Below are 43867 nucleotides of genomic sequence, written 5' to 3'. Positions count from 1 at the left end.
GATTTACATTTAAACACTTTTTCGGGTTCGTTATCGGTTCAAAAACTGAATGATTCTATTATTTCTAAAAATCAATCTTCATTAACTTCCTTACTCAATTATAATTCGGTAGTTTATTTCAAAGAAAACGGATTAGGAATGGTTTCGTCTCCATCTTTTAGAGGTACAACAGCGCAACAAACAGCCGTTATTTGGAACGGAATAAATATAAATTCACAATTTAACGGGCAAACTGATTTTAATACCATAACCACTCGAAACTATAATTCGGTTACTGTTAGAGCTGGTGGCGGAAGTGCTATTTACGGCAGTAGTGCCATTGGTGGAAGTATTCATTTGAATAACGAAATGGTTTTTAAAAACAAATTTGAAAACGATTTGTTTCTTAGTTATGGAAGTTTCAATACTTTTGATTCGAGTTTTAGAACTACATTTTCTACCAATAAAGTTAGTGTCAATTTCAATTTTTCACGTAATAGTTCTGATAATGATTATCCGTTTTTAAATTCTAATTTTAAAAATACCAATGGACAATTTTACAATAATAGCTATAATTTGAGCTTTGGTTACAAATTGAATAAATCAAATGTTTTCAGGATTTACAGTCAATTTTATGATAGTGAAAGACATTTTTCTGCCGCTATTGAGTCAAAATCTGAAAGTAAATACCATGATGTAAATAGCAGAAATTTAGCTGAATGGTTGTACTCGACTTCCAAAATAGCTTCAAGTTTCAAGTTGGCTTTTTTAACTGAAAAGTATCGATATTTCAACAATTATAATTTTGAAAATTTTGAAACATCAAGAGCAGAAACATTTATTGCCAAATATGGTTTAGAATATAAATTTTCTCCCAAAATTAAATTGAATGGAATTGTTGACTATTCAGGCACAAAAGGAATTGGTAAAAATATTGGCGAAAATAAACGAGATATTGTCGCTTTTTCATTATTGCTAAATCATAAAATTTCTAATTATTTTCAATATGATTTGAGTATCAGAAAAGAAGTTACAGATGCTTATGAAAGTCCAATTTTGATGGCATTTGGATCTAATTTTAATGTGAATTCTAATTATAAAATTAAATTAAACATTTCCAAAAATTTCCGAATTCCAACTTTTAATGATTTGTTTTGGGTTGGAGCAGGAAATCCTAATTTGAAACCGGAAAGTGCTATTCAGAGTGAAATAGGGCATGAGCTTATTTTTAAAAACATTGATATTAAAATTACATCTTACTATAATTCAATTTCAAATTTAATAAGATGGATTCCTCAAAATTCTGTTTGGAAACCTGAAAATATTGACAATGTAACGAGTTATGGAAATGAAATTTTGCTAAACTATAAAAAACAAATTGCAAAACATTTTTTTCAAGTAAATTCGAGTTATGCTTACACCATTTCTGAAAATGAAAAGACTAGCAAACAATTAACCTACGTGCCGTTTCATAAATTTACAGCTGGTTTTGCCTATAATTTTAAGAAACTAAACTTCAATTATCAATATCTTTTCAACGGATTTGTTTATACACAAAGCGACCACGAAGCTTTTATAAAATCATATAATGTTTCAAATCTTGCATTAGCATATGATTTTGGAAAAGAAAATAAATACAAACTAGGTTTTCAAACTCAAAACCTGTTCAACGAAAACTATCAGAGCGTAGCTTACAGACCATTGCCTGGTAGAAATTATTTAGTAAATTTAACCCTAAAATTATAAAAAATGAAATGTAATAAACTGTTTTTATTAGTATTATTTAGCTCGCTATTCTTTGTTTCTTGTGTTAAAGAAGATACTCCACCATTTTATACATCAAAAGGCACATACGACAGTGGGGTTCTGGTTTTGAATGAAGGGAATTTTCAAACTCCAACAGCATCTATTTCATATATATCATTTGACTTGAATAAATACACAAATAATATTTATGGTTTAGCAAATGGTAGTTCATTGGGAGATTCAGCACAAAGCATAGGTTTTTATAATGATTTAGCTTATATTGTTGTAAGTAATTCTGATAAAATTGAAGTTGTTAATAGATATACAATGGTAAAACTTGCAACAATTTCGTCTGATTTAAACAATCCAAGATACATCACTTTTGCAAATGGCAAGGCTTATGTAACTAATCAAGCAAATTTTGAATCTTTTGATGATGATTATATTTCGGTAATTAATTTGGCAACAAATTCTCAAATAAAAACCATCTCTGTGCCAGGTGGAAGTGCAGAAAAGATTATTGCCGATGGTAATAAATTATATTTGGCACAAGGAGGATTATATACTTCTGGGAATAAAATTGTTGTTCTTGATGCCAATACAGATACTATATTAAATTCAATAACAGTAGGTGACTCACCAAACTCAATGGAAATTGAAAATGGAAGTTTATGGGTTTTATGTGGAGGAAATTCAAGATATTTTCCAACAGCACCTTCTCAAACTTCAGGTAAATTGATAAAAATTAATTTATCAAATAATTCAGTTCAAGCATTGATTAGTTTTCCTTATGATACTGGTGGTGATAATCCATTAGTAGTATATCCCTCTAATTTAGTGTTATATGGTGCAAATAAATATTTTACAATTGGCAGTAAAATTTATAAGCTAAAAACGATTGTAAGTGAGAACGGTTCAATATCGTATTCTTATCCTTTGGTTATGACAACTTCTGCTGATGAATTACTTGGATTTGCAATTAAAACAAATAAAATTTATGTTTCGGATGTAAAGGACTATACACAAAATGGTAAAGTATTGGTGTATTCTTTAGGAGAAACACAAGATAGTCCTTCTTTAGGAAGTTTATTAAAGACTATTGACATTGGAGGAATTGCCCCAAACGGATTCTACTTCAACCAATAATATTATAATTACAATTTAAATAAATGGCTGCCAATTAAAGCAGCCATTTTTTTTAGTTTATAAAAGGAACTTTCTCTAGATACATGTCTGTTCCAATTTCATTCAGTGATTTAGAATCTTTGAAATTTTTAAACTCTTTCTGTTGCGGTTGGTTACTTCTTCCGCCAGTTGTGATTTTGGTTATAGCTGCATTTAACAATGGTTCGGTTGTTTCTCCTAAAATGCCTAAATTCCCATAATTTTCTTTGATTAATTCATCTGGTTGTAAACCGTTTATATAATCGCCAAAGTTGTTTTTATTGGTAATTTTTAGCACCAAAGGTTGCATTGCATATTTATGTTTGGTATTGATGTCGCTTTTGGTAAATGTTGGCGAATCGTATAAGGTTATTGAACCAACATTTTTTCCAACTGTAACATCACCAATTTGAATAACACTTATATATGGTTCCAATCCGTTAATGACTAATTCACTTGCAGAAGCTGTACTTTTGGAAGTTAAAACATATACTTTATTCAAATTCAAACTGTTTATAGCTTGACCGTTTCCTATTGTGCTAGGAAATAAATCTATCAATTCTGATGGATTATTTTGGTTAAAATAAGCTTGTGCTTTTGCATTCCATTGTTGTTTGCCGAAAATTTGTCCATTTAACTGCCCTGTAATCATACTTGCCAATCGTCCTGCTGTTGCAATTGATCCATCAGAATTATAGCGTAAATCTAAAACTAAATCGGTTACGCCTTGCGATTTTAATTGACCAAAAGCTTGATTCAACTGTGATTCGTATTGAGAATAAAACCCGTTATACATCAAATAACCAATTTTTTTATTTCCCGAATCAATAACTTTGGTTAAATAAACTGGATTTTCAGAAAGAACCGATTTTGTCAAGATTATTGATTGACCATTTGGCGTAATATTTCCATTGTCATAGTCTGCTAAATTAATGGTATAGTTAGTTGAATTTAATAAACTTCTATAATTAGCATCAGTTAATGTAGTTCCATTTATCCCGTAAAAAATCATTCCTCGTAGAACATTTTTATTGGCGGCATCCGAATTGGGTAAGACATATCTAACCCAACCAAAAATTTCGTTTGAACTACTGCTTTTATATTTTAGTCCAAAATCCATTCCGTCGTTTAAAGTGGTTCCTGATAGAATTCCTTCTAATTGCGAATAATCTGAAAATAGCACACTAAATCTATCAATGGCTTCTCCTTCTGGAAATTGGCTGGCGGGTTTGTTCAATAAATGTTGAAATAAATCATTGGGATTTGAATAGCCAGTTAGAAAATTATTCAATTCGGTTTGATTTCCAAAACGGCTATCAGCCAAGTCTGGTTCGTCAGCTTGCCATAAATAGTACAAATTCAATCCTTTCCATATGAAATTGTTAACCTGTAAGTTTTCAGGAACATAATTATCTTCTTGTTTTTCACAGCTATTGAATACTAAGAAGAGTAATAGAATAATTTTGAATTTGTTTGTCATAATAATTATAATTTTATCAAAAGTATGAAAAAAATAATTTTATTTGTAACAAAATAAATCCTCATTCGTCTTGACTACATAAGCGCAACCAAACCAACTATAATGCACCAAAAAGAGTTTATACAATTAGTTACACCTTTCAAAGATAAAGTCTTTCGATTGGCTAAGCGATTGCTTATAAGCACTGAAGAAGCCGAAGATGCCACGCAGGAAATATTGGTAAAATTATGGAACAAAAATGATAAGTTGGACGTTTATACAAGTTTGGAGGCTTTTGCCATGACAACGACTAAAAATTATTGTTTGGATCAATTAAAGTCGAAAAGAGCGAGCAATTTGCAGTTAATTCATTCTAATTATGAAGACAAACAAGTTGGGTTGTTGCAAAAAATAGAAGATACAGACAGTTTGAATTGGGTAGAAAAAATAATAAACGAATTACCCGAACAACAAAAACTAATTGTTCAAATGCGTGATGTTGAGCAATATGAATTTGAAGAAATTGCCAAAATGTTAAACATGAATGAAACGGCTATTCGAGTAGCGCTTTCGAGAGCAAGAAAAATGATACGCGAAACCATGCAAAAAACACATAGTTATGGAATTGAATAGAATAGAAAAATTACTAGAAAACTACTTTCAAGGAGAAACCAATCTTGCCGAAGAACAAGAATTGAAAAACTACTTTGCTAGCGGAAATGTTGCTCCCAATTTGAAGCAATACCAATCAATGTTTGGTTATTTTTCTGAAGCTAAAAATGAAAAATTTACTAAAGAAATTGTGATTCATAACAAAAAGAAAAACACTCTTTGGTTGTCAATTGCGGCCTCTTTTACAATCTTGTTAGGTGTTGGAGTTTTTAGCTACTTGAACATGGAAACAAAAAACAAAACAACTGGCGAACTTGGAACCTATGATGATCCAGAAGTTGCTTTTAGAGAAACCCAAAAAGCTTTAAACTTGGTTTCTGAAAATGTAAATGTTGGCATAAAAAGTGTAGAGTATGTTAATGAATATCAAGAATCAAAAAATTTAATATTTAAATAGAATCAATGTCAATATCAATGGCAATTTCAATGTCAAAAATCAATTTCAATTAAGAAGGAGATTTTATTAATTTTTCAAATTTCTTAAACCTCCCTGTCGGCAGACAGGTCTATGTTCATAAAAACAAATCAAATTTAATTATCAATTAATAAAGTAAAAATCAATTTTAAAAATCAAGAATTATGAAATCAACGATTCACGAATTCCAAAAATCAAAATTTAAAATCATGAGTAAAAAAGTAATTTTAATTATCGCATTTGTATTTGTTTCAAATACCTTTTTTGGTCAAGCAGCCTTTGATAAATTTGATGGGCAAGCCGATGTAACTTCTATTGTTGTCAACAAAAAAATGTTTGAGTTGATGAGTAAAGTCAAAATGGAGGCTTCAGATAAGCAGGCACAGCAATATTTAAGTTTAATAAAAAAATTAGACAATCTTAAAGTTTTCACCACTTCAAGCACAAAAGCCACTGCCGAAATGAAAGCTGCTGCCGAAAAATATACCAAAACCGGTGGTTTAGAAGAGTTAATGCGTGTTAATGACAGTGGAAAAAACATTAAAATAATGGTGAAATCTGGAACTATTGATGGTCAAATTAAAGAATTAGTAATGTTTATTGATGGTTCAAAAGCAAACGAAACCGTTTTGATGTCATTAACAGGAAACTTCTATTTGGATGAATTATCAGTTCTAACAGATAAAATGAAAATTCCTGGTGGCGAAGATTTGAAAAAAGCTACTAAAAATAAAAAGTAATCATAATAAATCGCTAATAATAACATGTTTTCAGTAGCAAACACCTATAAATAAAAAGACAAAGGTTTTGTAGTTGTGAGAGTTTTGAGAAACAAAATGATTCCAATTTTGATATTGAACAGCCCAAACCATTACCACAATTTTGGACAAAAGATACCATTAAATAAAAAGTTGAGGTTAGTTAAGCAAAAAAAGCGTCAAGAAAGAAATTTCAAGACGCTTTTTTTAAAATTTTTGTCGAAATGACAACAAGACTTAAATCTCTAAATTTAACTATTTTTTATTCAGTGCAGCACTCATTTCCATAGAAATTGCTGAACGCTCCATTTTTAATTTTCCCGACATTGTTTCGAGAACAATAGTTGTATCGCCCAATTCAGCGATTTTTCCGTGCAAACCGCTTTTGGTTACAATTTTCTCGCCAACTTTTAGCGAGCTTTCAAATTCTTTTTCTTTTTTGGCTCTTTTTTGTTGTGGTAGTATCATAAAAAAGTAGATAACCACGAACATTAAGATAAAAGGTAAAAACGTTTGTATTTGTTCCATAAAAATTTTATTTAGTTTATTTAATTTGAGCTTTTATTGTTAATAATTCTTTTTCAACTTCAGTATTTGCGGTAATTGTAATAGATTTTTGCTGATTCCCCGATTTTCCAGCCGAGTTAAACGAAACTTTAATTTTTCCACTTTCACCAGGTTTGATAGCTTCTTTTGGATATTCTGGAATGGTACAACCACAAGAACCTTGAGCGTTTGAAATTACCAAGTCTTCTTTTCCAGTATTCTTAAATTTAAAAGTATAATCAACTTTTGAATCAGCTTTGATTATACCAAAATCATGTTCTTTTTTTTCAAAAGTCATTTCGGTAGTTCCTGTTGCTGGAGTATTTTTTTTTAATTCAGTTGCAGGATTCGTTGGAATTGTTTGTTGTTGTTCGGTAACTTTATTTTCTGGATTCATTGAGGCAATTCCAGTGCTTGGATCAGTTGTAACTTCTTTTTTGCAAGATGAAAAAAGCAATCCAAGTGTTACTGTAGCAATAAAAATTGTTTTCTTATTCATAATTGATTTTTAATTACATTAAACCTCTACCCGTTTTTAATAATCGTTTGTTTTGTTCTAATTCTTTTACCAAATTATCCAAAATTCCATTAATGAAAATACTACTTTTTGGAGTTGAATATTCTTTTGCAATTTCAAGATATTCATTAATAGTAACTTTGGTTGGAATGGAAGGGAATTTTAAAAATTCACAAATTGCCATTTTTAGCAAAATAGTATCTATTTCTGCAATTCGTTCCATATCCCAATTTGGAGTTTTATCTTCAAATTCTTTGGCTAATTCTTTTTCGTTTAAAATTGTTTTTCTAAAAAGATTGCTAACATATTCTTTGTCTTCGGTATCTTTATACAATCTAGAAACTCTAAACGAATCTTCTTTTCCATTTTTGATGGCTTTTAATTGCTTGATAATTTCAGTATTAACCAACGGAATATCGTCAATCCAAGTTAATTTGTTATCTTCAAGATATTCATATAACTTTTCATTTGGAGCAATAACTTCCATGTAAATGGATGCTATAAATTCTTTATCCTCTTCAAAAGTATTTGTGTTATTTCGCATATAATTTGCGTATAAATCACTCCCTTTTATGGCATTCAAAAGAATTGTAATATAATCGTCGTTAAGATTCCAAGTGTTGATTTTTCTATCTTGAAGTGCAATACTTAGCGAATTATTTTCTTCTAATAATTCTAAAATGGCATTATTGACAAACTTTTTATTTGGATTTTTTTCTTCTTTAGTAGCAAGATGTTTATCTGCCGATTTTTGAAGAAAAACAACTTCTTTTTTTCTTATTTCTACAAGTGCAGCAAGTAGTGTTAAGTACAAATCTTGAATATTTTCAATACTGTAAAGCAAAAATTTCTCATCTTTTTCTATTGAATCAGAACCATTTTGATGCATAGCATAAATGGATTGCATTACTTTTACGCGGATATGTCTTCTGTTTAACACTTGGTAAGAACTTTTATTGGTTTTAAAAATAACGGAGCAAAAGAAATTCTTTCGCTCCGCAAAAATAGTAATAATATTGTAACGCTAAATTATTTTGCGTTTTCTTTTTTTCTTTGTTCAATTCTTTCTTCTGCCATGGCAAAAGCGGCTTGATGCGTTGTCAATCCTTTTGAATTGGCAAGTTCAAAAATAGCTAACGTTGTATTGTAGATGTTTTCAGTTCTACGCATGGCTTCTGCTTTGTCATATTTAGCAATTTCACCATAAACATTGATAATTCCACCAGCATTAATTAAGAAATCTGGAGCATAAAGAATGCCTTTTTCTTTCAAAATTTGACCGTGAATAACTTCATTTGCCAACTGATTATTTGCAGCACCAGCAATAACTTTAGCTTTAATCCTGTTGATTGTATCATCATTTACAGTTGCTCCAAGTGCGCAAGGAGCATAAATGTCAACATCTGCAGCATATAAATCATCGCCTCTAAAAATTGTAGCACCATATTTTTTGCTAACTTCTTCCAAACGACTTTCGTTAATGTCAGTGATTTGTACTAAAGCACCTTCTTTTGAAAGAAAATCAACCAATGTTTCACCAACATGACCAATTCCTTGTACCAACACTTTTTTTCCTTCTAATTTTTCAGAACCAAATTGGTATTTAACGGCTGCTTTCATTCCCATATAAACACCGTAAGCAGTTACTGGTGAAGGATTTCCAGAACCACCAATAGCTTCAGAAATTCCAGTTACATAAGGAGTTGATTGGCGAATTAAGTCCATATCAGGAGTTGTTGTACCAACATCTTCAGCAGTGATATATTTTCCGCTTAGAGAGTTAACATATTCGCCAAATTTGGTAATCAATTCGGGTGTTTTATCTAATTTAGAATCGCCAATAATAACGGCTTTTCCACCACCAAGGTTCAATCCAGAAATAGCTGATTTATAAGTCATTCCTCTTGATAAACGCAAAACATCATTTAATGCTTCCCATTCGTTGGCGTATTTCCACATTCTGGTTCCACCAAGTGCTGGTCCTAAAACTGTGTTGTGAATTCCGATTATTGCTTTTAAACCAGTATCTTTGTCGTTGCAAAAAACAATTTGCTCATGATTATCAAAGGATATTTGACCAAAAACAGGATCAACTTTGTGAAGTTCTTTAACATTAATTACTTCTGTAGTCATAAATTTTAATTTTTAGATATTGCGGTTTTATCAAAACGACCTTGCAAAATTAAGATTAAAATCAAAATATCGCACTAATTTTTGAAATAATTAGTAATTTGTTAATAGAAATGGCTATTTTCGTAATTTCTTAAAATTGTTTATTAATCAATTTTTTAACAAAAAAGTATAAAAAAACTTGTATTTTATTTTAAAATAATGAAAGAATTACACTATTTAAATAAATATTTCATCAAATATAAATACCATTTTTTGTTTGGTATTCTTACAACTATTGTGTCGCAAATATTTTCGCTTTTTACACCTAAATTAATTAGCAAATCATTTAAAGCAATTGAGGAACATTCACTGCATTTGGCAAGTAATGTTGTGCAAAAAGAGCTTTTTCATAATCTTTTATTGATCGTTATAACAGCATTAGCCGCTGGATTATTGTCTTTTATGATGCGTCAAACCTTAATTGTTATGTCTAGACACATCGAGTTTGATTTGAAAAACGAGGTATTTCGACAATATGAAAATTTATCGCAAAATTTCTACAAGCAAAACCGAACAGGCGACTTGATGAATCGTATAAGCGAAGATGTTTCCAAAGTTAGAATGTACGTTGGACCAGCGGTTATGTATTCAATCAATACGTTTATTCGTTTTGCAATTGTGATTGCCTATATGTACGATGTGTCTCCGCGATTGACGCTTTATACACTTTTACCATTACCAATTTTATCTTATGCTATTTTCAAGTTGAGCACCCAGATTAATAAGCGAAGCACTATTTTTCAACAATATTTATCCAAAATTTCGAGTTTTACACAAGAAGTTTTCTCAGGTGTTCGAGTTATAAAAGCTTACTCACTTGAAGCTCAATACCAAAAAAACCTTGACGATTTATCCGAAGAAAGTAAGATTAAAAGTATGAGTTTGGCTCGGGTTCAATCTTTATTTGGGCCTTTGATGTTGGCACTAATTGGAGTCAGTAACTTGGTTGTAATCTATTTTGGTGGAATGATGTACATTGAAGGTAAAATAGACAATATCGGAATCATTGCCGAGTTTATTTTGTATGTCAATATGTTGACTTGGCCAGTAGCTTCATTGGGTTGGGTTTCGTCAATGGTTCAAGAAGCCGAAGCTTCGCAAAAACGTATTAACGAGTTCCTCAAAATCCAACCAGATATTGTAAATACTATAAAAGAGCATTCAGTTATAAAAGGTGAAATTGTCTTTGATAAAGTTACATTTACCTATGATGATACTAATATAACTGCATTGCAAGAAGTTAGTTTTACTGTGAAAAAAGGAGAAACTTTAGCCATTTTGGGTAAAACGGGTTCAGGAAAATCAACAATACTTTCATTGATTAGCCGATTATACGATATTGATAACGGAAGTATTTTGGTGGATGAAATATCAATTAAAAATATTAATTTATATGATTTGAGAAATAGCATCGGAATTGTACCGCAAGATGCCTTTTTGTTTTCTGATTCAATTAAAAATAATATAAAATTTGGTAAAGAAAATGCCACTGATGAAGAAGTTATTGAAGCTTCTAAAAAAGCAATTGTGCATAATAATATAATGGGTTTTACCAATCAATACGAAACTATTTTGGGCGAAAGAGGTATCACACTTTCTGGCGGTCAAAAACAGCGTGTTTCTATTGCAAGAGCGATTATTAAAAATCCTGAAATTTTACTTTTGGATGATTGCTTATCGGCTGTTGACACCGAAACAGAAGAAGCTATTTTGAATAATTTACTGCAATTTTGCAAAGACAAAACCACCATAATTGTTAGTCACAGGGTTTCATCTGCAAAAAATGCAGACAAAATTATTATTCTTGAAGATGGAAAAGTCTTACAGCAAGGTTCTCATAATCAATTAGTAAATCAAGAAGGTTATTACAAAGAATTATATTTGAAACAACTTTCTGAAAAAGATTTTGTTGAATAGTTGTTTTTTACTTCTTTTTTTATCATTTTTGGATTGAAAAAATAAACTAGAAAAACAGATAGAACGAATATGAGAGAAAATGATATGTTAGAAAAAGAGGAAATCTTTTCTAAAGTTTTAAGAGCAGGAAGAAGAACGTATTTCTTCGATGTGAGAGCTACCAAAGCTGATGATTATTATGTAACCATTACCGAAAGTAAAAAGTTTACAGAAGAAGACGGATCGTTTCATTTTAAAAAACACAAAATTTATTTATATAAAGAAGATTTTGCTGCTTTCACTGAAATTTTGGGTGAAATGACCGATTATGTATTGAATAGCAAAGGCGAAGAAGTAATTTCGGAACGTCATCAAAAAGATTTCAAAAAAGAATATTCTTATGAGAAATCTGAGTCAAAAACCTATGCCGATGAAGAACCAAAAACATCAAGTTTTACCGATATTGATTTTGATGATATATAATCAAAAGCAAAACTAAATAGAAAAGTCCGAAATTTGTTTTCGGACTTTTTTTATGTATTTTAATATTTTATACTAAATTTATTCTAGTTGGATTTTGTCTTGTATCAAAAACATGTGAAACCAAAACCATTTTATTTACATCATCAATCCAATAAATAATCTTATAGTTTTTATAAACTAAATAGCGATATTCTTGAATTCTATCACTTAAGGCATCATCTTTTTGACCAATAAAAGGATTTTTATCTAGTTTAAGTGATTCATCAACTATTCCGTTGATTAAATTTTGTGCAATAACAACTCCTGCATTGATCTTATAATATTCAAAAATGTCAATTAGTTTGTCTTCCGCAAATTGAGTCCAATAAACTTCTAACTCCATTTTCGGATTTTAGTTTTTAGACTACTTGCAGAAATTATTCGACCATTTTTAGAATCTTCGAGAGATTGATCAATATCAGAATTGAGTTTTTCTTGACTCATAGGCTTCATTTCTTTTTCAAGTAATTCAGCCTTGCCTTTATGAAGTAGTTTTTCTAAGTCAATGACAATTTCCTCATTTTGAAGTCTAAGAAATTCTTGAATGAAAGTTAATTTACGAGTTTCAATGTTCATATTTTAAATTTTAAACAAATATAATAATTTTTATAATACATATAATTTCATCTATCAAATTGAAAACTCACATCGGACCTTTCGGAATTTCTTTAGTTTTTAACGATGCCATTTTTCCTTCCGAATTGATGGATATGAAAAGTTCCCATTTAAAACATTTCTTTTCAAACTCAATATTGTATCTAAAAAGATAAGAATTATTTTCGACATCATACTATTGTATCAACTAATGATAAAACAAAAACGGAAAATCTTGAGAAAAAAGATTCTATTTCAAAAGTTGATAATTCAAGATTTGTAAAAGTTGAGAAAAAAGAAGTTAGCCTTGCCAAAGTAAATTTATCTTATAATCTTGGTAAGCGTTTGCTCGAAAGTTGTTCGACTTCCAAATTTAAAGTTTTTAACTCGTCAGAAGCAACTCAAAGTGTGATTTAAAGTACAACGGTTGAAAAAGTATCAACAGTTTGTGCCAAAATCAATTCACGTAACGGAAAATTTAAAGAATTGACCTTGCTAGATAAATAGTCTTAGGTGCTTTACTTTTACAAGAAAACAAGGTGATAAGTGCTATTACAAAAACTAGTTTTTTCATTTGTATTTATTTTTTTGCCACTGATTCACAGATTTAAATAAAATATTCAACACGTAACAAATAATCTGTGAATCAGTGGCAAATTTAAAATCTATTTTTCTTTCAAAACCATATCAATACACATTACGGCAGCCAAAATAAGTGGTCTAATTGGTGCATCTTGCGTCACAACTTCATTGATTTGCAACACGTAATTATCAGCCGATGTGAAGAACTCTTTTCCGATACCAGCCCATTTTTTGCTTACATGCGCCAATTCTTTACCATCTTTATTGAATTTAAAATCCCAACCTGTCCATTTTCCTTCTAATGTGCATAGATGTTTGTCGTGTGTGTCAAAAACTTCAAATTTTCCACCAAATGACCAGAATTTTTGCTTGAAAAACCCAATAGTTCGGTTGTTTTCGTCAAAAACTTCAACATTTGAACGAAAAATCGCAATACCTCGTTTGATTGAAACAATTGGTTTTCCTTCTGGAGTTGTAACTACAACATTGAAGGGTGTGTTGCTTTTATAATCGGTAAAACGGAACATTTTTGTAAAAAAACCTAATCCAACTTCTTTAGTTGTCATGATTTGATGATTGTTTTCTGGATCGAAAATGTCATAGCTATTTGAGGCTTTGAACATTCCGATTTTTTCTTTTACAAGAAATAAGTTTTTGTTTAAAATTGGATTCATTTTTTTAAAGTTATTTTATAAATATTTGATTCAAGCACTTCTGTATCATTGTCTTCACATAGTAGGAAGCTGATGGTTTCTGGCGTTTCTTCTACTAACGTAATTCCTTCTAGTTTATTGGTTTTTGAGATTATTTTATGTGATTTTAACTTCATTTTAGCAACATCAATCTGACCAATAATACTTCCTAAAACTTCGCCATCATGATAAGTTGATTCGGTTGCTTCGGCAGTTGCTAGAAAATAAATTTGGTCGTCAACCAAAATTGCATCGGTAAAACTGGTTTCGACGCCTTTTATTTTGGGTAATTTGAATTTGTTATGCAAAATCGAAAACTCATCGGTTAGATTTTTTCCAGAAATTGTAAAGATGGCATTTTTTGATTTTTTTCCGTTGCTTCGGTTGAACAAAAACCAATTTTCTCCATTATATATAGCACCTTCTAGATTGAAATCTTCTGGATTTATTTCGCCAAAACTTTGCATTGAAGCATAAAGCATGCTCAAATCTTGCGTTGCAATTACTTTTTTGTTTTAGCATCGACTTGAACCATCGTATTTCTATTTTCGGTAGAACCTGAACCAAATACGTAAATAGTATCTTCAAATTGTGTGATGGCTTCAAAGTCTTTTTTGATTTTTTTAAGCGTGTTTTCTTGAGCGTTTTCTTGTAGCGGATAACGTTCTAGTTTTTCGTTTGAAATAGTGTATTCGTATAAATACGAACTATTGTCACCAACTGCTACTATAGTATTGTTGTGATAAACTAATCCTGATGCAGACCCAAGTCCGATGATTTTGAATAGAAATTGTAATTGCTCCATATTTTGCAGATAAGCCTAGCCCAGATAGAAGCGGCATCCTTTTTCTTTTTTCTTTAAAAAGGAAAAGATAGAGCGAATAGCTGGAAATAGCTTCTAATTATTATTTTTACAAATATAAATGATTTACGATGAACTCAATTAATCCAGAAGATTTTAAAGTTGTAGTCAAAGTAGCATTGTTTAAAATTCCAACAAAATTGTCTATTAACACCAACAAAGACCAATAATAATAGGCTTTGAACAAAGTTCTTACGAATTTCACCAATTTACACAAATTTAAATACCTTTCATTTCACGAAACTGCCAAAGGCTAGAAAAATATGTAAAATCATTTTTTTTGTAAATATTAGAATCAGAGTTAATATGTGAAATTTGTGATAAAATAACTACTCTATTAATCTTTTAATTTTGTTGTGTGTTTGTGGTTAAAATTTCTTATATTTGAATATAGAGAAATGATAAAATGATTAATAAAATAGAAATAGAAAAACCAACATTACATCCAAGAAACCCCCATAGATTTAGATACGATTTTAAAAAATTAAGTACAGTTTATCCTGATTTAAAACCGTTTTTTTTTATAAATGAACATGATTCAGAGACTATTGATTTTGCTAATCCAAATGCTGTAAAAGCGCTTAATAAAGCAATTTTGATTTCGGATTATGACATACAGAATTGGGATATTCCGCAGAATTATCTTTGTCCGCCAATTCCAGGAAGAGCTGATTATATTCATTATATAGCAGATTTACTAGCCGAGTCTAATGATGGAATAATTCCAGAAGGTGAGGAAACAGTTGGTTTAGACATTGGTATTGGAGCCAATTGTATTTATCCAATTATAGGAAATGAAACTTATCAATGGAGTTTTGTTGGAACCGATATTGATGAAAATGCTATTCAAAATTGCAAAAAAATAATCACCGAAAATTCAAAATTGATTGACGCAATAAGTTTGCAATTACAAGTCGAACCAAGATTTATATTTAAAGATATTATTTTGCCCGAAGACAAGTTTGCATTTACGATTTGTAATCCGCCGTTTCATTCATCACAAGAAGAAGCAACCAAAGCTTCTTTAAGAAAAGTCAATAATTTAGAAGATAAAAAATCTTCTAAACCTATTCTAAATTTTGGTGGTCAAAACGCTGAACTTTGGTGTACTGGTGGCGAAATTGGGTTTATTACTCAAATGATTTATGAAAGTGTAAAATATCCCTTGCAAGTTTTTTGGTTTACGACATTAGTTTCCAAAAAAGATAATTTGCGAAGTATTTATAAAACACTAAATAAAGTTGGCGCTGTAGAAATCAAAACCATAGAAATGGAACAAGGGCAAAAAATAAGTCGTTTTGTAGCTTGGACATTTTTAAGCGAAAAACAACAGAAAGAGTGGAAGTTTACGGTTTGATAAAAACTTTTGTTTAAATTTGTATAAAACTTTTAGCTATGAGTACAATTGAATTGAAAAACTTAGTAATTTCTAAAATATCTGAAGTTAACGATGAAGCTTTTTTATTGGCAATAAATACAATTTTAGACAGTAAATCTGAAAGTATTTTAATTCTTTCTGATGACCAAAAAAGTTCCATAAAAAAATCTCAAAAAGAATATTTAGAGGGTAATTATTTTTCAAATGATTCTGTTAATGAAGAAATGGAAAAATGGCTAAAACAGTAATTGTATGGACATCAAATGCTAAACTTGAATTAAAGCATATTCTTGAATTTTATAATTTTAGAAATAAGACCAAAACATATTCTCTAAATCTTTATAGAAAAATACAATCTGAAATAGATCATCTAATTTTTCAACCAACAATTGGTAAGAAGACAGATATAATTAATGTTAGAGGTTTAATCATTGAAAATCATATTGTCTATTATGAGTTAAATGAAAATCAAATCATTATATTATCAGTTTGGGATTCAAGACAAAATCCAGATAGATTGAAATTATAATCAAATGAAATTCCAAGTCGTATCCGATTATAAGCCTACAGGCGATCAGCCACAAGCTATTGAAAAACTTTCAAACGGCATTCTCAATGGCGATAAATACCAAACTTTATTGGGAGTTACTGGTTCTGGAAAGACATTTACCGTTGCCAATGTAATTCAAAATGTTGAAAAACCTACTTTGGTTTTAGCACACAACAAAACCTTAGCGGCACAATTGTATTCAGAGTTTAAGCAATTTTTCCCAAATAATTCGGTGCAATATTTCGTTTCTTACTACGATTATTACCAACCAGAAGCTTTTATTCCTGTAACAGGAACTTACATAGAAAAAGATTTATCTATCAACGAAGAATTAGAAAAACTTCGATTAAGTACAACGTCAGCCTTACTTTCTGGTCGTCGTGATATTGTTGTAATTTCTTCTGTTTCTTGTTTGTATGGAATTGGAAACCCAGTTGAATTTCAAAAAAATGTGGTTTCGATTGAAAAAAATCAAATAATTTCTCGTACCAAATTATTGCACAAATTAGTTCAAAGTTTATATTCTAGAACCGAAGCCGAATTTACACCTGGAACTTTCAGGATCAAAGGTGATATTGTTGAAATTTTTCCAAGTTATGCTGATGAACCGTTTCGAGTACATTTTTTTGGTGATGAAATTGAAGAAATTGAAGCTTTTGACGCCAAGAATTCTCAGGTTTTAGAAAAATACGAAAAACTGAATATTTATCCTGCCAATATGTTTGTGACTTCGCCTGATGTTCTGCAAGCAGCCATTTGGGATATTCAACAAGATTTGGTCAAACAAGTCGATTATTTTAAAGAAATCGGAAAACATTTAGAAGCAAAACGATTGGAAGAACGTACCAATTTCGATTTAGAAATGATTCGCGAACTAGGTTATTGCTCTGGAATAGAGAATTATTCTCGCTATTTAGATAGGCGTTTACCAGGAACTCGACCTTTCTGTTTGTTAGATTATTTTCCAGATGATTTTTTGATGGTTGTAGATGAAAGTCACGTAACCATTTCGCAAGTTCATGCTATGTACGGTGGTGATAGAAGCAGAAAAGAAAATTTGGTAGAATATGGTTTCAGATTACCAGCAGCAATGGATAATCGTCCGCTGAAGTTTGAGGAATTTGAAAGCATGCAAAATCAAGTAATTTACGTTTCGGCAACACCAGCTGATTACGAATTACAAAAATCGGAAGGAATTTATGTAGAACAAGTCATTCGTCCAACCGGTTTGCTTGACCCGATTATAGAAGTTCGTCCGAGTTTGAATCAAATTGACGATTTAATTGAAGAAATTCAGGTTCGTTGTGAATTGGACGAACGAGTTTTGGTAACGACATTGACAAAAAGAATGGCGGAAGAATTGACCAAATATTTAACCAAAGTTTCCATTCGTTGTCGTTATATCCATTCAGATGTTGACACTTTGGAACGTGTCGAAATCATGCAGGATTTGCGTAAAGGTTTGTTCGATGTTTTGATTGGAGTTAACTTATTACGTGAAGGCTTGGATTTACCCGAAGTTTCGCTTGTTGCCATTTTAGATGCTGATAAAGAAGGGTTTTTAAGAAGTCATCGCTCGCTTACACAAACGGTAGGTCGCGCGGCTAGAAATGTCAATGGAAAAGCGATTATGTATGGCGATAAAATAACGGCTTCGATGCAAAAGACCATTGATGAAACCAATTACCGTCGTGAAAAACAGATTTATTACAATACAGAACACGGATTAGCTCCAAAAGCATTAAACAAAAGTCTAGGAAGTGCTTTAGGAAGCAACTCGGTTTCTACACAATACTACGAAAACCAAGTATTAAAAGCAGCCGAACCCGAAAGTTTGTATTTATCCAAACCAGAAATCGAACAAAAAATCAGAAACGCTAGGAAAGCCATGGAAACAGCTGCCAAAGAATTAGACTTTATGCAAGCAGCCAAATTTCGTGATGAGATTAAGGCTTTACAAGAGAAAATTTAAAAACCAACTTTATTTTTAGAGTTAAATCTAAAATAGGATAGTAATTTTAATTTGATTATGGAAAAATGGAGTTTTATAAGCAGAATTCAAAGTTAACTAAGTAACTGTTTATAAAATAGATAGTTTTTCGTAGCTTAATTCAATTGTTCTTGAAAAACTTCTAATAGAAAGTCGGGATTAATCATCTTTGTGGGAGATTTTTCCATTGCTTTTAAAACACGTTTTATAGCATATGGATTTAATCCCATATTAATTCCAATTTCGTTAATCTTGATTTCTTCACGTTCGTGTAAAATACCATCACAATGCATCAATAATGCCAATCGATAGAATTGCTGAATACGTTCGAACTCACTTTTTATAATTTCACTTCGATGTTCTTCATGAAAAAGTTGATTTAGTTCATCATTGCTAATGCCCAATTCTACAGCAACTATTGATAAAAACATATATTCTCTTTCGTGCAATTCACCATCTACAATTGCAAATGCAATCATATCCGATACTAAACTTATTTTTTCTTCTTTTGTATGCATTAAAATGATTATTTTTAGCTAATATATGATTTTTTGTTAATTTTTAAAATTTATCCGCTTGAAATTTATTTTATCACTTTTTGTAATTGCTTTTATAGAAACATCATATGCCCAGCAAAACACTGTTAGCAAGCAAGTTTCATCTTTTACGATAGAAGCACCGCAACTAAAAACTTCTAAGAAAATTTGGCTGTATTTGCCTAAAAATTATGCCACTTCTAAGAAAAAATATCCTGTAATTTACCTGCACGATGGACAAAATTTGTTTGACTCCAAAACTTCCTATGTCGGCGAATGGAACGTTGATGAAACACTAGACAGTCTAAATGCTCAAGTTATTGTAGTCGGAATTGAGCATGGTGGCGAAAAAAGAATGGAAGAATTAGCAGCTTATAAAAATGAAAAATACGGTGGCGGTAATGCCGATAACTACCTTGGTTTTATTGTAAATACTTTGAAGCCAAATATCGATAAAAACTACAGAACCAAAACAAATCCCAATAATACCTGTCTTTTTGGAAGTTCACTTGGTGGATCGGTTTCGTTTTATGGGGCTCTAAAATATCCTGAAGTTTTTGGAAAAATTGGATGCTTTTCACCTGCTTTTTGGCTCAATAGAAACGAAATGTTTGCTTTGATGGAAAACACAAAAGAGTTCAAAACCAAAGTCTATTTTTTATGTGGCGACAACGAAGGCGATGATGATATTGTAAAAGACATGAATAAGGTAGAAAGTTGGGTAAATTCCAAACGATGCGAATGCAAGAAGTTGAACAAGAAAGTAATTGTAAAAAACGGACAACACAACGAAAAATTATGGCGTGAAGGTTTCAAAAAAGCGTACCTTTGGCTTTTCTAAGGTTTAATCGTTTAAAAGTTTAAGTGTTTAATTAAACAACTTTAAACTAAATCAAACTATTTTTAAACAACTGTAAACAAATTAAACAATGAACAATAACGATATTTTCAAAAAACTACGTGTAGCTTTGATGCTTCGCGATGACCAAATAGTAGATATTTTACAATTAGTCGATTTCAGAATTACAAAATCAGAACTAGGTGCTTTTTTTCGTGATGAAAAACATGAGAATTTTATGGAATGTGGCGATCAGGTTTTGCGTAATTTCTTGAACGGATTAATTATTCACTTACGCGGAACAAAGGAAAATCCTAAAAATCCAAATGATGTTTTAGCCAAACACAAAGCGGAAATTCCTAAGAAAGAAACCACTAAACCTCGACCAGAATTTAAAGCTACTCCCAAAGTTGATTTTAAGAAAAAACCAGCTTCCAAAGCAAAATCATTTGACAAAAAAGCAACACCAAAAGTGCAAGTGATAGAGAAAGTACAATTCAAAAACGGAAAAAATAAGAAAGCATAATTTTTAATTTCTTTGCGAACTTTGCAAAAATCTTTAAGCTAATTGCGGTTAAGAACATTATTTATTCCAAATTTCCCAAGCTTTTTCTGCCTGAAAAACTAGCATTTCGTAACCATTTTTTATGGTTGTACCTTTCTTTTTAGCTTTTTTAAGAAATTGCGTCTCTTCTGGATTGTAAATCAAGTCAAAAGCAATGTGTTTTTCGGTAAAAAACTCATACGGAATAGGAGGAAAGTCTTTGGTATTAGGATGCGTTCCAAGCGGCGTGCAGTTGATTATAATTTGGTAATTATCAAAAGTAGTCGCATTAACATGATTATAATCAATAGTTTTTTCTGAAGCTTCTCTCGAAACAAAAGCAAAATTGATATCCAAATCTTCTAATGCAAATGCAATCGCTTTGGCAGCACCACCAGTTCCGAGAATTAATGCTTTTTTGTGATGCGGTTGCAAAAGTGGTTCAAGTGATTTTTTAAAACCGTACCAATCAGAATTGTATCCTTTTAGATTGCCTTTTTTGGTAAATCGAATAACATTTACAGCTCCAATTTTAAAGGCTTTATCCGAAAGCAAATCTAAAAAAGGAATTACTGCTTCTTTGTAGGGAATGGTAACGTTCAACCCTTTCAGAGTTGGGTTGTTCTTCAAAACTGTTGGAAATTCATCAATTGACGGAATATCAAAATTTTCATATTCGCAATCTTCAAATAATGGATCAGAAAATTTTTCAGTAAAATAATTTTTAGAAAAAGAATACGAAATGTCTTTTCCTAATAACCCGAATTTTTTATTATTGGTTTCCAATTGTGTTATTTATTTTAAAAACCATTAAGGTATTAAGATACATTAAGACATTCCTTAATTAACTTAATACCTTAATGGTTTAAATTTTTAGTAGTTACTTTTTGTGTTTCTTTATAAAACTCTGAACATTCTTTCTAGCCCAAACAACTGGAAATAATTCCTCCAAAACCGTTATGTTAGTAAAGTTCAAACGCAATCCGTTGCTTAAATGGAAAGTTGCTTTTTCTTCTTCATTTAGTATAAAATAAATACCAGCTAAACGGTATTCAATTTCGTATTGTTCAGGGAAATATTCACACGCTTGTAATAAAGTGAAAGCTGCCGTTTCAAATTCACCTAAATATTGTAAAATATCAACCCAAAACAACCATGTGTCTAATTGATAATCACCATTCTCAACAGCCTTTCTGTATCCAAATTCAGCTTCTTCAAACTGATTCAATGATTTATTGATAGTAGCAAAACGTTTCCAATACAATCTATTTTCGTTATCAATTGCCAATGCTTTGTTTACATAATAAAGTGCTTTGTCAAAGTTTTTTTGTCGAACATAAAAATCAGTAATAGCAATCCAACCCTTGTCTAACAAAGGATCTTCGTGAACAGTTTGATTAAAATATTTTAAAGCTTCTACTTTATTTCCTAATTTTTCAAAACATTTTCCAATGCGTAAAAGTGCATAAGAAGTGGCGTCTTCCAATTCGATTGTGCGTTGATAGCTTTCGATAGCATCTTCGTAGCGTTTTAATCTTTCATACGCTTTAGCTTTCTCCATAAATGCACCCATAAAATCCTCATCTATAAGGGTTGCATAGTCAAAAGCACGAATGGCTTCTTCGTATTTTTTTAATCCATAACTCAAGCGCCCAATTTGATGCCAGGCAATTTCACTATATGGATTTTTATCAATGTATTTTTCTAAAAAAGCGATTGCTTCTTCATTTTGATCTAAAAATTCATAACAATAAACCACGTTATACAACGCTGATTGATCGTCAAAATCTTCTTCCAAGCATTTAGCAAAGTTTTCTTTTGCCAATTCTAAACTATCCATAAAAAGATATTCCATCCCAATTAAGTTATAGACATCGGCAAAATCATCGGTATATTTTAACGCTTCTTGGAGCAACTCTACCGCTTTTTCGTGATTATCACGTTTAGAATAGATGTTGGCTTTTTGAATGTAAATTTCTTCGTTAGTTGGCTCGATTGCGTATAATTCGTTTAGTAATTTTTCGGCAATATCGAGTTTGTCTTCGTACACAAGCATTTCTACCTGAACCAGCTTTAATCCAGTAGATTTTGGATGCTGTTCAAGTGCTAACTTTAGCGCTTTTTTTGCCAAATTGGCTTTACCCATATCAAGATAATGAAGAATAATTTCTTCAAATTCTTCCGAATCAAAGAAGAGCACCTTATTGGTTTTCAACATCGATTCGAACTTTGATAATGACAAATTATAGTCTTCTTCTTCTTCGCTTAATTGCATACTTTTTGTAGTTAGATTAGCTTAAATAAAAGTAAGCAAAATCTTTGTGATAGGGAAAAATTGGTTTTTTGTTTTGAACAATTTAATTAACATTTAAGTTGATGATTTATTGTTAGTAGTTTATAGTTATAATTCACTAATCACTAATCACTATTCACTAATCACTAAAATCTCATCCATCACTTTTAAAATAATCGCGCAACCTTCATGAATTTCTTCTTCTGAAATTGTTAGCGGCGGTGTTATTCTGATAGCACAACCTTCAAATAGCAACCAAAATAAAATCAAACCTTTATCTTGACAACGTAAAATAACTTGATTTGTTATTTCCGGATCGTTTGTCATGGCGGCAAGCATTAAACCTTTTCCTCTAACTTCTTGTATCAAAGGATGTACCAAAAGTGTTCTAAAAAGTTTTTCTTTTTCTAAAGCGGCCTTCATAAGGTTGGTTTCAATCACTTCTTGTAGTGTAGCCAAGCATGCAGCAGCTATGACAGGATGTCCGCCAAAAGTAGTAATATGTCCAAGTTTTGGATCGTGACTCAGTAAATCCATGTAGTTGGAGTTGGCAACAAATGCGCCAACAGGCATTCCGCCACCCATTCCTTTTCCAATAATAATTACATCGGGAATGACATTGTAATTTTCAAAACCAAATAGTTTTCCTGTTCTGCCAAAACCAGGTTGGATTTCGTCAATAATTAGTAAAGCACCTACTTCGTCACAACGCTTTTTTACTTTTGTTAAAAAACCATTTTTAGGCTCAATAAAACCTGCGCCACCTTGAATACTTTCCAAAATTATTCCTGCAGTTTTGGTGGTTATTTTTTCTAAATCGCTTTCGTTATTAAAAGTTATAAAATCAACATCGGGAATCAACGGTCGAAATACTTGTTTGCGCTCTTCAAAACCCATAACACTCATCGAACCCATTGTATTTCCATGATAGGCATTGTGACACGAAATTAATTGACTTCTCCCAGTTACTCTACGAACCAACTTCAATGCACCTTCTGTGGCTTCGGTTCCAGAATTTACCAAATAAACTTTATTCAAACTTTCAGGTAAATTTTCAACCAATAATTTGCAATACTGAACCGCTGGACTTTGAGAATATTCGCCATAAACCATTACGTGCGAATATTTATCCAACTGATCTTTTATAGCTTGATTAACACGCGGATGCTGATGACCAAGTGAGCAAGCAGAAACACCCGATATAAAATCTAAATATTTTTTGTTATTTGTATCGTAAATATAAGAACCAATAGCATGTGAAACTTCCATTCCGAGTGGGTAAGGCGATGTTTGTGCTTGGTATTTTAGAAAGTCGCTGTTCATTATAAAATGAGTCTTTTTTTTGATGGTACAAAATTAGGAAAAACGACTCAACTATTTCTATTTTAAAAGAAAACTATTGAGAGCTTTTCAACACAAATTATAAGAAATCAATCCGAAAGTTTGCTATTCAATATTTCACTAATTTTTGAGTAGTCGGTTTAATTTGTGAAATCTGACTTTAAATTGAATTAATCTGTGTTAATTCGTGTAATTTGTGTTTGTTTTCTCAATTTAAGAATAATTTATAAGTTGACTGAAAAGTCGATTTCAATTTTTATATTTGTCAAATGATGCTTTTTAAAATAAAGATACAATGAAAAAAATAATACTTCTGGCTTTGATAAGTTTAACTTTCTCAGTCAATGCACAATACAAAAAAAATAAGTCTAACGCCAAAAAACATAAAAAAGTTGCCGTTGTGGAAACGAAGAAAGTGGTTTACCAGGTTTTTACAAGATTGTTCGGAAATCAAAACACCACCAACAAAAAATGGGGAACTTTAGAAGAAAATGGAGTTGGTAAATTCAATGATTTTACTGATAAAGCATTGCAAGAAATTAAAAATTTAGGTGTAACGCACATTTGGTACACAGGAGTTCCACATCATGCTTTGGTTAGAGATTACATCAATATTGGTATTTCAAATGATGATCCAGAAGTAGTAAAAGGTCGTGCAGGTTCGCCTTATGCTGTGAAAGATTATTACAATGTCAATCCTGATTTGGCTGTAAATCCAGCAAAAAGATTAGAAGAATTTGAAGCTTTGATTGCTCGAACGCACAAAAATGGTTTGCGATTGCTAATAGACATTGTTCCCAATCATATTGCACGAAAATATGAAGGAAAAAATAATCCAAAAGGCATTCGAGATTTTGGTGCAGATGATAATAAGAATGTTGAATATGACAGAAATAATAACTTCTACTATATTCCCGGACAAGCATTTCAGGTTCCAACGTCTGATAATTACCAGCCTTTGAACGGAGAAAAGAATCCGCTTATTGATGGAAAATTTGATGAAAATCCAGCAAAATGGACTGGAAATGGTTCTCGTTTGGCAAAACCAGATATTAATGATTGGTATGAAACTGTAAAAGTAAATTATGGCATAAAACCTGATGGTTCAAAAGATTTCCCTGAATTGACAGCCGATTATGCTAAAAAATCATACAAAGAGCATTTTGATTTTTGGAAAGATAAAGACGTTCCTAATTCTTGGATGAAATTCAGAGATATAGCATTGTATTGGACAGCAAAAGGTGTTGATGGTTTTAGATATGATATGGCAGAAATGGTGCCTTACGAATTTTGGAGTTATATGAATTCGGCCATCAAAATGAAAAACCCTAATGCTTTTTTGTTAGCAGAAGTTTACAATCCTAATGAATATAGAAATTATATCCACTTCGGTAAAATGGATTATTTGTATGACAAAGTAGAAACCTATGACCATTTAAAAGCTGTAATTCAAGGAAAAACTTCACCAGATGGATTGACAGCTATTCAAAATCATTTGAGTGATATTGAACATAATATGTTACATTTTTTAGATAATCACGATGAACAACGATTAGCAAGTCCTGAATTTGCAGGAAGTGGCGAGCGTGGAAAACCTTTGATGGTCATTTCAACTACTTTGAGTTCGGCACCAACTATGGTCTATTTTGGACAAGAAGTTGGCGAAGCAGGAAACGAAGATGCTGGTTTTGGCAAGCGCTCACGAACATCAATTTTTGATTATATCGGAGTTCCAAATCATCAAAAATGGATGAATGACGGAAAGTTTGATGGTGGACAATTGTCACAATCTGAGAAAAAGTTGAGAGATTTTTACAAAAGACTTTTAAATTTTTCTATAAAAAGTGATGCTTTGATGGGTAAATTCCAAGAAATTCAAACTATAAATAGAAATGAAACCCCAAACTACGGACCTAATGTGTATTCATTTGTACGATGGTCAGCAGGTGAAAAATTGATTATTGTATCCAATTTGTCTCCAGATTATGCCGAAAATTTTGATTTGAAAATTTCATCTGACATTATTTCAAGCTGGAAACTAAAAAACGGAAGTTATACTGTAAAAGACCAATTATATGGAAGCTCCACTATTTTGAAAGTTGAAAATGGGGTAGGAGTTGTGAAAGTAACTTTGAGACCATGCGAAAGTTTTATATACAAATTCTAAATTGTTTAAGCAAAAAGCTCAAATAGCTATAATTTTTATAAATGACTTAAACAGTTGTTATTAAATTAGTTGTAAATGTTAAAATTTACTTAAAATAAGTTGCTTTGCTTTAATTTAGTACCTTATAAGTATGCTAAGTTGTTGTTTGACAAATTTGTATACCTAAAACATAAAGCAAATCGACTATGAAAAAAACATTACTTTTATTCAGTTTATTATTAATTCAATATACTGTTGCACAGAACATATTATTTTTGGATATTAATTTTAAGAATGTATTACTAGCTTCTAAAATTGATTTTAACGATGCTAATTTCACTGGTGAATTTATCAATTATCCGAGCATTGATAGCAACAACGATGGTGAAATTTCACAAGCAGAGGCCATACTTGTTATTAGGTTAGATATGGGTTATGCAGAAATAAATAACTTGTCAGGACTTGAGTTTTTTGTAAATCTTAAGAGTTTTAATTCGCTCTTTTTTAATCCTTCAAGTTTCAATTTTCCAGCATTGATTAATTTGGAAAATCTTACTTTGTCTAACGTTGTAAGTGGGCAAAGTATTTTGACTAGTTTAGATTTATCAAGTAATATAAATTTAAAAAAAGTTAGTTGTTCAGTTAATGGTAATGTGAATCTAAACAACTTGACTAATTTGAAAAGCTTATCGATTTTTGGAACCTTTACTGAGATTGATTTATCGGATTCGCCCAATCTTTTAGACTTATCAATATTTTCACCACTAGCATCGTTAGATTTAAATAATAATACAAAATTGATATTTTTAAATATAGGCAATTTTAATTTTACGTCTTTAAATTTGAGCCAATGTTCAAGTTTAGAAGTAATAAACATAACTAATTCTGAACTTGAAATATTAACTTTAGGAGGCATTAAACATGTAAAATATTTAAATGTGCCTAATAACAAGTTAACTTCCTTAGACACGAGTTTTTTGTTTAATTTACAACAATTATATTGTAATAATAATGACTTAGAATTTATATCGATTAAAAATAATGGTTTAATTTTTGGTGATAATTCAGGCATTTCATTTGAAGGAAATCCCAATTTGGAAACTATTTGTTGCGATCAGAATGAAATTGTATATATTCAAAATCTATGTAATTTGTTAGACTATTCTACTAATGTAAGTGAATGTATAGCTCCACCTATTATCCCTAGACCGTTGAGTATGTATCCAAATCCCGTAAGTGATATGTTACATTTGGATTCTACTGAAAAAATAAATAAAGTTGAGGTATTCAGTAGTAGTGGTTTATTGATTATGACTTCTGAAAATGTAAGTGATGTTATCGATATGCAAGCCTTGCAATCTGGAATATACTTTTTGAAAATTTATAGAGATAGGGATGTTTCACAAATGAAATTTATGAAAGGTTAGATTTTGCTAAAATAAAAAAATCCCAAATTTCAATTTTACTTTATTGGAATTTGGGATTTTTACTTTATTGGAAATTCTATTTGAGAATAGTCTGCTTTCTATCTGGTCCAACCGAAACTATTTTTATTGGAACTTCGACTTCTTTTTCTATAAATTCGATGTAGTCTTTTAGTTCTTTTGGTAAACTTTCGAATGTTGTTAAACCTGTTAAATCGGCTTGCCAACCTTTGAATTCGGTGTAAATTGGTGTTACGTTTTCTTCTTCGATGTTGTATGGTAAATGTTGAATAATTTGTCCTTTATAGTTGTAAGAAGTACACACTTTCAAGGTTTCAAATCCTGATAAAACATCACCTTTCATCATCATTAACTGTGTTACACCGTTCACTTGGATAGCATATTTTAAGGCAACCAAATCCAACCAACCGCAACGTCTTTTTCTTCCTGTTACCGAGCCAAATTCGTTTCCTACTTTTGCCATAACATCGCCAGCATCGCCAAAATCTTCTGTTGGAAATGGACCAGAACCCACACGAGTTGTATAGGCTTTGAAAATCCCGAAAACTTCTTTGATTTTGTTTGGAGCAATTCCCAATCCTGTGCAAGCGCCAGCTGCTGTTGTGTTTGAAGATGTTACAAAAGGATACGTTCCAAAATCGACATCTAATAATGAACCCTGTGCGCCTTCGCATAGAATTGATTTTCCTGCTTTTTGTGCTTGTGCCAAATATTCTTCGCTGTCTATAAAATCTAATTTTTTTAAATCTTCGATAGCTTCAAAAAACTCTTTTTCAAGTTCAGGTAAATTGTATTGAATGGAAACATCATAAAACTTAATCATGGCTTCATGTTTGTCTGCCAAAGCTCTATATCGTTCTTTGAAATCAGCTAATTCAATATCGCCAACACGAATTCCATTTCGACCGGTTTTGTCCATGTAAGTTGGACCAATTCCTTTGAGTGTAGAACCAATTTTGGCTTTTCCTTTAGAGGCTTCAGAGGCGGCATCAAGCAATCGGTGTGTTGGAAGAATTAAATGCGCTTTTCTTGATATTATCAGTTTTGATTTGATGTCCAAATTGAATTTGGCTAAACCATCAATTTCGCTTTTGAAAACAACTGGGTCGATTACAACACCATTTCCAATAATATTTATATTGTTTTTATGAAAAATTCCAGACGGAATAGTTCTTAAAACATGTTTTATCCCATCAAATTCTAATGTATGTCCAGCATTTGGTCCGCCTTGAAAACGAGCAATTATATCATATTTGGAAGTTAGTACGTCAACGATTTTTCCTTTTCCTTCGTCGCCCCATTGTAATCCTAGTAGTAAATCTACGGTCATTGTGTTGTTGTTTGTAGTTGTTTTTTTATTCTAAATTTTATTCAAATGCTTTATCTATAGCCCCGATTGTAGTGGAAAGCTCCCGATTTATCGGGACTTGCAACGAAAAGCGGGAAAATGGTTGGCTGAAAATGCGCAAGCCATTCGCTCCTAATCTTTCTTCTTATTGGCATAAAAATACAGTGAATGATTGTGTATTTCTATTCCAAAAATATCTTCGATTGTTTGTTTGATTGTTTGTATTCTTGGGTCACAAAACTCGATTACTTCGCCTGTATCGGTCATGATGATATGATCGTGTTGTTTGTCGAAATACGATTTTTCGTAATGAGCCTGATTTTGACCAAATTGATGCTTGCGAACCAATCCGCAGTCAAGTAGCAATTCGATAGTATTATACAAAGTTGCCCGAGAAACGCGGTAGTTCTTATTTTTCATTTTGATATACAAATTTTCGATGTCAAAATGTTCTTCACTATTGTAAATTTCTTGAAGAATAGCGTAACGTTCAGGTGTTTTTCGGTGACCATTATTTTCAAGATAAGCCGTAAAAACATTTTTTACAGTTTCTTGATTTTTAGTATTATCAGTTGCAATTTGTGTCATATTTGGCAAAGATAAATTTAAGTTTAGAAGTTTAAAAGTTTAGAAGTTTAAAGTTATAAACTAATTGTTAATAAAGCTAGTTTTTATTTACTCGTGTAACTTTTTCAATTCCGTCTATTTTTCTAATATTTTCAATTAATTTTTTCAAAATGGTGTTATTTTGAACGATTACGGTAACTTGACCATTAAAAATTCCTGCTTGTCCACTCAACGAAATACTTTGAATATTTACATGCATATTGTTAGAAATCACTTTTGTAAGATTATTAGTTAATCCTAATGAGTCCATTCCAGTGATGTCAATAACAGCTCTAAATTCTTGTTGGGATGAGTCAATCCATTTTGTTTGCAAAATTCTGTAAGCATAATTTGATTGCAAACTAATAGCATTTGGACAATCTTTTTTGTGCACTTTAATTCCTTCGTTTATGGTAACAAAACCAAATACATTATCACCAGGAATTGGATTACAACAAGTAGAAAGTTTATAATCTAATTTATCTTGTTCTGGCCCAAAAACCAACATATCATAATTGTTGTTGATTACAGGTTTATGAATGTCCCTGTCTGCAGTGTTTGGAGAACGCTTAATTTTGTTTTTGAAAAAATTCATCAACATATTGCTTTTCTGCGCTGCGAAATCTTTTAGTTGTTGGTTTTCTATACTACCAATTCCAACACGGTAGAATAAATCTAAACTTGTTTTTAGTTTGAAAAAGTCAACTAATTCATTAACTACACTTTCGTTAAGTGTAATTTTTAATTGTTTTAATTTTCTAGTTAATAATTCTTTGCCTTCTTCGGCAATTTTTTTATTATCATCATTTAATATATTTCTAATTTTGTTTTTGGCACGAGAAGTTGTTACATAATCAAGCCAATGGGCAGTTGGTTTTTGGTTTTGAGAAGTTATAATTTCTATTTGATCACCACTTTTTAATTCATGATTTAGTTGAACAAGTTTACCATTCACTCGTGTTCCAAGGGTTTTAATTCCCAATTCGGAGTGAATACTGAAGGCAAAATCAAGTGAAGTAGCTCCTTTGGGTAATGATTTGATTTCACCTTTTGGAGTGAACACAAAAATCTCTTTTGCGTACAAGTTCATTTTGAAATCTTCTACAAAATCAACCGCATTGGTTTCGGAATTTTCGAGTGCTTCTTTTAGCAAATTTAGCCAAATATCAAGTCCGCTTTCTTCTGTTGCACCTTGTTTATATTTGTAATGGGCTGCATACCCTTTTTCTGCTATTTCATCCATACGCTCACTTCTAACTTGTATTTCAACCCAACGACCTTTTGGCCCCATAACGGTTATATGCAAGGCTTCATAACCTGTTGATTTAGGAGAAGAAATCCAATCTCGCAAGCGACTCGGGCTCGGACGATAATGATCGGTTACTATTGAATAAATTTTCCAAGCATGAAATTTTTCATCATGTTGATTTGATTTATAGACAATTCGAAGAGCAAATTTGTCATAAACTTCATCAAAACTCACATTTTGCGCCAGCATTTTTCTGCGAATAGAATAAATTGATTTTGGACGACCTTTGATAATGTAATCTACGTTTTCTTCGTCAAGTGATTTTTTTAGCACTTGAGAAATGTCTTCGATATATTGATCTTGTTGTTCTTTGGTTTCTTTTATTTTACTAACAATATCAGTGTATACAGCTGGTTCTGTATATTTTAAACCTAAATCTTCCAGTTGTGTTTTGATGTTATACAAACCCAATCTGTGTGCTAATGGAGCATAAATATATAAGGTTTCAGAAGCAATTTTTACTTGTTTGTATTCGGGCATTGAACCCATAGTTTGCATATTGTGCAGTCTATCAGCAAGTTTTATCAAAATTACTCTTACGTCATCATTGAGTGTTAAGAGCATTTTACGGAAATTCTCCGCTTGCATTGATACATTCAAATCTTTCTTAACCTGAGATATTTTGGTTAAACCTTCGACTAATTGTGCGACTTTTTTGTTAAACATTCTTTCGATATCTTCAACCGTAATATCTGTATCTTCTACAACATCGTGCATTAATGCAGCAGCTATAGAAGTCGCTCCAAGTCCGATTTCTGATGCGACAATTTTGGCAACAGCAATAGGATGAAAGATGTACGCTTCTCCCGATTTGCGTCTTTGGTCTTTATGGGCATCTACTGCTAAGTCAAAGGCTTTTCGGATTAGTTTTTTATCAGATTCACTAAGTGTCTGATAACTAATACGAAGCAGTTCTTTGTATTCTTGCGCAATAGCTTTATTTTCTTTTTCTATGTCAATCTCAGTCATTGGTATATTCTAGTAGTTGAATTTTTAAAATTAACAATAAGAAATGAGTTGTGCAAGTAGAAAAATGAATTATGGAGTTTTTAAATTTTGCATTTTTTCAGTAACATCTGTTCCGCCCCATTCAATATATGTAAAGCCCTTTCTATCAATAGATATTAATTTTTGCGTTTGTATTTCTATAGGATTTTCTAAATTATAAAAATCCATAAACAATCGAATTTCTGAATCTGGTTTTGGAGTAATTTGACTTTTACAAATACCATTATAATTATCATTTATCCAAAAATGAATAAAATTGATTTCGTTTTTTTCTAAAATAGGTAACCAAAACTGAATAAAATCATTTGTTTCAGGATTTGAAAGTCCAATAAATTCAAGTTTTTCGATTAAAAATGAAGTTAAATCTTTTTTTAAAACTATAAAGCCATCTTTATAATTAAAATGATCTTTGGGAAAATTTGAAACACCATCCCAAAACAGAGAATTGTAATAACGATTGGTTTTTTTATCAAAAATTTTTCCTTCTGGATATGCAGTTAAATCCCAATTTGATTCATATTTTGGAAATGTAGTTTCCATTTTTCCTTTAAAATCAAGTTTTATTGAAACATCAGTTTTTTGAGTTGGATAAAGGTAAATTATTGGCTTTTTAGTTATTATTTGTGGACTTAATTTATTTATTTTTGAACAGGATAATTTAATGTTAATTATCTGAATATCATTTACCAAAACTTCTTTGTCTTCAAGTCCAATGAAAGAGAAAATCAATACATCTCCATTTTTAGCAAGAATAGTATAATTTCCGTCTACATCAGTTTGAATTCCAAGAGTTGTGCCTTTAATCGAAATATTTGCACCTGGAAGTGGTAACTTGGATTCATCAGAAACAACCCCAGAAATTTTTATTTTTCTAATATCATTATTTCCTACTGTTGAATATGAATTATTATTTATTACTTGATTATGTATTTTTTTTCCACAAGAAATAAATAAAATAATTACTAAAATTGGAATTATTTTTTTCATGAGCTTTATTTTAATGTTATTCAAATATAAACATTATTTCTTACCAATTTCTTCATCTGCATTTGTTTTCAAATCCGTATTTTTGTCAAAATATTTAGTATTATGAAAAAAATCCTATTGTTATTCGTTGTTGTTTTGTTTTCGAATGTTCAGGCACAAGAACGTCCAAAGTTGGTAGTTGGAATTGTTGTTGACCAAATGAAAATGGAGTATTTATACCGTTTTTCAGATGATTTTTCAGAAAATGGATTCAAGCGATTGATGAAAAAAGGCTATACTTTTCATAACATGCATTACAATTATATGCCCACTTATACGGCACCTGGTCATGCTTCGGTTTATACAGGAACAACGCCATCTGTTCATGGAATTGTTAGCAACGAGTGGTTTCACCGAACTTTAAAAAAAGAGGTGTATTGTACAGACGATGCTACCGTAACAACATTAGTTCCCGGAACCGAAACCGAAGGAAAAATGTCACCAAGAAACTTGCAAAGTTCAACGATTACAGATGAATTGAAAATGGCCACCAATTTTAAAGGGAAAGTTATTGGAATTAGTATTAAAGATAGAGGTGCAATTTTACCTGCTGGACATTTTGCCGATTGGGCATTTTGGTACACCAAAACGGGTGAGTTTATTTCGAGTTCTTATTATGGAACTGCTTTGCCAACTTGGGCTGACGATTTTAACAAAGAGAAAAATTATAGTAAATATGCCGAAAAAGGCTGGGGATTATTAAAAGCAAAAGAAACGTATAACGAAAGTCTATCAGATGATAATCCGTATGAAGGGAAATTGTATAAAAAAACACCTTTTTTTCCTTATAATATGAAAGAAATGCTAGACAATAACGATGCTGGTGTTTTACGTGTTAGTCCGTATGGAAATAATTTGGTGGTAGATTTTGCCAAACGAGCTATCGAGAAAGAATCGTTAGGAAAAGATGTAATTACTGATTTTTTAGCGGTAAGTTTTTCGTCAACAGATTATATTGGACATACTTTTGGACCACGATCTATCGAAATTCAAGATACTTACTTAAGGTTAGACGAATCGATAGCCGATTTCTTGAATTATCTTGACAAAACTGTTGGGAAAAATCAATATTTGGTGTTCTTAACGGCTGATCATGCTGGTGCAGAAAATGTTACTTACCTAAAAGACAATAAATACAAAGTTGACAATATAAATTATAAAAATGTAGAAGCTGATTTGAAAGAATTTTCTAAAGCTACTTTTGGAGAAGATTTACTATTGAAATATGATAGTTTTAATGTGTTTTTTGATAAAGATTTAATCAAAACAAAAGGATTGGTATTGTCAAAAGTGAAGCAGGCATTTAAAGATTTTCTTTATACCAAAGAATTTGTGAAACGTGTTTTTACTGAAGAAGAAATTTTAGCTTCTTCAGGAACAGATGATTTGATTGATTTTGTTGCCAATGGATATGACCCGACGCAAAATGGCGAATTATATTTTATTTACAAACCCGGTTATATCGAATACATGGCAACTGGAACTTCGCATGGTTCACCTTATAGTTATGATACACATGTTCCGTTGTTATTTTACGGTTGGAACATCAAAAAAGGCGAGTCTCATGCTAAAAAAGTGATTACTCAAATTGCACCAACGGTTTCACAATTGTTGAAAATTACGATGCCAAATAGCACCAAAAGTGAAGTGTTAACCGAAGTTTTTACTAAGAAATAATTACTTTTCTCTAATAACAATAAGTTTAGCTTTGAAACCTTTTGCTTGGGAGAAAACAACATTTTTTTTCAAAACATCTTGGTAATCAATGACTAAATATTGAGTAGTATTTGGGTAATATAAACCTTCGTTTAGTGTTACAAACTCAATTGTATTAAATCCCATTTGTAGATTGATTATAAATTTTTGCAAATTAGACTCTAGCATTATTTGAGGAGCTTCTAGTTTGCCATTTACATATAAACTTAACATATCACCATCTACCATTTGATTGTCTCGCAAGTTGATGGTTATAAATTCTCCTTTTGTAACAAAATCTCCAAAGTATTCATCTTTTCTATATGCGCCGTAATCAATATTTGGATCGCCTTCGCCAATGGCGATTTTTTTGTTTAAATCTTCAACAATCGATTCGCCAGGATTGACAAACTGATTTTTTTTAGTCATACTCAAAGGATTGAGGTTTTCAATTTTTTTGGTCGGACTAACAGGTGCAGGGTTTGAAAATGGATTTTTTTTGGGTGTAGCAGGAGCACTTATTTTCTTTCCATCATCTTTTATCGATGGCGGAATGGAAAAAGATTTGTTAGAAAATTCAACTTGTGCATAACTCGATACACAAATTAGAATTAGAAAAAAGAAAGCACTAAAAATTTTCACAGCCTATTTTTTGGTTAAAAATATAAAAAAATGGAAAAGCTACATTAATTTTAACTTTTCCATTAGAGTATCAAAAACTATACCTCAATCATAATTTGATTTTTTATCAAATCTTTAAAGGTTTCTCGTTTGCTAATTAAGTGACCTTTTCCGTCTTTACCATACTATTAGTTTTCCACCTTAGAAAATGCAGCTGTCAAACGGTTATACTGATGCTCAATAGTTGTAGCGTCGTAAACGTAAAACGGACTGCCAAATTGTTAGGCAAGCGAAAGTAACTCTTTTTTGGGATTTTTTTTAGTTTAAAAGTTTATAGGTTTATAAGTTTATGAGTTTAATTTGTAGCCTTTTAAATTTAGTTTTACAAACATGCATTCCAAACTAGTATGTTATTTCTTCGAAATAGTTGTTTTTTGAATTGATTTTTTTTCAATACCATAACAAAATAGCCCTGATAGGAGCGGTATCTTTTACACCTGTCAGGTTTTAAAAACCTGACAGGTGTAAAAATATAGCGGATAGCAGGAAAATGGATTACTGAAAAAGCCCAAACCATTCGCTCCAAAAAAACTCAAAATAAAGTTACTAAATTGATATACATTTCTTTTTGGTTTCATTCTATTTAATTACTTTTGTGGAACTTTTTTAAATGACAAACTAATACTTATGAATATACACGAATATCAAGGGAAAGAAATTCTAGCAAAATACGGTGTACGCGTTCAACGTGGAATTGTTGCTAATAATCCTGTAGAAGCTGTGGCTGCTGCAAAACAATTGACTACTGAAACTGGTACGCAATGGTATGTTATCAAAGCTCAAATTCACGCAGGTGGAAGAGGAAAAGGTGGCGGTGTTAAGTTGGCTAAAAACCTAGAGCAAGTTACTGAAATTTCAGAGCAAATCATAGGAATGCAATTGATTACTCCGCAAACTCCGCCAGAAGGAAAAACGGTTCACAAAGTTTTGATTGCTGAAGATGTGTATTATCCAGGTGAAAGTGAAACTTCTGAATTCTACATGTCAGTTCTTTTAAATAGAGCTACTGGAAGAAACATGATAGTATATTCTACAGAAGGAGGAATGGATATTGAAGAAGTGGCTGAGCATACGCCGCATTTAATTCATAATGAAGAAATTGACCCACAAGTTGGTTTACAAGGTTTTCAAGCCAGAAGAATTGCATTTAATTTAGGACTTTCTGGTAATGCTTTTAAAGAAATGGTAAAATTTATTGATTCTTTATACAGTGCCTACATTGGTTCTGATGCATCGATGTTTGAAATTAACCCAGTTTTAAAAACTTCTGACAATAAAATATTAGCTGTTGATGCTAAAGTGAATATTGATGATAACGCATTATACCGTCAGCCAGTTTATGCTGAAATGCGTGACGTTAGAGAAGAAAATCCAATTGAAGTTGAAGCTAAAGAAGCAGGATTAAACTATGTTGACCTTGACGGAACTGTAGGTTGTATGGTAAATGGTGCTGGATTAGCAATGGCTACAATGGATTTGATTAAATATGCAGGTTTTGAGCCAGCAAACTTCTTAGACGTTGGTGGAACTGCTGATGCAAAACGTGTGGAATTGGCTTTTAGAATTATATTAAAAGATCCAAACGTAAAAGCTATTTTGATTAACATTTTTGGTGGAATCGTTCGTTGCGACCGTGTTGCACAAGGTGTTGTTGATGCTTACAAAAATATGGGTGACGCAATTAAAGTGCCAATCATAGTAAGATTGCAAGGAACAAATGCTGAAATTGCAAAAGAATTAATCGATAATTCTGGAATGCCAATTTTATCTGCTGTTCAATTTCAAGAAGCTGCTGACCAAGTTCAGAAAGCGCTTTCATAAGTTAGAAATACGAAGTACGATATACGAAGTAAAAATCCCGAGTTTTTGATGCTCGGGATTTTTTTTATTTTTTAGCCGTTTTAAATATTTTAAAGCCAAACCAAATGACAAATCCGAGTAAAAAGATTGTCCAAAACTGTATTACAAACAAAATAATATCTTCGAGAATAAACCAACCCGATTTGATGCTATCCCAAAGTTGAATACCTAAATGCGGTCTTGAAATTATTTTGTTTTCAGTATTGACGATTTTTTCTTGTCTAACCGTTTCTCTTTGATAAATATTGAGTGTTAGTGTGCTAAAATTTACTTGGTCAAGCACCGACAAATTTTCAATTTTTTTGTTGTCAAATTGCTTTTTTTTAGATTCTAAAATGTCTTCACTAGTTACAATTTGGTTTAACTTTTCCCCTTTTGAGTCAATAGCATTTGCTACACGATTTACAGAAGATCTTAATCGATTTTTTGCCAATTCATTTGATAAAAGTTGCAAGGAAACATCGTCTGCTTTTATCACTCGATAATCTAAAAAGTCAATTTGCTTTGCTATAGTTTTGATAACAGTATCAAGTTGCGTATTTGGGACACGAATGGTAATATTATTTTCGATAGAATATTTAGTAGTTTCTAACAAACTATCTTGACTAATCTTAGAAGTTTCTCTTTTGTAAATAGAACTTTGTAAGTTAGTGTAAATCACAAATCCACCATGTTTTATTGTAGCATTTTCAATCGCATAAGTTGATTGCGTTACATTTTTTACTCGAAACTTAACATCAGCGGTTCGAATAAACTGACGTTTTGAATCAGGTTTTTCGACTGCTGCCGAAGACGAGACAACATCTGCCGAAGTCATTTCTTCGGTCGTGACATGATTTTCTGATGTGTTTTCAGATTGTTTGCAAGAATAGGCAAGTGTTATTAACAAGATTGCCAAACCAATTTTTGGAATTGTTTTCATAAAATTACTATTTAGGGGTTATAATTAAAAGCTGATAGTAATTTTATTCAATAAAAAATGTCTTTAATAAGTTCTTAATTATCCACTACTAAAAACTGTGCCAAGATTTTTGTAAAAGTCTTAACAAAGAATTTTAATTTTGTACTTTTGAAAAACCCAAAAAAGCAATTCGTTGAGAACATCCATTTTTAAAACTATTTCCAATGCTGCCGAGTTTAAATCGCAGTTGTTATCTTGGTCGCAACAGTTTAGAGAAGTTGTTTTTTTAGATTCTAATGAATACCATCAAAATTATTCAAGTCACGGTTACGTGTTGGCTATAGATGCTTTTACTTCTATAAAAACTGATTTTCATAATGCTTTTGAAGATTTACATCAATACCAAAGTCAAACAAAAGATTGGCTTTTTGGGTATTTGTCGTATGATTTAAAAAATGATATTGAAGATTTAAAATCGACTAATTTTGACGGACTGGATTTTCCAGATTTGTTTTTTTTTCAGCCAAAGAAATTATTTTTAATCAAAGAAAATCAAGTTGAAATTGCTTATTTAAAAATGTGTGATGATGAGGTTGAGTCTGATTTTGAAGAAATAATAAATCAAAATCTTTGCGACTTTGCGACTTTGCGAGAAATCAAAATTAAGCAAAGAATTTCCAAAGAAAAATACTTCGAAAAAGTTTCTAAAATGCTTGATCATATTCATCGTGGCGATATTTACGAAGCGAATTTTTGCTTGGAATTTTATGCCGAAAATGCTCTAATAGAACCATTAGATATTTATCAAAAACTGAATGCTATTTCGGAACCACCATTTGCTGCTTTTTTCAAAAACGACAAACAATATTTGATGTCAGCTTCGCCTGAACGTTATTTAAAAAAGCTAGAAACCAAAGTTATTTCGCAACCTATAAAAGGAACTTCAAAGCGATTTGATAATTTAGAAATGGATAAAAATTCAAAAAGCGAACTTTTAGAAAATCCCAAAGAACGTTCAGAAAACATTATGATTGTTGACTTGGTAAGAAATGATTTGTCCAAAACCGCTACAAAAGATTCGGTGAAAGTAGAAGAATTGTGCGGCATTTATACTTTTAAACAAGTACACCAAATGATTTCAACTGTTGTTTCAAACGTGGAGCATACCACTTCACCAACAGAAATTATCAAAACTACATTTCCAATGGGAAGCATGACAGGCGCTCCAAAGATTTCGGCTATGAATATTATCGAAAACTTAGAAGAAACCAAACGCGGATTGTATAGTGGAGCCGTAGGTTATTTTACTCCAAACGGCGATTTTGATTTTAATGTTGTTATTAGAAGTATTTTGTATAATGCTAAAAATCAATATCTTTCATTCTCTGTTGGAAGCGCAATTACTTCATTATCTGAACCAGAAAAAGAGTATGAAGAATGTTTGCTAAAAGCCAAAGCCATGTTTGAAGTGCTTCAATAGAAATAATTTGCTACTTTTGGACATGCTTACTAAATTTCAAAATCAGTTAAATCAAAAATTTTCATTTCTAAAAGAAAAAAAACTTCTTTTGGCAACAAGTGGCGGAATAGATAGCATGGTTTTGGTTCATTTGTTTTATAAATTAAAATATAATTTTGTTGTAGCACATTGCAATTTTCAACTTCGTGGAACTGAAAGCGATGAAGATGAAAGTTTTGTAATTTCAGAATGTGAAAAACTAAAAAATTCATTTTTTACAGTAAAATTTGATACTAAAAAATTTGCTGAGGATTATAAATTATCCATTCAATTAGCTGCACGAAATTTGCGTTATGATTGGTTTTATGAGATTTTACAGAAAGAAAATTGCGATTATATTTTGACTGCGCATCATTTAGATGATAGTTTAGAAACCTTTTTAATCAATTTCACTCGTGGAACTGGATTAGAAGGTTTGACAGGAATTCCGGCACAAAATGATAAAATTATTCGACCACTTTTGCTTTTTTCAAGAAAAGAAATTGAAGATTTTGCTATTGAAAATAAAATTAAATGGCGAGAAGATTCGAGTAATGCTTCCGATAAATATTTGCGAAATAAATTGCGTCATGATGTAATACCTACAATCAAAGAATTGCAACCTAATTTACTTTCCTCTTTTGAAAAAACAATTGGAAATTTGCAACAATCACAATCATTGGTTGAAGATGCTTCAAAATTGGTTTATAAAATTGTAGTTAAAGAGCAAGATAATCTTTTGAAAATCAATCTAAAAGAATTGTTGAAATTGCCAAACTATGCTGCTTATTTATATCAATGGTTAAAAGATTTTGGTTTCACTGCTTGGTCAGATATTACGGAATTAGTTAATGCTCAATCTGGAAAACAGGTTTTTAGCGAAGAATTTATTTTAATAAAAGACAGAGATTATTTAATTCTTTCGCCAAAAAATGAAATAGATTCGGCGGAAGTATTTTTGGTTTATAAAAAAGAAAGTCAAGTTAATATTCCCTTAAAATTTGAGTTTTGTAACGTAGGTGACACAACCATTTCAGATTCAAATAGTATATTTGTCGATGAAGATAAAATTAAATTTCCTTTAATGCTAAGAAAATGGCGTGAAGGCGATTATTTTTATCCACTTGGAATGAAAGGAAAAAAGAAGTTGAGCAAGTATTTTAAAGATGAAAAATTGTCTTTAATTGAGAAATCGCAAGTTTGGTTATTATGTTCGGATAATCAAATTATTTGGGTAATTGGTAAGCGACAAGACGAACGATTTAAAGTAGAAACAAACACAATCAATATAGTACAAATTAGAATTAAATGAAAAAAATAACCTTTGCAATAATTGCATTTTTTGCATTATTAAATGTTTCCGCTCAAATAAAAGAGCCAGTAAAATGGAAAACTAAAGTTGAAAAAGTATCCGATAATGAGTTCAATCTAATTATTAATGGAACTATTGAAAAAGACTGGCATGTTTATTCTCAGTTTACTCCAGATGGCGGCGCATTGCCAATGTATTTGACTTTTCAAGATCAAAAAGGGAATTATGAATTGATTGGAAAAGCAAAAGAAAGCACATATAAGAAACATTTTAATGATGTTTTTGGTGTTGATGAGTACTATTTTGATAACAATGTAAAAGTGACCCAAAAAGTAAAAGTCGCCAATCCTAAAACAACCAAAATAAAGTTAGAATTTGAATATCAAGCTTGTAAAGAAGCGTGTATAAATGACAAAAAAAACTTTGTATTTGATATTCCTTCCATTGAAGTAGAAGATGTAGTTGTATCAAATACTGCTTTAGATACTGCAAAAGTTGCAACAGACATGGTTTCTGCTAAAGCAGATGATGCTAAACCCGTTGAAAGTGAAGAATCAGTAAAAACAGTTGAAATTCCAAAAAAGGAAGAGAAAAAAGGACTTTGGACTATATTTTTTCTAGCTTTTCTTGGCGGATTTGCAGCATTGATGACCCCTTGTGTGTTCCCAATGATTCCAATGACAGTTAGTTTTTTCACAAAACAAAGTAAAACAAAGGCTGAAGGAAAAAGAAATGCCATTATTTATGGAATATCGATTATCTTAATTTATGTGGTTTTAGGATTAGCAGTTACTGGAATTTTTGGTGCCGACGCTTTAAATGCTTTATCTACTAATGTTTGGTTTAATGTAATTTTCTTTGTTTTATTGGTTGTTTTTGCAACCTCATTTTTAGGAGCTTTTGAAATTATGTTGCCAAATTCTTGGGCAAATAAAGTTGATAGACAAGCTGATAGAGGAGGAATTGTTGGTATTTTATTTATGGCATTGGCATTAGCAATTGTTTCATTTTCTTGTACTGGACCAATTGTGGGAACACTTTTAGTAGAATCTGCTTCTAAGGGTGGAATTGCACCTATTGTTGGAATGTTAGGATTTTCATCTGCATTGGCATTACCGTTTATGCTTTTTGCTATGTTTCCTGGCTGGATGAATTCATTGCCAAAATCAGGTGGTTGGTTGAATACAGTTAAAGTTTCATTAGGATTTCTAGAGCTAGCTTTGGCTTTCAAATTTTTATCAAATGCCGATTTGGTTTTGCAATTGCATTGGTTTGAAAGAGAAACTTTTTTAGCTATTTGGATTGCCATTTTTGGTACTTGGGGAATTTATCTATTAGGGAAAATCACGTTGCCTCATGATTCACCATTGACTCATATTTCTGTTGGGAGATTATTTATGGCATTAATGGTTTTATCTTTTACATTTTATATGATTCCAGGGCTTTGGGGTGCTCCATTGAAATTAATCAGTGCATTTCCACCACCAGAAACCTACAGTGAAAGTCCAAATGGAGTAGGAGGTTCGTCAATTGTTAATAATGAAAAGCTTCCTGATGGAGCTGAAATAGGTCCTCATAAATTGGTTTTATTTATTGATTATGATAAGGGTATGGCTTATGCAAAAGAAGTTAAGAAACCTGTTTTATTAGATTTTACTGGACACGCTTGTGTAAACTGCAGAAAAATGGAAAACAATGTTTGGTCAGAAGAGAGAATATTAAAAATATTAAAAGATGAAGTTGTACTTATTTCTTTATTTGCAGACGACAAACGTCTGTTGCCAAAAAATGAGCAGTATATTTCTAAATCAACAGGTTCCGAAATAGAAACTATAGGCGATAAATGGACTGATCTCATGATTACAAAATATAAAACGAATACACAACCATTATATGTATTAGTTGATTTAGACGGTAATAATTTGAATTCAATAACTCCGACCACAAGTTACAATCCGGATGTAGCTTTATATGAAAATTGGTTAAAACAAGGCATTTCAAATTTTAAAAAATAGTTTAAAAAAAATAGTAGTGAATCCCAAATTCGTTTGGGATTTTTTTATTTTAAATTATTAAATTAAAGAAAAAACTTATTTTTTTTATAAAAAAGTGTATTTCATCGATTTTATTTGTTGTTTAAGCGATTTTATTTGTAGTATTGTATAACAAATTAATACAAGAATTATCAATAAAAAAGATTTTTGCCCCGGATCTATCTTTTGCTTAAAACCTACATTTATGAAAACAAGTTTACTTACTTCGATCCTTATAGTGGTATGCTTCATTACTACTATTTCATGTTCAAATGATTCTGATGAACTAACTGACTCAGCTTCTCAATTAGTTACTGATTATGCCTATTCAAATGATGAACTGCAATTACTTGATGTAATAAATAAGTATAGAGCTGTAAAAGGTCTTAACCCTTTTGTATTGATTAATCATATTTCACACAAATCGCAAGAACATAATCTTTATATGATTGACAATAATGTTGTAAATCATGACTTTTTCTTTGAAAGATCAAATAATATAATAGAAGTTTTAGGAGCTATTAAGGTTGCTGAGAATGTTGCTTACAATTATAATAATGCAAATTCTGTTCTAAATGCATGGTTAAATAGTCCAGATCATAAGAAAAATTTAGATGGTAATTACACTCACATAGGTATTTCTATATCTTTAAATACAACTAACGGAAAGAAATACTATACTAACATCTTTATGCGAAAATAGTTTGATTTAGTTGTTTATATTTTTTTAACAAACCACGTTTACGTGGTTTGTTTATTAAATCAAAAAAGCCTCCTTAGGGGCTTTTTTGATTTAATAAATAAATATTATTTTCTTATTATCAATAACTCTGATCTTCTGTTTTGTTGATGAAGCTCTTCTGAGCATGTTGATTCGTTTGTTGGTTCACAACCACAATTGTTAACTAATTGAGATTCACCATAACCTTTGGCTGTTAATCTAGCTTCGTTGA

At 31.1% G+C, this 43867-nt stretch carries 41 protein-coding genes; 21 read left to right on the top strand and 20 right to left on the bottom strand.

The window, feature by feature from the left end; translation table 11 throughout:
* On the top strand, nucleotides 1-1725 hold a 1725-nt coding region (locus tag ACIQ66_RS08750; RefSeq protein ID WP_396212420.1), incomplete at its 5' end, for a TonB-dependent receptor plug domain-containing protein.
* 3 nt (nucleotides 1726-1728) lie between these two features.
* Nucleotides 1729-2871 (top strand): YncE family protein, encoded by a 1143-nt coding sequence (locus ACIQ66_RS08745; protein WP_396212419.1) that lies wholly within the window; start codon nucleotides 1729-1731, stop codon nucleotides 2869-2871.
* 52 nt (nucleotides 2872-2923) lie between these two features.
* Here the strand turns inward: ACIQ66_RS08745 and ACIQ66_RS08740 are convergent, their stop codons facing one another.
* Nucleotides 2924-4369 (bottom strand): S41 family peptidase, encoded by a 1446-nt coding sequence (locus ACIQ66_RS08740; protein ID WP_396212418.1) that lies wholly within the window; start codon nucleotides 4367-4369, stop codon nucleotides 2924-2926.
* Nucleotides 4370-4471: 102 nt separating this feature from the next.
* Here ACIQ66_RS08740 and ACIQ66_RS08735 point away from each other — a divergent pair, with 102 nt between their 5' ends.
* The 3 genes from ACIQ66_RS08735 (at nucleotide 4472) to ACIQ66_RS08725 (ending at nucleotide 6175) form a co-directional block, all read left to right on the top strand.
* Nucleotides 4472-4981, top strand: a complete 510-nt coding sequence (locus ACIQ66_RS08735; protein WP_396212417.1) for an RNA polymerase sigma factor — start codon at nucleotides 4472-4474, stop codon at nucleotides 4979-4981.
* Entirely contained in the window at nucleotides 4968-5417 is a 450-nt protein-coding gene (locus ACIQ66_RS08730) for a hypothetical protein (RefSeq protein ID WP_396212416.1), read from the top strand. Before ACIQ66_RS08735 ends, ACIQ66_RS08730 begins: the two co-directional genes overlap by 14 nt.
* Nucleotides 5418-5644: 227 nt before the next feature.
* Nucleotides 5645-6175 (top strand): DUF4252 domain-containing protein, encoded by a 531-nt coding sequence (locus ACIQ66_RS08725; RefSeq protein ID WP_396212423.1) that lies wholly within the window; start codon nucleotides 5645-5647, stop codon nucleotides 6173-6175.
* Nucleotides 6176-6448: 273 nt separating this feature from the next.
* On the opposite strand, the gene yajC is transcribed toward ACIQ66_RS08725, so the two are convergent.
* The 4 genes from yajC to ACIQ66_RS08705 all read right to left on the bottom strand — a co-directional run bounded on the left by yajC (nucleotide 6449) and on the right by ACIQ66_RS08705 (nucleotide 9389).
* Complete coding sequence (yajC, locus tag ACIQ66_RS08720; RefSeq protein ID WP_396212415.1) at nucleotides 6449-6721, bottom strand: preprotein translocase subunit YajC; 273 nt, start codon at nucleotides 6719-6721, stop codon at nucleotides 6449-6451.
* 16 nt (nucleotides 6722-6737) lie between these two features.
* Nucleotides 6738-7238 (bottom strand): DUF1573 domain-containing protein, encoded by a 501-nt coding sequence (locus tag ACIQ66_RS08715; protein WP_396212414.1) that lies wholly within the window; start codon nucleotides 7236-7238, stop codon nucleotides 6738-6740.
* A gap of 13 nt (nucleotides 7239-7251) precedes the next feature.
* Entirely contained in the window at nucleotides 7252-8163 is a 912-nt protein-coding gene (nusB, locus tag ACIQ66_RS08710) for a transcription antitermination factor NusB (RefSeq protein ID WP_396212422.1), read from the bottom strand.
* Between the two features lie 122 nt (nucleotides 8164-8285).
* Nucleotides 8286-9389: a Glu/Leu/Phe/Val dehydrogenase gene (locus tag ACIQ66_RS08705; RefSeq protein WP_396212413.1), complete on the bottom strand. Its 1104-nt coding sequence runs from the start codon at nucleotides 9387-9389 to the stop codon at nucleotides 8286-8288.
* Nucleotides 9390-9587: 198 nt separating this feature from the next.
* Here ACIQ66_RS08705 and ACIQ66_RS08700 point away from each other — a divergent pair, with 198 nt between their 5' ends.
* Together ACIQ66_RS08700 and ACIQ66_RS08695 are read left to right on the top strand one after the other, a co-directional pair.
* Nucleotides 9588-11345, top strand: coding sequence for an ABC transporter ATP-binding protein (locus ACIQ66_RS08700; protein WP_396212412.1), 1758 nt, complete (start codon nucleotides 9588-9590; stop codon nucleotides 11343-11345).
* A gap of 69 nt (nucleotides 11346-11414) precedes the next feature.
* Nucleotides 11415-11807 (top strand): PUR family DNA/RNA-binding protein, encoded by a 393-nt coding sequence (locus tag ACIQ66_RS08695; protein WP_396212411.1) that lies wholly within the window; start codon nucleotides 11415-11417, stop codon nucleotides 11805-11807.
* Between the two features lie 67 nt (nucleotides 11808-11874).
* Here ACIQ66_RS08695 and ACIQ66_RS08690 read toward each other — a convergent pair whose 3' ends face one another.
* The 5 genes from ACIQ66_RS08690 to ACIQ66_RS08670 form a co-directional block, all read right to left on the bottom strand.
* Complete coding sequence (locus ACIQ66_RS08690; RefSeq protein ID WP_396212410.1) at nucleotides 11875-12189, bottom strand: type II toxin-antitoxin system RelE/ParE family toxin; 315 nt, start codon at nucleotides 12187-12189, stop codon at nucleotides 11875-11877.
* Complete coding sequence (locus tag ACIQ66_RS08685; RefSeq protein ID WP_396212409.1) at nucleotides 12180-12422, bottom strand: hypothetical protein; 243 nt, start codon at nucleotides 12420-12422, stop codon at nucleotides 12180-12182. Before ACIQ66_RS08685 ends, ACIQ66_RS08690 begins: the two co-directional genes overlap by 10 nt.
* A gap of 683 nt (nucleotides 12423-13105) precedes the next feature.
* Nucleotides 13106-13696: an LURP-one-related/scramblase family protein gene (locus ACIQ66_RS08680; protein WP_396212408.1), complete on the bottom strand. Its 591-nt coding sequence runs from the start codon at nucleotides 13694-13696 to the stop codon at nucleotides 13106-13108.
* Entirely contained in the window at nucleotides 13693-14196 is a 504-nt protein-coding gene (locus ACIQ66_RS08675; protein WP_396212421.1) for a DUF6929 family protein, read from the bottom strand. The genes ACIQ66_RS08680 and ACIQ66_RS08675 overlap by 4 nt, the downstream gene beginning before the upstream one ends.
* Before the next feature lie 20 nt (nucleotides 14197-14216).
* Nucleotides 14217-14519 carry a DUF6929 family protein gene (locus ACIQ66_RS08670; protein ID WP_396212407.1) on the bottom strand — a complete coding sequence of 101 codons (303 nt, stop codon included), beginning with the start codon at nucleotides 14517-14519 and terminating at the stop codon, nucleotides 14217-14219.
* Nucleotides 14520-14982: 463 nt separating this feature from the next.
* Between ACIQ66_RS08670 and rlmF the strand changes: the two genes are divergently transcribed.
* Genes rlmF through uvrB form a run of 4 tightly spaced genes read left to right on the top strand, consistent with a single transcriptional unit; the run spans nucleotide 14983 to nucleotide 18476 of the window.
* Nucleotides 14983-15933, top strand: coding sequence for a 23S rRNA (adenine(1618)-N(6))-methyltransferase RlmF (gene rlmF / locus ACIQ66_RS08665; RefSeq protein ID WP_396212406.1), 951 nt, complete (start codon nucleotides 14983-14985; stop codon nucleotides 15931-15933).
* Nucleotides 15934-15971: 38 nt separating this feature from the next.
* On the top strand, nucleotides 15972-16202 hold the full coding sequence (locus tag ACIQ66_RS08660; protein WP_396212405.1) for a hypothetical protein: 231 nt from the start codon (nucleotides 15972-15974) through the stop codon (nucleotides 16200-16202).
* Nucleotides 16187-16483, top strand: coding sequence for a type II toxin-antitoxin system RelE/ParE family toxin (locus ACIQ66_RS08655; RefSeq protein ID WP_396212404.1), 297 nt, complete (start codon nucleotides 16187-16189; stop codon nucleotides 16481-16483). The genes ACIQ66_RS08660 and ACIQ66_RS08655 overlap by 16 nt, the downstream gene beginning before the upstream one ends.
* Nucleotides 16484-16487: 4 nt before the next feature.
* Nucleotides 16488-18476, top strand: coding sequence for an excinuclease ABC subunit UvrB (uvrB, locus tag ACIQ66_RS08650; RefSeq protein ID WP_396212403.1), 1989 nt, complete (start codon nucleotides 16488-16490; stop codon nucleotides 18474-18476).
* 134 nt (nucleotides 18477-18610) lie between these two features.
* Here uvrB and ACIQ66_RS08645 read toward each other — a convergent pair whose 3' ends face one another.
* On the bottom strand, nucleotides 18611-19012 hold the full coding sequence (locus tag ACIQ66_RS08645) for a TerB family tellurite resistance protein (RefSeq protein ID WP_396212402.1): 402 nt from the start codon (nucleotides 19010-19012) through the stop codon (nucleotides 18611-18613).
* Nucleotides 19013-19070: 58 nt separating this feature from the next.
* On the opposite strand from ACIQ66_RS08645, the gene ACIQ66_RS08640 reads away from it, so the two are divergent.
* Nucleotides 19071-19871, top strand: coding sequence for an alpha/beta hydrolase (locus ACIQ66_RS08640; RefSeq protein WP_396212401.1), 801 nt, complete (start codon nucleotides 19071-19073; stop codon nucleotides 19869-19871).
* An 88-nt stretch (nucleotides 19872-19959) separates the two neighbouring features.
* On the top strand, nucleotides 19960-20394 hold the full coding sequence (locus ACIQ66_RS08635) for a DUF1456 family protein (protein WP_396212400.1): 435 nt from the start codon (nucleotides 19960-19962) through the stop codon (nucleotides 20392-20394).
* 57 nt (nucleotides 20395-20451) lie between these two features.
* On the opposite strand, the gene ACIQ66_RS08630 is transcribed toward ACIQ66_RS08635, so the two are convergent.
* From ACIQ66_RS08630 to ACIQ66_RS08620, 3 genes are all read right to left on the bottom strand, one after another.
* Nucleotides 20452-21198, bottom strand: coding sequence for a shikimate dehydrogenase family protein (locus ACIQ66_RS08630; protein WP_396212399.1), 747 nt, complete (start codon nucleotides 21196-21198; stop codon nucleotides 20452-20454).
* A 94-nt stretch (nucleotides 21199-21292) separates the two neighbouring features.
* On the bottom strand, nucleotides 21293-22687 hold the full coding sequence (locus ACIQ66_RS08625) for a tetratricopeptide repeat protein (protein ID WP_396212398.1): 1395 nt from the start codon (nucleotides 22685-22687) through the stop codon (nucleotides 21293-21295).
* Nucleotides 22688-22837: 150 nt separating this feature from the next.
* Nucleotides 22838-24028: an aspartate aminotransferase family protein gene (locus ACIQ66_RS08620; RefSeq protein WP_396212397.1), complete on the bottom strand. Its 1191-nt coding sequence runs from the start codon at nucleotides 24026-24028 to the stop codon at nucleotides 22838-22840.
* A 313-nt stretch (nucleotides 24029-24341) separates the two neighbouring features.
* On the opposite strand from ACIQ66_RS08620, the gene ACIQ66_RS08615 reads away from it, so the two are divergent.
* A complete protein-coding gene (locus ACIQ66_RS08615; protein WP_396212396.1) occupies nucleotides 24342-26213 on the top strand; it encodes an alpha-amylase family protein in 1872 nt (623 codons plus the stop codon).
* A gap of 185 nt (nucleotides 26214-26398) precedes the next feature.
* Nucleotides 26399-27619, top strand: coding sequence for a T9SS type A sorting domain-containing protein (locus ACIQ66_RS08610; RefSeq protein WP_396212395.1), 1221 nt, complete (start codon nucleotides 26399-26401; stop codon nucleotides 27617-27619).
* A 76-nt stretch (nucleotides 27620-27695) separates the two neighbouring features.
* Here ACIQ66_RS08610 and ACIQ66_RS08605 read toward each other — a convergent pair whose 3' ends face one another.
* From ACIQ66_RS08605 to ACIQ66_RS08590, 4 genes are all read right to left on the bottom strand, one after another.
* A complete protein-coding gene (locus ACIQ66_RS08605) occupies nucleotides 27696-28967 on the bottom strand; it encodes an adenylosuccinate synthase (RefSeq protein WP_396212394.1) in 1272 nt (423 codons plus the stop codon).
* Nucleotides 28968-29117: 150 nt separating this feature from the next.
* On the bottom strand, nucleotides 29118-29573 hold the full coding sequence (locus ACIQ66_RS08600; RefSeq protein ID WP_298175586.1) for a Fur family transcriptional regulator: 456 nt from the start codon (nucleotides 29571-29573) through the stop codon (nucleotides 29118-29120).
* 76 nt (nucleotides 29574-29649) lie between these two features.
* On the bottom strand, nucleotides 29650-31869 hold the full coding sequence (locus tag ACIQ66_RS08595) for a RelA/SpoT family protein (protein ID WP_396212393.1): 2220 nt from the start codon (nucleotides 31867-31869) through the stop codon (nucleotides 29650-29652).
* 69 nt (nucleotides 31870-31938) lie between these two features.
* A complete protein-coding gene (locus ACIQ66_RS08590; protein ID WP_396212392.1) occupies nucleotides 31939-32895 on the bottom strand; it encodes a carboxypeptidase-like regulatory domain-containing protein in 957 nt (318 codons plus the stop codon).
* 102 nt (nucleotides 32896-32997) lie between these two features.
* On the opposite strand from ACIQ66_RS08590, the gene pafA reads away from it, so the two are divergent.
* A complete protein-coding gene (gene pafA, locus ACIQ66_RS08585; protein ID WP_396212391.1) occupies nucleotides 32998-34611 on the top strand; it encodes an alkaline phosphatase PafA in 1614 nt (537 codons plus the stop codon).
* Here the strand turns inward: pafA and ACIQ66_RS08580 are convergent, their stop codons facing one another.
* The gene (locus tag ACIQ66_RS08580; protein ID WP_396212390.1) at nucleotides 34612-35271 is read right to left on the bottom strand and encodes a hypothetical protein; all 660 of its coding nucleotides are present in this window, start codon (nucleotides 35269-35271) and stop codon (nucleotides 34612-34614) included.
* Between the two features lie 666 nt (nucleotides 35272-35937).
* Between ACIQ66_RS08580 and sucC the strand changes: the two genes are divergently transcribed.
* Nucleotides 35938-37131, top strand: a complete 1194-nt coding sequence (gene sucC / locus ACIQ66_RS08575) for an ADP-forming succinate--CoA ligase subunit beta (RefSeq protein ID WP_396212389.1) — start codon at nucleotides 35938-35940, stop codon at nucleotides 37129-37131.
* Between the two features lie 64 nt (nucleotides 37132-37195).
* On the opposite strand, the gene ACIQ66_RS08570 is transcribed toward sucC, so the two are convergent.
* Entirely contained in the window at nucleotides 37196-38092 is an 897-nt protein-coding gene (locus ACIQ66_RS08570; protein WP_396212388.1) for a DUF4349 domain-containing protein, read from the bottom strand.
* Between the two features lie 172 nt (nucleotides 38093-38264).
* On the opposite strand from ACIQ66_RS08570, the gene ACIQ66_RS08565 reads away from it, so the two are divergent.
* The 4 genes from ACIQ66_RS08565 to ACIQ66_RS08550 all read left to right on the top strand — a co-directional run bounded on the left by ACIQ66_RS08565 (nucleotide 38265) and on the right by ACIQ66_RS08550 (nucleotide 43617).
* The gene (locus tag ACIQ66_RS08565) at nucleotides 38265-39551 is read left to right on the top strand and encodes an anthranilate synthase component I family protein (RefSeq protein WP_396212387.1); all 1287 of its coding nucleotides are present in this window, start codon (nucleotides 38265-38267) and stop codon (nucleotides 39549-39551) included.
* Between the two features lie 22 nt (nucleotides 39552-39573).
* On the top strand, nucleotides 39574-40881 hold the full coding sequence (gene tilS / locus ACIQ66_RS08560) for a tRNA lysidine(34) synthetase TilS (RefSeq protein ID WP_396212386.1): 1308 nt from the start codon (nucleotides 39574-39576) through the stop codon (nucleotides 40879-40881).
* Nucleotides 40878-42896: a cytochrome c biogenesis protein CcdA gene (locus tag ACIQ66_RS08555; RefSeq protein WP_396212385.1), complete on the top strand. Its 2019-nt coding sequence runs from the start codon at nucleotides 40878-40880 to the stop codon at nucleotides 42894-42896. The genes tilS and ACIQ66_RS08555 overlap by 4 nt, the downstream gene beginning before the upstream one ends.
* A 223-nt stretch (nucleotides 42897-43119) precedes the next feature.
* A complete protein-coding gene (locus ACIQ66_RS08550; protein ID WP_396212384.1) occupies nucleotides 43120-43617 on the top strand; it encodes a CAP domain-containing protein in 498 nt (165 codons plus the stop codon).
* The last annotated feature ends 250 nt before the right edge of the window (nucleotides 43618-43867 follow it).

Origin of the sequence: Flavobacterium sp. (assembly GCF_044377315.1) — a bacterium.
GTDB lineage: Bacteria > Bacteroidota > Bacteroidia > Flavobacteriales > Flavobacteriaceae > Flavobacterium.
Note: the sequence above shows the minus strand (reverse complement) of the source record. Positions and strands in the feature narration are given on the sequence as shown.

Coding starts and splice junctions, on each gene's coding strand:
- ACIQ66_RS08745 (WP_396212419.1), top strand. CDS start 1,729: ATGAAATGTAATAAACTGTTTTTATTAGTATTATTTAGCTCGCTATTC.
- ACIQ66_RS08740 (WP_396212418.1), bottom strand. CDS start 4,369: ATGACAAACAAATTCAAAATTATTCTATTACTCTTCTTAGTATTCAAT.
- ACIQ66_RS08735 (WP_396212417.1), top strand. CDS start 4,472: ATGCACCAAAAAGAGTTTATACAATTAGTTACACCTTTCAAAGATAAA.
- ACIQ66_RS08730 (WP_396212416.1), top strand. CDS start 4,968: ATGGAATTGAATAGAATAGAAAAATTACTAGAAAACTACTTTCAAGGA.
- ACIQ66_RS08725 (WP_396212423.1), top strand. CDS start 5,645: ATGAGTAAAAAAGTAATTTTAATTATCGCATTTGTATTTGTTTCAAAT.
- yajC (WP_396212415.1), bottom strand. CDS start 6,721: ATGGAACAAATACAAACGTTTTTACCTTTTATCTTAATGTTCGTGGTT.
- ACIQ66_RS08715 (WP_396212414.1), bottom strand. CDS start 7,238: ATGAATAAGAAAACAATTTTTATTGCTACAGTAACACTTGGATTGCTT.
- nusB (WP_396212422.1), bottom strand. CDS start 8,163: ATGCAATCCATTTATGCTATGCATCAAAATGGTTCTGATTCAATAGAA.
- ACIQ66_RS08705 (WP_396212413.1), bottom strand. CDS start 9,389: ATGACTACAGAAGTAATTAATGTTAAAGAACTTCACAAAGTTGATCCT.
- ACIQ66_RS08700 (WP_396212412.1), top strand. CDS start 9,588: ATGAAAGAATTACACTATTTAAATAAATATTTCATCAAATATAAATAC.
- ACIQ66_RS08695 (WP_396212411.1), top strand. CDS start 11,415: ATGAGAGAAAATGATATGTTAGAAAAAGAGGAAATCTTTTCTAAAGTT.
- ACIQ66_RS08690 (WP_396212410.1), bottom strand. CDS start 12,189: ATGGAGTTAGAAGTTTATTGGACTCAATTTGCGGAAGACAAACTAATT.
- ACIQ66_RS08685 (WP_396212409.1), bottom strand. CDS start 12,422: ATGAACATTGAAACTCGTAAATTAACTTTCATTCAAGAATTTCTTAGA.
- ACIQ66_RS08680 (WP_396212408.1), bottom strand. CDS start 13,696: ATGAATCCAATTTTAAACAAAAACTTATTTCTTGTAAAAGAAAAAATC.
- ACIQ66_RS08675 (WP_396212421.1), bottom strand. CDS start 14,196: ATGCTTTATGCTTCAATGCAAAGTTTTGGCGAAATAAATCCAGAAGAT.
- ACIQ66_RS08670 (WP_396212407.1), bottom strand. CDS start 14,519: ATGGAGCAATTACAATTTCTATTCAAAATCATCGGACTTGGGTCTGCA.
- rlmF (WP_396212406.1), top strand. CDS start 14,983: ATGATTAATAAAATAGAAATAGAAAAACCAACATTACATCCAAGAAAC.
- ACIQ66_RS08660 (WP_396212405.1), top strand. CDS start 15,972: ATGAGTACAATTGAATTGAAAAACTTAGTAATTTCTAAAATATCTGAA.
- ACIQ66_RS08655 (WP_396212404.1), top strand. CDS start 16,187: ATGGCTAAAACAGTAATTGTATGGACATCAAATGCTAAACTTGAATTA.
- uvrB (WP_396212403.1), top strand. CDS start 16,488: ATGAAATTCCAAGTCGTATCCGATTATAAGCCTACAGGCGATCAGCCA.
- ACIQ66_RS08645 (WP_396212402.1), bottom strand. CDS start 19,012: ATGCATACAAAAGAAGAAAAAATAAGTTTAGTATCGGATATGATTGCA.
- ACIQ66_RS08635 (WP_396212400.1), top strand. CDS start 19,960: ATGAACAATAACGATATTTTCAAAAAACTACGTGTAGCTTTGATGCTT.
- ACIQ66_RS08625 (WP_396212398.1), bottom strand. CDS start 22,687: ATGCAATTAAGCGAAGAAGAAGAAGACTATAATTTGTCATTATCAAAG.
- ACIQ66_RS08620 (WP_396212397.1), bottom strand. CDS start 24,028: ATGAACAGCGACTTTCTAAAATACCAAGCACAAACATCGCCTTACCCA.
- ACIQ66_RS08615 (WP_396212396.1), top strand. CDS start 24,342: ATGAAAAAAATAATACTTCTGGCTTTGATAAGTTTAACTTTCTCAGTC.
- ACIQ66_RS08610 (WP_396212395.1), top strand. CDS start 26,399: ATGAAAAAAACATTACTTTTATTCAGTTTATTATTAATTCAATATACT.
- ACIQ66_RS08605 (WP_396212394.1), bottom strand. CDS start 28,967: ATGACCGTAGATTTACTACTAGGATTACAATGGGGCGACGAAGGAAAA.
- ACIQ66_RS08600 (WP_298175586.1), bottom strand. CDS start 29,573: ATGACACAAATTGCAACTGATAATACTAAAAATCAAGAAACTGTAAAA.
- ACIQ66_RS08595 (WP_396212393.1), bottom strand. CDS start 31,869: ATGACTGAGATTGACATAGAAAAAGAAAATAAAGCTATTGCGCAAGAA.
- ACIQ66_RS08590 (WP_396212392.1), bottom strand. CDS start 32,895: ATGAAAAAAATAATTCCAATTTTAGTAATTATTTTATTTATTTCTTGT.
- pafA (WP_396212391.1), top strand. CDS start 32,998: ATGAAAAAAATCCTATTGTTATTCGTTGTTGTTTTGTTTTCGAATGTT.
- sucC (WP_396212389.1), top strand. CDS start 35,938: ATGAATATACACGAATATCAAGGGAAAGAAATTCTAGCAAAATACGGT.
- ACIQ66_RS08570 (WP_396212388.1), bottom strand. CDS start 38,092: ATGAAAACAATTCCAAAAATTGGTTTGGCAATCTTGTTAATAACACTT.
- tilS (WP_396212386.1), top strand. CDS start 39,574: ATGCTTACTAAATTTCAAAATCAGTTAAATCAAAAATTTTCATTTCTA.
- ACIQ66_RS08555 (WP_396212385.1), top strand. CDS start 40,878: ATGAAAAAAATAACCTTTGCAATAATTGCATTTTTTGCATTATTAAAT.
- ACIQ66_RS08550 (WP_396212384.1), top strand. CDS start 43,120: ATGAAAACAAGTTTACTTACTTCGATCCTTATAGTGGTATGCTTCATT.